Origin of the sequence: Asticcacaulis solisilvae, assembly GCF_017875235.1 — a bacterium.
Classification (GTDB): Bacteria; Pseudomonadota; Alphaproteobacteria; order Caulobacterales; family Caulobacteraceae; genus Asticcacaulis; species Asticcacaulis solisilvae_A.
The window spans coordinates 115,344-172,277 of record NZ_JAGGMI010000011.1 but is presented as its reverse complement, the minus strand read 5'-3'; the positions used below and the strand labels follow the sequence as shown (position 1 = coordinate 172,277).

The following is a 56,934-nucleotide window of genomic DNA, read 5'->3' as shown; positions in this document are numbered from 1 at the left end:
AACTATGCGATTCTGCTGTGGTTCGCCCGACTTTTTTGGCGAAATCTATTTCTTGCGAAACTGGTCCAGCGAAACGATCTTGGGGCCGTCGGCCTCGTCCTTGGCGCCGTCGGTTTCGCTGATCGCCGCCGCTGCCGTCTCGGCTTCGCCCATGGCCGGGTCGAGATCCTGGGTCAGGGCCGCCGGATCGTCGGCTTCGAATTCCAGCATGAACTGGGCGTGCGGATCGTGGAAGCGCGAAATCGCTGCGTATGGCACGGTCAGGATCTTGGGCACGCCGCCGAAGGTCAGGGTCACGCGCATGAAGTCCTCGGCGACGCGCAGGTCGCGGAACTGATGCTGGAGGACGATGGTGATTTCGTACGGATAGCGCGCCAGCAGGTCTTCAGGGATCGATACGCCCTGACCGCGCGTCAGGAAGGTGATGTAGAAGTGGTGCTCGCCGGGCAGGCCTTCCGGAGACGCCGCGCGCAGCAGGGCCTGGCGAATGACGCCGCGAAGCGCATTCTGGGTGATGGAAGCATAGTCCATCAAATCGACAGGGACCTGGTCTTCGGACATGGGCGGCAGCATAAACCTAAAGGGATTGGAGCAGAAGCAGGCTTATCACGCAGCCCGCAAAACGGAACTAAAAAAGTTCGCGGCGGGACAAAAATGCGTTATCTCGCGCGTTTATTTCGCTCGCGGCCATGCGCTTGCGCGCAGGCCTTAAGCGGACGCGGCGGATAGCCGCCGGCATCCGGTCGGATGCTGTTGGCTCTGAACGACACCAAAAGGCTGGCTTCGTGCTTTGCGTCTGAGTTGGCGAGGGAAAGGTGGCAGGCTTCTGTTGCAAGGCGCCTGCCGGGCCCCGCCTAGGGGGCTTAGTCCCTAGGAGTTTAGGTGGAACTGCCTAACCGCATTACGCGGCCAGGGCTTGCTCCGAAGCGAAGTTATCGTTCGCAGTTATAAAATGGGCCGATCGCGGGAGCCCATGCCGAGGGAAAGCTTCACCTTTACACGCCTGTCGATGCTGATCGGCCCCATAAACCCCTAAGCCGGGTGAAATGGTGGAGCCGCCGGGAATCGCACCCGGGTCCAGTTCGCTTATTACGTGGGCGTTTATCCCCATAGTCCGGTTGCCCGAACACAACCAATATAGTGCGTCCCTGCCACAGTTGAAAGCCCCCGGATTGGAATGATTTAGGGAAACATTGTCCTTTTTAGTCCAGCACCAGTTCGCGCAGCTTCAGTTCGGCCTGGCGCTCGGCTTCACGCTGCGCCCGGGCCAGGCGTTCGGCCTCGACGGCGCGTTCCTTGAGCACTGCCAGGGCCTTCCATACGCTGGCGACCTCGTCCTTCGCCTCGCCGGCTTCCTTCTGGGCTTCCAGCGGCAGTTCGTAGTCGCCCTTCGAAGTGCGGATGATGGCCGAAGCCAGGGCGCGCAAAGGCTTGGTGATGAACTGTGCGATGATCCAAAGCGACAGGATCGCCAGCAATATTATGCCGGTGAGGCAGGCAATCAGGAATTCGAGCGCGCGCTGGCGATTGAACTGGTCGGCGCGCTGTTTGGCGATGCTGAGATCGTTCAGGGTTTGCTGGACGATCCCTTCGACCTTGCCCTGGAAGGCGATGCGGTCGCTGCGCGAACCGGTGGACCTGGCATAGGCGGCTTCCATCTTGCCGGAGCCCGCCAGGTGCGCGACGTCCCGGCGCAGGGCGATGAAGGCCGCGACGTCGCCTTCCATGCCAGAGACGAGGGAGGCTTCCTCACCTTTCCACAGCTTCATCAGGACTTCGAGCTCATCGAGGTTGCGGTTCAGTCCGCCCACGAACCCCTGCAGTTCGGCATCGCTGCGGGCGATGTAAAGGCCGCGCGTTTCCATGACGACGTTGCTGACTAAATGGTTCAGGCGCTCACCGCGCCAGGCGTTTTCATAGGCGCGGTCGTAATCGCGCATCATGCGATTGTAATCGCCGATCGTCGTCAGGCCGAGAAATGTGACGATGAGCGACATGGCGGCGAAACAGCCGACAAGGGCGAGGATTCTGGCACGAATGGACACGGGTACGCTCCCTGCAGACGGGTCTGTCCTGTCAGCATAACGCGAAATGATAAGCAAAATGTTAGAGCGATATGCCAAAAAGTGTGCAGCGGCTTTTGGCCAAATATCGCAATAAAACAAAAACCTAGAGCATGATGCGGTGCGACTTAAACGCATCATGCTCCAGGCGCGTCCCGGCCAGCGAGATACAAAAAACCCGGATCGCGCGGGACGATCCGGGTCTTGGTACTCAGCGGGGGCGAAAGCCTTAGGAGGCGACGCCGTCCAGCTTGGTGGTGCGTTCCAGCTTCGGGCTGATCAGGTGAATGGCGATCACGGCGATCAGGTAGACCGAACCGGCGATCCAGAAGATCGTCTTGTAGGAGCCGGTCGTTTCCAGGATGAAGCCGACATTCTTCGACATCAGCATGCCGCCGATGGCGCCACACATGCCGCCGAAGCCGATGATCGAGCCGATGGCGGCGCGCGGCACGGTGTCCGTCGGCAGGGTGTAGAGATTGGCCGAGAAGGCCTGGTGGGCGGCGGTGGCGATGCCGATGATCAGGACGGCGGTCCACAGGTCCTTGACGCCGTCGAGCAGGAAGACCGGCATGACGAACAGGGCGAAGATGAACAGGGTCAGCTTGCGCGACAGGTTGACGCTGATACCGGCCTTGAGCAGAGTCGAGGACAGCCAGCCGCCGGCCACCGAGCCCACGTCGGACATCAGGTAGATGGCGATGATGGGCAGGCCGAAGCTGGACAGGTCGAGGCCGTAGTTCTTTTTCAGCAGGTCGGGCAGCCAGAACAGCCACACCCACCAGATCGGGTCGATCAGGAACTTGCCGATGGCGAACATCCAGGTTTCCTTGACCATGATGACCTTGCTCCACGGCACCTTGGCCGTCTTGTCGGCAGGATCGCTTTCGATCAGGGCCAGTTCGGCGGCGTTGACCTTGGGGTGCTCCTGGGGCTTGCGGTACATAAGCCACCACGCCAGAAGCCAGATCATGCTGCCGATGCCGGTGACGAAGAAGGTGGCGCGCCAGCCCCAGCCGAGGCCGTCCATCTGGACGTGGTAGCTGCCGAAGGTCATGTTGACGCTGGCCAAGGTAATCAGCGGGACGGCGAACGGCGCGACGATGGCGCCGAGGTTCGAGCCGGCATTGAAGATGCCGACGGCAAGCGCCCGTTCCTTTTGCGGGAACCATTCGGCGATTGCCTTGAGGCTGGCCGGGAAGGCGCCCGATTCACCTATGCCCAGCGCAAAGCGGGCGACCATGAACTGCATGGCGTTGCCCACGAAGCCCGTCAGGGTATGGGCGACCGTCCAGATGGCGAAGGCGATGCCATAGCCGGCGCGGGCGCCGATGCGGTCGATAACGCCGCCGAAGGTGACATAGCCGATGGCGTAGGCCGTCTGGAACCAGAAGACGATATCCGCGTAGGTCTGTTCGGTCCAGCCCTGTTCAGGGCCGACCGTGTCCTTCAGGAGCGCGAAGGTCTGACGGTGGGTGTAGTTGATGACCATCGCCACCAGCAGCAGGATACAGATAACCCATCTGTACTTGCCCGGTTTTAGCGATGACGCGGCGGCGGAGTCCTGCGGCATTCGTTTTCCCTATAATAGCAACTTCTGTTGGCCTTTAACCCAGGTGTAACCTGTTTTTTTATGGCTGCATACTAGCCAGGAAATGACACCGGTGGCAAGACAAATTAAAAACAAAAATAGTGTAATAAATCATACAGTTGTTTTACTGGTAAAACCACCTCACGCCCATGATCAGGCCAAAATACCGCATGGCGGGAATTGTGAGCGGATATTTCCCTGGGCATTTTTCCGGGTTAGGGCAGGCGCAGTCTCCCGGTACAATTTGACAGGCGATACTTGCGCGCTTGGTTAATCAGGCGCATAGTTAAACCTACGCGGGTAAAAAATCCGCACAGGGGGAGCATGGCGGCATATAGGCCGCGCTTTAATTGCGTGCCGCGTTAGCGCGATAAGGCCTGTATCTCCGAACGGTTTGCGGCCCACATATCCCGCTGAAGCAAAAGCCTGGTTCGGATCCCCGAAATTATTCCGATTCCGAATTCTCAAGTCCTCGTACCGCCCCGACCGGGGTTTTCTTTAACCGAGTGAACGGAGACGAGCATGCCCGATACCCTTGCGATCCCGACAACCGGGGCGACCTATATCAGCCAGGACAATCTGAAGATATTTTACCGGTCATGGTTGCCCACGGGCACGCCGCGCGGCGTTGTCCTCCTGTGCCACGGCTTCAATTCGCACAGCGGTCAATACGGCTGGCTGGCGCAACAGCTTATTCTGGCCGGATTTGCGGTCTATGCCGGCGACATGCGCGGACGCGGCCGATCCGACGGCGAGCGGTTCTGGGTCGACCGGTTCAGCGACTATGTCGCCGACGTCGCGGGCGTGGCCGATATCGCCATCGCGCGGCATCCGGGCCTGCCGCTCTTCGTCCTGGGCCACAGCGCCGGTGGCGTGGTCAGCGCCGCCTATGTCCTCGACAACCAGGACAAGGTGAAGGGCTTTATCTGCGAAAGCTTTGCCTATCGCGTGCCGGCGCCGCCGGGAGGCCTGGCTATTGTCAAGTTCCTCAGCGCCTTCCTGCCTAAGGCGCCGGCGTTGAAACTCAACAATGCCCACTTCTCGCGCGATCCCGAAATGGTTCGGCAGCTGAACAGCGATCCCTTGACCCTGAACGAAACGCAATGCCTCAAAACCGTGGCTGAGATGGTGCGGGGCGGGGATCGCCTGCGCGTCTCGTTTGGGCGGATTACCGTGCCGACCCTGATCATGCATGGTACGTCCGACAAGGCGACCCTGCCGGCCGGCAGTAAGGAATTCTATAAAAACTCCGGTGCGAAGGACAAGACGCTGAAGCTGTACGAAGACCACTACCACGACCTGTTCGCCGATACCGGCCGCGAAAAGGTGGCGGCCGAGACGATCAGCTGGATCGCCGGCCGCCTCCTTTAGCAAGACCTGGCCTGATAAGGCAAAACAGCAGATAGCCGGCAAGGCCCGAAGCAAGCGAACCGCACAGGACGCCGATCTTGACGGCGTCCTGTGCTTGCGGGGCTGTCGGGAAGGCGAGAAGCCCGATGAACAGGCTCATGGTGAAGCCGATGCCGGTCAGGACCGATACCGCATAAAGCTGCGGCCAGGTCGTGCCGTCGGGCAGGCGCGCCAGCCTGAGCCGGATTGCCAGCCATGACGCCGCGAACACGCCCACCTGCTTGCCGAAGAACAGGCCGGCCGCGATGCCAAGCGGTATGGGGGTCAGCAACATGTCCGGCGTAAATCCCGCCAGCGAAACGCCGGCATTGGCAAAACCGAATATGGGGACGATCAGAAAGGCCACCGGTTTGTGCAGGGCGTGCTCCAACCGGACCAGTGGCGAATGGTGGTCATCCTCCTGCCCCTTATGCGTGTGCAGCGGTATGAACAGAGCCGTCGCCACACCCGCGAGGGTTGCGTGGATGCCGGACTTGAGGACAAAGAACCAGACAAGGGCGCCGACAGCCAGATAAAGCCACAGCGCCTTGACCTTCAGGAGGTTGAAGAGCAGCAGGACCGCCAGGCCGGCGACGGCGCAGCCCAGCCACAACAGGGACAGGTCGGCCGTATAGAAGACGGCGATAACGACGACGGCGGCCAGGTCGTCGATGATGGCCAGGGCGGTCAGGAAAACCTTCAGCGCCACAGGCACGCGCGACCCCAGAAGCGCCAGGACACCCAGGGCGAAGGCGATATCGGTCGCGGTAGGTATCGCCCAGCCGCGTAACGACTCCGGTGAGGTGCGATTGAACAGCAGGTAGATCAGCGCCGGCACGATCACCCCGCCCGCCGCCGCGATGCCGGGAAGCGCCCGGCGTGGCCAGTCGGACAACTGCCCGGTCAGCATCTCGCGCTTGATCTCCAATCCGACCATCAGGAAGAAGACGGCCATCAGGGCGTCGTTGATCCAGTGCAGGAGGCTCAGGCCACCGACATAGATGTGAAGCGTGTGAAAATAGGTTTCGGCCCACGGCGAATTGGCGATCGCCATGGCTGCTGCTGCGGCGGCCATGAGAATGATCCCGCCCGCTGCTTCGCTGTTCAGGAAAGCGGCGGTCATGCTTACGGTCTTGCGGATCATGCTGGCGACTCCTCTCATGGCGTTACCATAGGGATTTTTGCCCGGCACACACGCAAAATCGACCTGTAATCCCCTCTCCCCGTTTACGGGGAGAGGGTTAGGGTGAGGGGCTAGCTGTAGTCGGAACAAGACCTTGAGTGGTCATCGGACAGCCATGAGTCAATTAATAGCTGAGGCTGCCCCTCATCCGGCCTATCGGCCACCTTCTCCCCGCGAGCGGGGAGGAGGAAAAGCAAAAGCCCCTCCCGCGAACGGAAAGGGCTTTTTTGTCGATTGGATATAACCGAAAACCTTAGTGGTTGTCGCGGGGCAGGCCCATGGTCTGGGCGATGCGCTGGAAGTCCACCGCGTCCTCCAGGCAGGCGCCCGAGCCCATCTGGCCGACATTGGCACGCTGCATGGCCTGCCACGGCGTCTGGCTCTTCGGATACTGGTAGCCGCCGGCGGCTTCGAGCGCATCGCGGCGCGCCTTCAGCTCTTCGTCGCTGATCTGGACATTGACCGTGCCCTTGTTCAGGTCGACGCGGACGCTGTCGCCGGTCTTGAGCAGAGCCAGGTTGCCGCCCGCCGCCGCTTCCGGCGATGCATTCAGGATCGACGGCGAACCCGAGGTGCCCGACTGGCGGCCATCGCCGATACAGGCCAGGCTGGTGACGCCGCGCTTGATGAGGTAGGTCGGGGCGCGCATGTTGACGACTTCGGCCGCGCCCGGATAGCCGACCGGACCGGCGCCGCGCATGAACAGGATGCAGTTCTCGTCGATGCCGAGGCTCTCGTCGTCGATGCGGTGGTGATAGTCTTCCGGACCGTCGAAGACGACGGCGCGGCCGACAAAGGCCTCCGGATCGTTCGGGTTCGACAGGTAGCGTTCTCGGAATTCCGGCGAAATGACGCTGACCTTCATCACGGCCGAATCGAACAGGTTGCCGGACAGGACGCGGAAGCCGGCGCGGGTCTTCAGCGGCTGGTCGAACGGCTTGATGACATTGACGTCTTCGGTGACCGCGTCCCTGCAGTTCTCGCCGATCGTCTTGCCATTGGCGGTCAGGGCGTCTTCCCTGATCAGGCCCTGGTTCATCAGCTGCTTGACGACGGCGGGCACGCCGCCGGCATGGTGATAGTCTTCGCCGAGATATTCACCGGCGGGCATCAGGTTGACCAGCAAGGGGATTTCCTCACCGTATTCCTGCCATTCCTCGACCTTCAGGTCGACGCCGATGTGGCGCGCCAAGGCGTTGAGGTGGATCGGGGCGTTGGTCGAGCCGCCGATGGCCGAGTTAACGCGGATGGCGTTGATAAAGGCGTCCTTGGTCAGGATGTCCGACGGCTTCAGGTCTTCATAGACCATGTCGACAATGCGCAGGCCGGTCTTGTAGGCGCATTCCTGGCGGTCGCGGTGCGGCGCCGGGATGGCAGCCGAATAGGGCAACTGCATGCCGAGCGCTTCGGCCAGGCTGTTCATCGTCGTCGCCGTGCCCATGGTGTTGCAGTAGCCGGTCGACGGCGCAGAAGACGCCACCAGCTTGATGAAGCCCTGATAGTCGATCTCGCCGGCGGCCAGCAGTTCGCGCGCCTTCCAGACGATGGTGCCGGAGCCGGTGCGCTGACCCTTGTACCAGCCGTTCAGCATCGGGCCGACGCTCAAGGCAATGGCCGGGATGTTAACGGTCGCCGCCGCCATCAGGCAGGCGGGCGTGGTCTTGTCGCAGCCAATGGTCAGGACAACGCCGTCCAGTGGATAGCCGTACAGGACTTCGACCAGGCCGATATAGGCCAGGTTGCGGTCGAGGCCCGCGGTCGGGCGCTTGCCGGTTTCCTGGATCGGGTGAACCGGGAATTCCAGCGGAATGCCGCCAGCCTCGCGGATGCCGTCGCGGATGCGGTCGGCAAGGGCGAGGTGGTGGCGGTTACAGGGGCTGAGGTCCGAGCCGGTCTGGGCGATGCCGATAATCGGCTTGCCTGACTGAAGCTCCTCCAGCGACAGGCCGAAGTTGAGATAACGCTCAAGATAGAGCGCGGTCATGTCGGCGTTCGACGGATTGTCGAACCACGCGCGCGAACGCAAAGGAACCTTGGGCGTGCGCGAGGGCTTGCTGGAGGAGGTCATCAGATGTCGGACTTACTTTACGGTGTAGAAGTGGTGGACGGTGGTTTGGGTATAGGTCTGGCCCGGATCGAGACGCGTGGTCGGGAACTTCGGCTGGTTCGGGCTATCCGGATAGCGCTGGGCTTCGAAGGCGACGGCCTGGTACTTGGTCAGCTTCTGGCCGCCCTTGCCGGCGATGGTGCCGTCCAGGAAGTTGCCGGTGTACATCTGGATGCCCGGTTCGGTCGTCGAGATGGTCATGCCGCGGCCCGAGGTCTTGTCCTCGATGGTGACGGCCAGCTTCGGCGTCGCCGTGACACCGCCACGGATGATGTAGTTATGGTCGATGCCCTGGTTACCGATGACGATCTGCGGGTGGTTCGACGTGATGCGCTCGGAGATAAGCGCCGGCGTATTGAAGTCGAACGGCGTGCCCTTGACCGGCAGTTCGGCGTTCGGGATCAGCACCTTGTCGACGGCCAGGATGGCGTCGGATTCGATCTTGAGCATCGCGTCGGTCGCCGGGCGCGTCGCCGGAATGCCACCGAGGTTGAACAAGGAGTGGTTGGTCATGTTGACCACGGTCGGCTTGTCGGTCGTGGCCTTGTAAGAGACGGTCAGGTCGTTGTTTTCATTGAGCGTATAGGTAACTTCGGCGGTCACCGTGCCGGGGTAGCCTTCTTCGCCGTCCGGCGAGACGTATTGCAGGGTGACCGAAGCGGCATCGCCGCCCGACTTCACGTCCTTGATCGTCCAGTTACGCTTGTCCCAGCCCTTGACGCCGCCATGCAGCGCCGTGGCGCCATTGTTGTTTTTGGCCAGCGTATAGGTCTTGCCGTCGAGGGTAAACTTGCCGCCGGCGATGCGGTTGGCGTAGCGGCCGACGGTGACGCCCGTGTAGTTCGGGGTCTTTTCATAGCCTTCGATATTGTCATAGCCGATGACAATGTCGGCGGCCTTGCCGTCCTTGTCCGGGACCATCAGGTCCTGCAGCGTGGCGCCGTAGGAGATGACGCGGGCGGTGACGCCCTTGGAATTCTTCAGTTCAACGGCCTGGACCTTGGTGCCGTCGGACAGCGCGCCCCATTCGGCCTGCGTGGCCGTGGCGCCCGCGGCGGCTTCGGTCTTTTCCGCCGGCTTCGAGCAGGCGCCGAGCGCGATCAGGGCGCTGAGCGTGCCGACAAGGGCAGCCTTCCTGAAGGCTGAGGTGGAGGTCATCATCATGGTGCGGTCACTCCTTGAGATTGCGCTCCGCTCTTCCGGCGGGCGAAGTCACGTCATAACCCCGGCTAATTGGTCAGACAATATAAAAATACTACATATCGCCGTTTGGCATCGCTTTTTGAGATTTTCGCGCAAATCTCAGTGTGCAGCGGCCTTTTGCGTGTCCTGCAGCGCCATGCGGATGAGTGATTCCATGCACCAGCGCGCCGCACTTCCGTCACCGGCCGCGATGGCGTCGAATACCCGCTCGTGGTCTGGGACGGGATCGCGCGTCAGGGCATTATGCCGCGCCTTATAGCGCGTCGTCCACGCGACCGCCGCCTCAATGGAGCTTGAGAGAGAGACCAGGGCCTCGTTCTGCGTCGCGCCGATCAGGGTGCGGTGGAACTCGCGGTCGGCCTTGCGCCCGGCTTCGGTCTGCAGCGTCTCGCGGGCCATGATGTCGAGCGAATTGCGCATGGAAGCGATATCGGCGTCGGTGCGGCGCTGCGCGGCCAGGTCGGCCGCGGCGGGTTCGGTGATCAGACGCAGTTCGAACAACGCCTTGATGAAGTCCTGGCTTGGCTCGGTGTCGAACATCCAGCCCAGCACTTCCGGATCGAGCAGGTTCCAGCGCGCCCGTTCAGTGACGCGCGTGCCGGTCTTGGGACGGCTCTCGACCATGCCCTTGGCGGCCAGGATGCGGATGGCCTCGCGATAGGCCGAACGCGAAATATCCAGCGACGACGACGAATCGATCTCGTTCGGCAGGGTCTCGCCCGACTGGTAGACGCCCTTGAGGATATCGACGCCCAGCCGGTAGGCCAGGGCGCCGTGCAACCGGCCCTGGTTCTGATAGGGCGGAGTCTGCGAAAGGGTCGGGTCGCTGCGCAGGGGATGCGCGGCGCTGCCCTTCAGACGGCCTTCGGTCGGCGGCAAGGTCGCGGACGGCTTTTTCATATGTTTGTCATGCCACCTAAGCGATGGTTTGACAAAGAAAATTTCGCGAGAATTTCCGCCAACCCCTTCTTTTGTCTGAGTAAACTTGTGTTTCGTCGCGACGCCTAGGCCGGATTGTGCTTTTGCAGGAAGCTCAAGGCCGCCTCCATCATCGCCACGCGCGCCGTGCCGCGCGTCTCCCAGTGGTCCTGCCCCTTGTAGGTGATGAACTCGACCGGCTTGCCGGCGGCCTTCAGGGCCTTGTCCATGCGCTTGCTCTGATCGATCGGCACGATCGTGTCGTCGCTGCCGTGCATGAGCAGGATGGGGCAGTAGGCCTTGGCGGCTTGTTTCACGGGCGATATCCCGTCGCTTTCGCGGCCCGTGCCCATAAGCTGCTTCCAGTAGAGGACGGAGGTCTGGCTGTCGCCGGTCTGCATGTCGACATATTCGATGAAGCTTCTGGGATCGGTCACGCCGGCCACCGAGACGGCGCAACGATAGACGCCTGGATCGAGCGTCGCGCCGGCCAGGGCGGCATAACCGCCGTAGGAGGCGCCCATGATGGCGACGCGCTTGGGATCGACAATGCCCTTGGCCGCCAGGTAGCGGACGCCATCGGAAATATCGGTCTGCATCTTTCGGCCGAATTCACCGTAACCCGCGATCGCGAAGTCGCTGCCATAGCCGCTGGAGCCGCGGAAGTTGGGCTGAAGCACGGCGTAGCCGTGGGCCGCCAGGACCTGGGACTGCCAGTCGAAGTTGATGCGGTCGCGCGCGTGCGGCCCGCCGTGCGGCAGGGCGACCAGCGGCAGGTTTTTGCCCTCCTTGAAGGGCGGCAGGGTGAGATAGCCATGGATTTCCAGGCCGTCGGCGGCCTTATAGACTATGGCCTGCTTTTCCGTGATCCATTCCTGCGGAAGATCGGGGTAGTTGACCGCTACCGAAATGACATCGCCGTTGGTGAAGTCGCAGAAGAAGTAGCTGCCGGCATCGCGGGCGTCTTCGGTGTAGACGATCATCTTGCGCGGATCTTCGGCGTAGCTCGCGATGCGGGTCCGCGCACCCTGGCCCAGGACCTGGGGGAGGGCGTCGTAGAGCTTCTTCATGAGAGGATCGGACCACTCTTCGGTGAACCAGTCGTCGTTCCGGCTGAAGCCGGCCAGCCGCCAGGTTGTCGGGTGGAACAGGGCCGAGCGCGGCTTTCCGGCGCCCTCAGGATCAAGTGGCTCGCTCAAGGTTCCGTCAGCCGAAATTTCCCGGAAGCCGATCTGGTCGTCGTCTCCGCCGGTATAGACGCGAATAACCACTGAATTGCCGTCGCGGCCCAGGCCCAGCAGATCGGGGTAGTTGAGCGCCTCGCCCTTCTGGATGTAGACGCGCTTGAAATCGACCTTGCCCTTTTGCAGCGCCGTGTTGAAGTAGAGGTCCCACTGCTTGCGGTCATCATCGAAATCGGCGTAGGCGACGGGCCGGCCGTCGGGGGCCACGACGAATTCCTTGGTCGCGTTATTGCCCAGGACCAGCCGTTTGCCGACTTCGCTGTCGAAGCCGAAACTGAACAGGTTGAATTCATAGCCGTCGGCCATGTGGCGGTTCGCGGCGGTCACACGATATTCGCCGTCGACCTTGATGCGTTGCATGTGGCCGAAGACGATGCCGTAATACTTGTCTTCGCGCGCGAAGAAGGTGCGGACCTTCATCGTGTTCAGGTCGATGCTGCGCCCAAGGTAGAATTCGTGGCGGCCGCCGGCGAACATCGGCAGGCTGATGGTCGCCGAAGTGGTCAGGACGACATGGGTATTGCTGCCCCACATCAGGTCGCGGACCTTGGCCTGGCCGAGGCCTATTGTCTTTACCTTCTGGTCGGCGACATCGAAAAAGAGGAGATAGTTGGTGTCGTCCTTCTGGGTCACCACGGCGACGCGCTTGCCGTCCGGTGACAGGGCGATCTGGTCGACCATGGGCGTCTGGGCGTAGGTGGCGACCGCGGGCCGGGGTTCTGTCGGTGCCGATGGCTTGGCGGCGGCATCGGTGCTTTGCGCCCACGCCAGTTCAGGGATGGTCGCGGCCGCCGTCAGGCCGGCGGATACACCGAGCACGCCACGGCGGCTCAAAAATTCTGACATGTGGAAATCTCCCCCCAATATCCGTTCAGGGTAGCGTGGAGCGCGCAAATCCGCAAGATTCGCTTAACCGAACTGATTGCGGAACCACGTCATCTGCCGCTTGGCGTAGTTGCGGGTCTTTTGCCGTGCCAGTTCGAGTGCGGCCTCGAGGCTTATCCGGCCTTCCAGGTGGGCGGCGAATTCGCTTAAGCCAAGCACGCGCATGATCGGCCAGTCGGGACGCAGGCCGCGTTCCATCAGATCGCGGACCTCATCGAGCGCGCCCTGGTCGAGCATCTCCTGGAGCCGTTTATCGCATCGCGCGTAGAGGGCCTCGCGATCGGGTCTCAGAATTTCCAGTTCGTAGGAAGTGTCCGGTAGGGCAGGCGTCGTCCGGTCCTGCCAGTCGCTCAAGGCGATGCCGGTTTGCAGCCACACCTCCCAGGCGCGCGTCAGGCGCTGGCGGTCATTGGCCAGGATTCGCGTTTCGGAACGCGGGTCTGCATGCTTCAACTTTTCGCGAAGTGTCGCTTCACCCAGGGTGTCGTAGTCGCCGCGCGCGCGTTCCCGGACAGGATCGTCGATTTCCGGGATTTCGGCCAGGCCGCGCACCAGGCTGTTGAAATAGAGACCGGTGCCGCCGGTGACGCAGACCGGCCGGCCGCCGTCACGCGCCGTGTCGAGGAAAGGCATGACAGCGCGCAGCCATTCGCCGGCCGACCACAGGGCGTCCGGCGGCAGGTGACCGTAAAGCACATGCTCGGCCTTCGCCATATCGGCGGCGTCCGGCCGCGCGGTCAGGACCGGCACGTCCGCATAGAGCTGCATGGAATCGGCGTTAAGGATGAGGCCGCCGGTACGCGCCGCCCAGTCGAGCGCCTTGGCGGACTTGCCCGATGCCGTCGGCCCGGCCAGCAGATAGATCGGTGCGGACACGGCGGATTAGCCCTTTCAAGCGCGTCTTAAAGCGCCTATGTGACGGGCGAATTTACCAGCGTCAAGAAAGTCCAGGATGCTCGACCGCGATACTGTGCTCAAAGAACTGAACCGCGTCACCGATCCGGCCACCGGCCTGGGGCTGAGCGATGCGGGCATGGTGCGTGGACTGGTGGTCAGCGAAGATCGTGCCGGTTTCATGCTGGAGGTACCGCGGGAACTGGTCGCGCGTTATCAGCCGGTCCAGCAGGCGGCGGAAAAGATTCTCTCGGGCCTGCCGGGCATTAGCAAGGCCCAGGTCGCCCTGACCGCCGAAGCGCCCGGCACGCCGCCGCGCGCCAGGCTGTCCGATCGCGCGGTCAATGACGGCAAGCCCAAGGCGCCGGTGGCGTCGGCGCGTCCCGACCATGTACGTCAGGTCATCGTTGTGGGATCCGGCAAGGGCGGGGTCGGCAAGTCAACTGTCTCCCTGAGCCTGGCGCTGGGTCTCGCCGCCAATGGTCTGAGCGTCGGTTTTCTCGATGCCGATATCTATGGTCCGTCGGCGCCGACGCTTCTGGGCTTACGCCGGCCGCCGGAATTCGGCGACGACAAGAAGATGGTGCCGTTCGAAGTCTTCGGTATCAAGGCCAATTCGGTCGGCTTCCTGGTCGATGCCGACCAGGCCATGATCTGGCGCGGTCCCATGGCGTCGCAGGCCCTGACCCAGCTCCTGACCCAGACGCGCTGGGGCACCGAAGACGCACCACTGGACGTGCTGATCGTCGACCTGCCGCCCGGTACCGGCGACGTCCAGCTTACCCTGACGCAGAAGACGGTGATCGATGGCGCGGTGGTGGTGTCGACGCCTCAGGAAATGGCCTTGTCGGACGCGCGCCGCGCCATCACGCTGTTCGAGAAGACCGGAATCAAAGTGCTCGGTGTCGTCGAGAACATGGCCTATCTGAAAGGCCCGGACGGCTCGGAAATGGAAATCTTCGGCCGTGGCGGCGCGAAAGCGATGGCGAAACAGGCAGGCGTGGCCTTCCTCGGCGAAGTGCCGCTCGATCCGGCCTTGCGCCGTGGCTGCGACGAAGGACAGCCACTTGTCGCGACCGACCCCGAAGGCGAACTGGCGGCCCGGTTCCGCGCCATGGCCAAGGCCATTCAGGGCATATTCGCGGCTTAAGCGAACTTCGTTATTTACGAATGCAATCGAATACGCGTAATATAGAGGTGTTTCAATACCGCTTATTTCCGCCATTTCAATAAAGCCTGGGGAGGCTATCACATGCGTTCGTCCTCGCGCGCCGCTGTCGGCCTGATCGTTTTATCGCTTTTCGCCGGTCATGCCGGCGCGGCATCTAAACCTACGGCCAAGCCGGCCACCAAACCCGCCGCCAAGCAGGTCGTGACCGGACCGGTTGCTACCTATTGGGTCGACACAAAGACCAATTCCGGCATGACGCTGGGAGGAGCCGGCGGCAAACCGTCCATGGGCTCAATCATGAACATGATGAAGGGCGGCGACAATGTTTCGCATTCCCTGAATCTGCGCCTGGGATCGACCAATGCCGCGCCGGCCGAAGCTGTCGGAACACACCTGCCGCCTGTCGGCCTGAACGGTGGCAAGCCCCTCCCGCTCTACTGGAAGGCGGCGAAAGCGGGGCCGGTCGAGACGCCGGAGCGCACGGCGCCCGACAGCTACGAGCCGCCCAAAGGCAAGATCCTGATCTTCTGGGGGTGCGGTGAACACGCGCCGAAAAACCAACCCGTCGTGCTCGATCTGTCGAAACTGGCCGATCCGGCGGCGCGCGTCGAAATGCTGAAGCAGATGGTGCCGGCCGGCAGCCTGACGCTCGACAATGTCGTAGGGCCGCTGCCGTCTACCGCCAAAGGCTATACCGAGTGGCCCAATGTCAAGAACACCAGGGTGTTTGAAGGCGACGATTCGCTGGCCGGCGCGCACACGATCAAGGCCGCCTTCAGCCCCGATATCAATTTCACTCTTGATCCGTCGCAGGACTTCCTGCCGGCGATCAATATCACCGGCAATGACAAGACCACGTCGGGCGCGGTGCCGCTGAGCTGGGCCGCCATGCCGCGTTCGAAGGGCTTTATTGTCACGGCCGTCGGCGGCGGCCAGGACAATACGGTGGTGATGTGGACCTCGGCCGAGATGCAGACGCCGTTCATGGGCCTGTCGCCGGAATATCTGACGGCCAACGATGTTGAGCGCCTGCAGGCCAAGAAGGCATTGCTGCCGGGAACGGCTACGGGCTGCACCGTGCCGGCCGAGGTCGGCAACGCTGCCCAGGCCCTGATGTACGGGGTAACCGCCTATGGCGGCGACACGGTTATGTCGTATCCGCCGCGGCCTGAGGATGTGAACACGCCCTGGAACATCCAGTGGCAGACCAAGGTACGCTATCGGTCGACGACGGGCGGACTGCTGGGGCAGGATCTCGGCATGGCGGCGGCGCAGGAAAACGGCAAGACCGGCGAAAAGTCGGATGGGAAGAAAAAGAAGAAGAGCGGGATGTTCGGCGAACTGGTCAAGCAGGGCCTGGGCGGCGGCTTGATTCCTTAACGTTTCTCCTCCCCATGGAAATGGGGAGGTGTCAGCGAGCGAAGCGAAGGTGACGGAGGGGGCGACTCTGACGGCAATACCCCTCCACCACTGCGCCTTCGCTTCGCTCAGTCTGGTGGTCCCCCTCCCCATCTTCGATGGGGCGGAGAAGCGGAGCGCTTATCCCTTCCTGTCGTACACCTTGAGCGTCCAGGCGTAATCGTCGCCTTCGGCTTTTTCAAACGCTTCCTCCGACGACAGCGTCCATTGGCTGTCGTCTATCGCCGGGAAGAAGGTGTCGCCGTCGACGGTCGCGTGGACCTGGGTCAGGTAGATGCGGCCGGCCTTGGGCAGCAGCTGTTCAAAAACATTGGCGCCGCCGATGATGCAGATCTCATCGGCGCCATCATCGACCGCGTGCTCGCGTGCGATATCAAGCGCTTCGAACAGGGTGTTGCAGACAATGCCGCCTTCGGCCTCAAACTTGAGGTCGCGGCTGAGCACCAGGTTCAGGCGACCGGGCAGGGGCTTGCGCGGCAGCGAGTCCCAAGTGTTCGAACCCATGATGATGGGCTTGAACTGGGTGATTTCCTTGAACTTCTTCAGGTCCGAGCGGATATGCCACGGCAGCCCGCCGTCTTTCCCGATGACCCGGTTTTCGCTCATGGCGACGACCAGCGCCAGCCTGATCCGTTGGCCGGCGAGGCTCATACGGCCACCGGCGCCTTGAGCGCGCCGTGCGATTGGTAATTCTCGATGGCGAGATCGGCATAGTCGAAGCCGAAAAGATCGGTTTTGGGCGCCAGCTTCAGCGCCGGAAACGCCATCGGCGTGCGCGTCAGCTGCGTCGTCGCCTGCTCGACATGGTTCAGATACAGGTGAACGTCACCGAAGCTGTGCACGAAGTCGCCGACCTCAAGACCGGCGGCCTGTGCGACCATGTGGGTCAGAAGCGCATAGGAGGCGATATTGAACGGCACGCCCAGGAAGATATCCGCCGAACGCTGATAGAGCTGGCACGACAGCTTGCCATCGGCGACAAAAAACTGGAACAGGCAGTGGCACGGCGGGAGGGCCATGTCGTCGACCTCGGCCGGGTTCCAGGCCGAAATGACGTGGCGGCGCGAATAGGGATTGGCCTTCAGGTTGCGCACCAGATTGGCCATCTGGTCGATGATCCGGCCATCGGGCGCGGCCCACGACCGCCATTGCTTGCCGTAGACGGGGCCCAGGTCGCCATTCTCATCGGCCCATTCGTCCCAGATGGTGACGCCGTGGTCATGCAGGTATTTGACATTGGTGTCGCCGCGCAGGAACCACAAAAGCTCGACCGCGATCGACTTGAAATGGACCTTCTTGGTCGTCAGCAGGGGAAAACCCTGGCTGAGATCGAAGCGGATCTGCCGCCCGAACAGCCCCATCGTCCCCGTGCCGGTGCGGTCTTCGCGCCGGACGCCGTTGTCCATGATGTCGCGCAACAGGTTGAGGTACTGATATTCGGGGTGATCAAACATGGTTCCGCCTCACAAAATACCCCTCCGTCATTCCGCTTTACGGAATGCCACCTCTCATCTCCGATAGGGAGGAGAGGAGGTTTACTCCTCCCCACATGGTGGGGAGGGGGACCGCGAAGCGGTGGAGGGGTATCCGTTTTTAGCCTAAAGAGGACCGGCTTTGTACGATTCTTTTCGGTGAATTCAACATGACCCTGCCCGTCTATCACGACCGCGACTGTGACCTGTCGATCATCCGTAACCGGAAGGTGCTGGTCATAGGTTACGGTTCTCAGGGCCGGACCCAGGCATTGAACGCCCGCGATTCCGGCGTGACGCAAATCAAGGTGGCGCTGAAACCCGCGTCAACCACACGCGCCAGGGCCGAAGCCGATGGTTTCGACGTTGTGACCGTAGCCGATGGCGTGACATGGGCCGATGTCCTGGTCGTCCTGACCTCTGACGAGGCGCATCAATCGCTGTTCCGCGACGAGATCGCACCAAACCTGCGCGCCGGTCAGGCGTTGATCTTCGCCCACGGCCTGTCGGTCAATTTCGGCCTGGTCACGCCGCCGGCCGATGTCGACGTGCTGCTGGTCTCGCCCAAGGGCATCGGCCCGCGCATCCGCGACATCTATGTGGCGGGCGAGGGGGTCTTCTGCCTGTTCGCCGTCCAGCAGGACGCGACCGGCCACGCCAAGACCTTGGGCCTGTCGTTCGCGGCGGCGTTGGGCTGCGGCCGCAAGTGCATACTGGAAACGACCATGAAGGCCGAATGCGAGAGCGATCTGTTCGGCGAACAGGTGGTGCTCTGCGGCGGTACGCGCGAACTGGTGACGAACGGCTTCCAGACCCTGGTCGATGCCGGCTATCCGCCCGAAGTGGCGTGGTTCGAGACCTGCTATGAGCTGAAGCTGGTCGTAGATCTGCTCTGGGAACTGGGCATGTCTGGCGGTTTCGCCAAGATTTCCAATACGGCGGAATACGGCGCCTACCTCACCGGCCCGAGGGTCATCAATGATGCGTCCAAAGCCGCCATGCAGGAGGTGTTGAAGGACGTGCAGTCCGGGGATTTCGTCCGCCGCCTGATGGCTGACTATGATGCCGGCAGCCCGGACCTTCTCGCGCGGCGGGAGGCCCTGAAGAACAATTTGCTCGATCGGACCAAGGACTATCTGGACGGCATTTCGGATGCCGGGGTCAAAAAGACCTAGGCCCTGTCCCTTGCTCAACGGAGCATAGGACAGAGCCTATTGCATAATTACTGATTATATTTCTCGTCGAACTTCTCTTCGCTCATGAAGGCATAGATAAGGAATTCGATGAAGGCGATAAAGGCGGGGACGAGGGTCCAGAAGAACAGCAGATAGACCACACCCCAGACGATCCGTCCCAGATAGAACTTGTGCACACCAAAGCCACCCAGGAAAAAGGCCAGCAGCATGGCCGTGACCTTGGACTTCTGGCTGCCGGACCCGGCCTTCTTCATGACGATGATGTGCCTTGCCGACTTTTCATCGATCTCGAAATCGACAAGCTGACCTTCGCGCGGCGGCTTGTTCTCGGACTTCCAGTCGAGCATCACGAAGTTGTAGCGATTGCCGTCATGACCGCTGATCAGGCCGGTATTTGTTTCAGGTTGAAAACTAAGGACAGTCCCCTGCATGTCGCTCCCCAATAAAGATATGCAACTAAGGCCTGTACACAAATGCGAACGCATTGGCAACAGTTGCGGCCTGCCTTTACCAGGACAGGTCGCCGGCGCCAGCCAGTATCGCTTCAACCTCATCGGTATGCTTGCGCACGCCGCCGTCGTGCAGAATCAGCGGAGGCAGGAGACGCAAGGGCGCCCGGCCCAGTCGTTTGGCGCGGACGATGACACGCTTGGCGTCCTTGCCGGCAAATGGCTGGATCGGACGGACCATGAAGGAGCCGGCCTTGTCCGATAGGCCGCTCAGAATGTCGCTCAGGCGATCGGCGCGATGGATAAAGACGATGTCGCCGCCGTCTTTCACAGCCGCCAGGGCGAAGTCGAGCCAGGCACCAAGCCCGTCATCGGCGATCCATGCCGGGCGCTTGGCTTCGTGCGGCGGGCGCAGTGTATCGGGATCATCGAAATAGGGCGGGTTGGAAAAGACGAGATCAAAACGGGGGTGCGAAGAGGCTTTGTCATCTACAGCTTGGCCCCGCCCGCTGCCTGACGGCGGTCCCCCCTCCCCGTGTTGCCTGCCGGCGAGGCCGGGGAGGGCGAAGGTGGCTTTATATCCCTTACCAATGTCGCTCTCGATGATCGCGATATTGTGCATCGCATTCAAAAGCACGTTACGGCGGGCAAGGTCGGCATAGACCGGCTCGCGCTCGATGCCGGTCAGGTCGAGGTCCGGACAGCGGGCTTTCAGCGACAATAGTGCCCCTCCTGCACCGCAGCCCAGTTCCAGTGCGGCCAAGGGTTTCCGCCGTCTACTGATCGCGCCCGCGCATGCTGCTGCCAGAAGCGCGCCGTCCATGCCGATACGATAGCCCCTGGCCGGCTGCATCACTTTGACGCGCTGCCCCAGCAGGTGCGTAAAAGCCTCAGATGTGTCAGACTGTAACGCGTCGTCGCGGCTTTCGGTTGTCATACGCTCATCGATGACTAAATGTTTGCCCTAAGGCTTAGGCGCGCACCTGTACCACGTCTGGTGACGAATAAAAGCCACGGGGCATGGACTATACCGCTAAGGCGGTTTATGGCCTTGCCATATGTCAGGAGTTAACGCTTTGGATTCGGCCAATATCGACGCGGTACGCAGCACGACGCGGGAGGTGTCCGCCCCGAAGGCCGATGTGCGCGCCCTTGTCAGCCTGACCGACCCGGACATGGCCGGCGTCAACGCGCTGATCACCGAGCGCATGCAGTCCGACGTGCCGACCATCCCGGCCCTGGCCGATCACCTGATCGCCGCCGGCGGCAAGCGCCTGCGCCCGCTCTTGTGCGTGGCCGCCGCGCGCCTGTGCGGCACCGATAATACCCATCACCACAAGCTGTCGGCGGCCGTCGAATTCATCCATACCGCCACCCTGCTGCACGACGATGTCGTCGACTCATCGTCCCTGCGCCGTGGCAAGGTCGCGGCCCACCTGATCTGGGGCGCGCCATCCTCCGTCCTGGTTGGTGACTTCCTGTTCGCCCGCGCCTTTGAGCTGATGGTCGAAACGGGTTCCCTGCGTGCTCTCGACATCCTGTCCAAGGCCTCGGCCGTCATCACCCAGGGCGAGGTGATGCAACTGATGAAGGCCTTCGATCTCAACCTGTCGCAGGACGACTATATCGAGATCATCTCGGCCAAGACCGCCGCCCTGTTTTCGGCCGCATCACAGGCTGGCGCGGTTGCCGCCAATGCGCCTGAGGCCAGGGTGCAGGCGCTTTACGATTACGGCCTCAATCTCGGCCTGGCCTTCCAGATCCAGGACGACGTTCTGGATTATCAGGGCGCGGCCGCGGATCTCGGCAAGAACGCCGGTGACGACTTTGCCGAAGGCAAGTCGACCTTGCCGCTATTGCTGGCCATGGAAGCCACCCGCGCCACCGAAGCGCCGTTCTGGGAGCGGACGATCGGCAAGCGCCAGCAGGCGGACGGCGACTTCCAGCACGCTCAGGCCCTGATGCGCACCTCGGGCGCGCTCGATGGCGCCCGCGCCGTCGCTGAAACCTATGCCGACAAGGCGCGCGCGGCATTGTCGGTCTTCGAGCCCGGCCCGTGGCGTGACGCCCTGGAAAGCCTGGCGCTCTACAGCGTCGAGCGCGAAAAGTAGGCGTGCGGGCCGAAGCTGCCGTCCTGCCCCCGCAGCCGCAACCTTCCGCGGGCCGCAGCGAGGAGGCCCGTTTCTTCGAGCTCGATATCCTGCGCGGCCTGGCGGCGATCCTGGTCGTCGTCTTTCATTACAAGCACTTCCTGCTCAGCGACACCGAGGTCTTCGACTACGCCCACCTGCCGTTCGGCGTGCTGCTGACGCCGGTCTATGTCTACGGCCAGTATTTCGTCGAACTGTTCTTCGCCATATCGGGCTATGTCTTCTTCTGGCTCTATGGCGATGCCGTCGCCGATCGCCGCCTAAGCGCACGCAGCTTCTTCACGGCGCGGTTCGCCAGACTCTATCCGCTATACTTGGCTATGCTGGTCGCGGCGGTTGTCCTTCAAACCCTGCATGCCCGGCTTTACGGCGCGCCTTTTATCTACAAGCATAATACGGCTGGGGACTTCGTCCTCAGCCTGTTCATGGTCCAGCAGTGGCTGCCGGGCGCCGAGCAGACCTGGAACGGGCCGTCCTGGTCGCTCTCGGTCGAGCTGTTTCTTTACCTTGCCTTCTTCGCGGTCGTTTTCTGGCGCGGCAACCGGCCGATAGTTCTGGCGGCTATCGTTGTCGTCGGGCTGATTTTCAAGCACATACAGGCCGAGCCGGTCAGCGACTTTTCACGCGGCGTGCCGAGCTTCTTCCTCGGCGGGCTGGTCTTCCACGCCGTGCGCTATCTCAATCACGAAGCGCAGGCTGTCTGGCGCCAACGGCTGGACACCACGCTGAAATGGCTGGTGCCTGTACTGTGGCTTCTGACCTATGTCCGCGCCCAGCCGCTGATCTGGAAGCCGCTAACAAAGACGCTTGGCCTTTATCCCATTCCGGCCTTCGACACCCTGACGATCGAAGGCTTCGTCTATGGCCTGATGCCGCTGACCCTGCTGGCGCTGGGCTTGCGGCGCGAGAACTGGCGTCATCCGCTACTCTCGCTGGAACGCCTGCGCAGCGTGGCCTGGATCGGCGACATCTCCTATTCGATCTACCTGATCCATTTTCCGCTGCAGGTCGCGGTCATGCTGGTCATGGGACAATTCGCCTGGGCCGACCGCGTGGCGATCTTTGCCTCGCCCCTGACCTTCATCGCATTTCTTGCCGCCGCCGTCGGGCTGGCCCGCCTGAGCTTCGTTTATTTCGAAATGCCGGCGCGCGAATGGCTGAGGCGCAAGCTGCGCCCGGCTCAGAAGGTGATGTAGCCGGAATAGCGCGCCATCAGCGCGGCGAAGATCGGGATCAGCACGAACAGATGCAACTGCGCGCGCAGCCAGCGGCGGACCTTGGCGATATCGCCGGACGATGGCAGATAGCCTTCATCACCGGCCAGGGCTTTGCGCCAGCGTTGAAAGGCCAGGGTCGGCGGAACGGTACACACGCCTACCAGGACAAATGTCGCCATCTTCAGCCAGAAGAACAGGTTGTGCAGGTAGTATTCGGCGCCCTTCAGGCCCCATATCACGCGGCAGATGCCGACGATTATGGTGAGCCCGGCCACGGCGCCATAGATGCCGTCAACGCGGATCAGGGTCTTCATTGTGGCGGCGGGGATACCGTCGCGCACCCAGATCATTTCGGCGACCAGCAGGCCGAGCAGGGCGAAGATCAGGATATGGTGGGCAATCGCAAGCAGGGTGTCGAGCATGGAAATATCCGTATCGCTTTGCGCGGCCGGACGCGCCGCGGGAACTCGCCTCACTGATGTAGCACAGCTTTCCTCGCTCGCAACCGGCTGGTAAAGCTGTGCGAAGAGTCGCGAACGGAGACAGTGCAATGGCGGATACGGGCGTTTTTGTTGGGCAAGCCGAAAGCGGCGACAAGCTGCCGCAGGTCCTTTTGTACAGCCGCGCCAACCGGCACGGCCTGGTGGCCGGCGCCACCGGCACCGGCAAGACGGTGACGCTCCAGGTCATCGCCCAGGAATTCTCCGACGCCGGCGTGCCGGTCTTTGCCGCCGACATCAAGGGCGATCTATCGGGTGTCGCGCTGCCCGGCGCGCCCAATGAAAAGCTTCTGGCGCGGGCAGAGGCCATGCAACTGGACCTGAAACCCGCCGCCGCGCCGGTCATCTTCTGGGACCTGTTCGGTAAGAAGGGTCACCCGATCCGCTCAACGATTTCCGAGATGGGGCCCTTGCTGCTGGCGCGGCTGCTGGAGCTGAACGACACCCAGGAAGGCGTTTTAAACATCGTCTTCCACGTCGCCGACAAGCAGGGCCTGATGCTGCTCGACATCGCCGACCTGCGCGCCATGCTCAATCACGTGTCGGAAAACGCCAAGGCGATCAGCGCCGAATACGGTCAGGTCGCGCCGGCCTCGATCGCCACCATCCAGCGCGCCCTGCTGCAACTGGAAACGCAAGGCGCCGACGGCTTCTTCGGCGAGCCGGCGCTGAAGCTGAGCGACCTGATGCGGACGACGCCTGACGGACGCGGTTACATCAATGTGCTGGCGGCCAATCAGCTGATCGAAAGCCCGCGCCTCTATTCGACCTTCCTGCTGTGGCTGATGTCGGAACTGTTCGAGGAACTGCCCGAGGTCGGCGATCCTGAAAAGCCCAGGCTGGTCTTCTTCTTCGACGAGGCGCACCTGCTGTTTCGCGAAGCGTCGCCGGCCCTGCTGCAGAAAATCGAGCAGGTCGTGCGCCTGATCCGCTCCAAGGGCGTCGGCATCTATTTCGTGACGCAAAACCCGGCCGATATCCCCGACAGTGTCCTGGCACAGCTCGGCAACCGCGTGCAGCACGCGCTTCGCGCCTATACGCCTGCAGAACAGAAAGGCCTGAAGGCGGCGGCGCAGTCCTTCCGTCCTAACCCGGCCTTTGACACACAGACCGCTATTCAGGACCTGGGCGTCGGTGAGGCGTTGGTGTCGCTGCTTGATGAGAAGGGCCGTCCGACGATCACCGAAAAGACGTTGATCCGCCCGCCGGCGTCGCGTCTCGGGCCGGCAAACGACGCCGAGCGCGCACAGGTCATGGCGTCGTCCCCTGTAGGGGCTCTGTATGACACGGCGGTCGATCGTCATTCGGCCTATGAGGTGCTGACGCAGCGCACAGTGGTGACGGCGGCGCCGGAACCTGAGCCGGAACCTGAGGTCGAAGAGGATCGCGAAACCAAGGCCGAGGAGCGCGCGCGCCTGGCTGAAGAAAAGCGCCGTCAGCGCGAGACGGAACGCACGACCAAGCAGGTGACGTCGGTAGCGGTATCGGTGATCCGCTCGGTCGGCGTTGCGCTAGGGCGCGAGTTGATCCGGGGTATGTTCGGAACGGTCAAGCGCAGGCGGTAATCCCTTCTCCCCGTTTACGGGGAGAAGGTGGTCCGAGGGACCGGATGAGGGGCCGCAATATTTGTCGCGCGTTTTGCCGCGTCCAATTGCCCCTCACCCTAACCCTCTCCCCGCGAGCGGGGAGAGGGGACTACGTCAAACGCGACATCCCTCGGGCGGCGAGTCAGGCTTTCGCCGCCATCGACCGTGACGATCTGTCCTGTAATGCTTGGCGTCTCGATCAGGAAAACCGCCGCGCGTCCCAAATCCTCGATCGTGCAGGTCAGTCCCAAAGGTGTGTCCTGCGCCGCTGCCTGGAAATCGGCCTCGGTCTGGTCGCCGCTCGGCAGCACCAGTCCCGGCGACAGTCCAGCTACGCGTACCTTCGGCGCCAAGGCCATGGCCAGCGGCTGGGTCAGGGCCGCCAGACCCATCTTGCCGGCCGTATAGGAAAAGAAGTCGGGATTGGGATTGCCGACCTTCTGGTCGAGGATGTTGACAACCACCTGGCCGCCGGCCTCGGCCAGAGCTTTCGCCAGAAACACCGGCGCGGTCAGGTTCGAAGCCAGATGCCGCTGCCACAGGTCATCGGTCAGAGTCGCCAGGCTGTCAAACTTGAACAGCGAGGCGCAGTTGATCAGCACGTCGATCCGGCCGAAATGCGCCACAACCGCCGGGATCAGCCCATCGCGCTCAGACGGCACATCCAGATCGGCGGCAAAGGTCTCGACCTCGAAGCCCTTGGCCAGCAATTCGGCCCTGACCTCGGCGGCCTCAACGACCGAGCGGTGGTAGTGCAGGGCGATCGTATAGCCTTGCGCGGCTAGAAACCGGCACAGACCGGCGCCGACGCGCCGTCCGCCGCCTGTCACCAGCACGACCGTCACGCAGCCGTGCCCGGACGATAGCGCGCCATCTCGACGCCGGCGCTCTGGGTATCGGGGAAGATGTCCGGCTTGATGATGCGCGCCTTGCACGCCAGCACCAGCGGATTGGAAAAGGCCGCGTTCATCAAATCATCGAGCAGGGTTTCCAGCAGCTCGACGTGCGGCCGGTCCTGCCAGGCCACGACGGCGTTGCGCACCAGGTCGTAATCGATAAATTCGCCGGGTTTCAGCCGGCCATACTGCCAGACGCTGACCCAGAGACGATTCGGCCGTTCATATTCGAAGGCGTGCAGCCCGCAGCGGACATGGACCTCGATGGTCTCAAGCACAGCCGCGGTATAGTCGCCTTCCAACATCGGCTGATTAGTCGATGCGGCCGAAATCGACCAGATTGAAGATCGCGACGACGATCAGGAAGACGGACATGATACCAATGGCGACCATGGGAAAAACTCCGGAAGCAATAATGTCTTCCTGTTAGCCGCCTTGCGCGGGAGACGCAAGGACCCGCTTATAATTCTGCATTGCCGGCTTGCCATTATTGCTGCACCGCGACATGGTGCGGCTATGGAATCTTGGGGCATGACCGACACGAAATGGCAGGACTGGAAGCGTTGGGTTGAGCCCTATACGCGGCCCTTGTTCTTTACGCATTCGCGCCTGACGCGCGGCAAGACGCTGGGTGTGCGCGGTCTGGTGCTGGATGAGCGCGGACGCGTCCTGCTGATCGAGCACACCTATATCGAAGGCTGGTGGCTGCCGGGCGGCGGCGTCGACCGCGGCGAAACCACTCAGGCCGCCGTGGCGCGGGAACTGCGCGAAGAGGCGGGCATCAATCCGCTCGAGACGCCGAAGCTGCTGTCGGTCCATTCCAACGAACGCTTCTTCCCGGGTGACCATGTCCTGCTGTTCCGCGTCGACAAGTGGGAAACGGTAGAACGTACCTCGCACGGCGAAATCCGTGATGCGGCTTTCTTTGATATCGACAAGCTGCCAGAGAATATGAATGGCGGCAGTCTGCGCCGGATCAACGAAGCCCTGCGCGGCGCAGCCGTAGACCCGACCTGGTAGTTATTCTGCCGGCGGCAGGGGCCGGGCGGCGACCGAACGCAGATAGCCGGTAACGCGTGTAAAAGCAGGACGGAAAACCGGCTTGCGGCTGTCGAACGCCTTGATCAGGTCGCGCGCCCAGACACGCGACGGCTTTTCGAAATAGTAGTGCGCCAGTGCCGCGATGCCGAGCGAAACCACGACAGAAATGGCCACCCATGCCATTTTCGGAATGCCCGCGCCCACGCCCCAGACCGGGAAGGACTTGAAGATCACCTTCTGGATCAGGTCATGGACCAGATAGAGCGCGAACGACACGACGCCCAGCCAGTGCAGGACGGGCGTTCCCAGCGCGCGGGCGACGCGGCCCTGGTCGTGGCTAAGCGCCATGATCAGGACGGTGAAGACGCCGATCAGCCACAGGTCGGTCTGCTTGAGGGCCAGCAGGAAGAGGGCCAGCACGACCATGATGCCGGCCGCGCGCGCCGGGATCAGGTGTTTGAAGCGGAAAGCGACGAGGCCGATATAGAAGGAGGCGAGGCAGCGCAGCGTCGTGCCCGGCGCGTAGGAGTGGACGACGTCCAGCTTGCCGATGGCGCGGTGCGAATGCGTCAGCCAGTAGGGGCCAAACGCGATCCATACCAGGACGGCAAAGGCAGCGGCGACGCCCAGGAAGGCATAGCGGCGCGGCGTGCTCAAGGCCAGCCAGACCCCGGCCGGGAACAGTAGATAGGCGGCCCATTCGGTGCTGATCGACCACGACGGCGGCACGATGGCATAGGCCAGGCCCCAGACGTGGGTCATGGTCAGGTTGAAGGGCAGGGCGCGCAGGACATTGTCGTCAAAGCGATAGGTGTGGCTGAGGACGGTGGTGATGGCGACGGCGGTGATGGCGGTCACCAGCAGGTAGAGCGGATAGATTCGCGCCAGACGCAGCAGCAGGAACTTCTGGAAGGTCTTGAGTTCGAAACCGTTGCGGAACATGTGGCCATAGATCATGGCCATGACGAACCCGCTGAGGATAAAGAACAGGTCCACCGCCATGTAGCCGTGGCTGAAGAAGGGACGCACGGCTTCCGGAAAGCGCGCCAGCCCATTGGCGTGGAACAGCACGACGTACAGCGCGGCGATCCCGCGCAGGCCGGTCAGCGACTTGATCTCGGATCGGAAGGCGGCAGGCGCGGATGCGTCGGCGGACATGGAGACTCTGGGCTACTGGGATGCAGCCGCACCATGTAAGGAAATGCACGCGTAACGCAAGTGCGAGATCACGCCGCCGTGAACAGAAATTGTTACAGGTTGCGTAAAGGACACGACGTCTTGCATTTCGGTTGGCGCAGGATCATGTGTCTAAGGAATCGCTGCTGACACGTTTGGCGGCGGAAACTTGTAGAAAAACAAGAGCCCCCACCACCAACGCGCTAAAGCGCGTCGGTCCGCCTCCCCAGCCTCGCCGGCAGGCAAGCTACGCGACGGGGAGGAGTGATCGCGCTCTGTCTCTCCTCCCTTTGCCAAAGGCATGGGGAGGGGGACCGCACGACGCGCGGCACGCGCTAGATGCGGTGGTGGGGCCTCTTAGAGTCAAAGATATTGAGCGAAGAAATTACCATAGACATCCCCGAGCAGGGACCTGACCGGGAGTCCGACGCCCCCCTGATCGGCGCGGCGCTGATCCGGCGCGAAGCCTCGTTGGCGCCCGATGCGCCCGGCGTATACCGCATGCTGGGCGTCGATGGCGAGGTGCTCTATGTCGGCAAGGCCAAGAGCCTGAAGCGCCGCGTCCTGCAATACGCGCAAGGGCGCGTTCACTCCCAGCGCATCGGCCGCATGGTCATGCTGACGCGCGAAATGGTCCTGCTGCGCACCCAGACCGAGGGCGAAGCCCTGCTGCTGGAAGCGCGCCTGATCAAGGCGCTGCGCCCGCGCTACAACGTCCTGCTGCGCGACGACAAGTCGTTCGCCGAAATCCTGGTGCGCAAGGACCACGAGGCGCCGCAGATTTCCAAGCACCGCGGCAGCCACTCCATTCCCGGCGACTATTTCGGCCCGTTTGCTTCGACCGGGGCCGTCAATCGCACGCTCGACACCCTGCAAAAGGCCTTCCTGCTCAGGACTTGTACCGACTCGGTCTATGCCTCGCGCACCCGGCCCTGCATGCTGCACCAGATCAAGCGCTGCTCGGCGCCGTGCACCGGCGTGGTCAGCCTTGAGGAGTACGGCGGCTTGGTCAATCAGGCAGCGGACTTCCTGCGCGGTAAGAGCCGGGTGGTGATTGAACGCCTGACGCAGGAGATGATGATCGCTTCGGACGATATGGAGTTCGAAAAGGCCGGCCATCTGCGCGATCGTATCCGCTCGCTCAACCACGTCGTCATGTCGTCCTCGGTCGACCTGCAAGGCGAGGAGGCGGATGTCTTTGCCGTCCATTCCGAAGGCGGCGCGGCCTGCGTCCAGGTCGTCTTCTTCCGCGCCGGCCAGAACTGGGGCGATCGCGCCTATTTTCCGCGTGTCGATTCCGAGGATACCGAAGGCGAGATTCTCGACGCCTTCCTGGGCCAGTTCTACCAGGACCGCCAGATCCCCAAGCTGGTCCTCGTATCGCATGCCCTGACCGAGCCCGACCTCATGATGGAGGCCCTGGGCCTGCGCGCCGGCCGCAAGGTCGTGGTCACAAAGCCCCAGCGCGGCGACAAGGCTGATGTCGTCAACAACGCGCTCAACAATGCCCGTGCGGCTTTGGGCCGGCGCATGGCCGAACAGTCGGCGCAATCGCGCCTGCTGCAAGGCGTGGCCGAAGCGTTCGGCCTGGAGCGGCCGCCGATCCGCATCGAGGTCTACGACAACTCGCACCTTGGCGGCACGCACGCCGTCGGCGGCATGGTCGTGGCGGGCCCCGAAGGTTTCATGAAGGGGCAGTACCGCAAGTTCACCATCCGAGATCTCAATACCAAGCCGGGCGATGACTACGCCATGATGGCCGAGGTCTTTCGTCGCCGTTTCATGCGGCTGATCAAGGAAAAGGACTTGCCGGAAGGCGAGAAGGGCTTTGGCCGGCCGGACCTGGTGCTGGTCGACGGCGGGCAGGGGCAACTCGACGCCGTGCTTGCCATCATGACCGAACTGGGCGTGGCGGATATCCCGGTGGTCGGCGTCGCCAAGGGGCCGGACCGCGATGCCGGGCTGGAGCGCTTCTTCATTCCGGGACGGCTGCCCTTCATGCTGGAGCCGAAATCGCCGGTCCTGTACTATCTGCAACGCCTGCGCGACGAAGCCCACCGTTACGCCATCGGCGCCAACCGCCAGAAGCGCGACGCGGCCATTACCAAGAATCCGCTGGACGAAATCGAGGGCATCGGCCCGCGCAAGAAGCGCGCTTTGCTGGCGGCTTTCGGCTCCGGCAAGGAGGTGTCCAAGGCGCGTATCGAAGACTTGCGTCAGGTTGCCGGTATCAACGAGGCGCTGGCGCAGAAGATTTACGGTTTTTTCCATGGCGAGACGTGATTTAACCACGGACAGGCACGGATAGGCGCCTTCGGCGCGACACGGAAAGAAGACGGAATTCGAGCGATAGCGGCTAAGGTTGACCGCGTGGCGGCGATCTTGAAAGGAATCCACAGATGCACACAGATCGCTGCTTCGCAGCGCACAGATGATCCCAGCGTGTGGAAACTAAAGCGCACAAGCGGCCCTGAGTAAATGACGGCGCTTTGCGCCGTCGGGAGCTTCAATAATTGGAACTCGGGCTTTCGATCTGCGCGGACCATCTGTGCCTGATGCGCGTTAGCGCATCCATCTGTGTGCATCTGTGGATTCCCTTAAGATAATTTCCGCCTGCACGACCGCAGCCGTTCAAGCTCGGATTCCGTGCCTTTTCCGTGTCGCCGAGCTCCGCGAGGCCTTCAGTGCCTGTCCGTGGTTCCAATACCTTTCTTACGCCATTGAATATAAAACGCTTCCGTTGACCGCACTCCCCCGGCTACAATGGCGCAAAGCCAATCCCGAAAGCGCTGCCCAATGACCGGTGAGAACGTCAACCCTATCCCCAACGCCCTGACCGTCATCCGTCTGATCGGCGGCGCCGTGATGTTCATCCTGCTGGCCGGCGCGGTCGGCGGCATTCCGTTCCTCAACGTCACGCCGGAAACCCTCTATGCCCTGCAACGCTGGGGCGTCTACACCTACATGCTTGCGGCCATCACCGATCTGCTCGACGGCTGGCTGGCGCGCAAGCTGCACGCCGAAAGCCGGTGGGGCGCGATTCTCGACCCGATCGCCGACAAGATCCTGGTCTGCGGCACCATCCTGGGCCTGTTCTGTATCAAGACCGGCGACCCGGTTTTCGCCCTTCCGGCCGCGCTGATCCTGTTCCGCGAATTCGCCGTCAGCGCCTTGCGCGAAACCGCCGCCGCCAAGGGCGTGCAGGTGCCGGTCAGCTTCATGGGCAAGATCAAGACAACGTTGCAATTGGTCGCATTAGGCGCGCTTCTGGTGACCGAAAGCTGGTCGGCCTTCGACCTGCCGCCCGACTTCTACGACGACGCCTTCGTCGTGTCGAACCTGGCCCTGCTGATCGCGGCCATCGTCTCGTTGTGGTCGGGCCTGGCCTACTTCTTCGCGGCGCGTAAATCGCTTTGACGCGTAACCCACTCTAATTGTTCGGTTTCGAACAGTTTGGCCATGGTTTTTTAGCACCACGTAAAAAGTCCATACTTGGTTACGCCGATTTAATTAGACCTTTGCGATAAAGTCGCAGATGTTACCGGCCATACCTTAAGCGCCTCTCTAAGTGGTATTATGTCCCTAGCCCTATCCACCCTGCTCTATGAATGGCGGCGGTATTTCGCTGCCGTTATCGCCCTCGCCGTGGCGGGACTTCTTGTCCTGGCCATGACCGGTATGTTCATGGGCATGGCGAAGTCCTTCACGGCCACGGTCGACAAGTCGCCGGCCCAGATCATCGTCCTGCCGCCGCAGGCCGACGGTATTTTCGGCGATAGCGGCCAGCCGCGCCGCATGATCCCGCTGGTGTACCAGCATCCCGAAGTCGCCGAAGTCCAGCCCATGATCATGAACTGGGCTTTCTGGTCGAACTTCCCCAAGGACGGTCAGCCGCCCAAGGGGGATGGCGTTCGCGTCGTTGTCGTTGATCCGGTCAAGGGAGCAACGACGCTCCCAAGCGATTTCTCGGATGAAATCATCCAGGCGCTTCAGGAGCCTTATGCGGTTGTCATCGACCGCTCGAGCCTGGGCAAGCTGGGCGTCCAGGTTGGCGACAAAGCCAAGATGAATGGCCGCACGGTGACCGTTGCCGGCGTCGTCGATGGCTATCCCAACATGTTCAACACGCAGGTCTTTACGTCCTTCCAAACCGCCAAGCTGATCTACGTCTATGACGACGGTCCGCGGATCGGGCCGCTTCTGGTCAAGCTGAAGGACCCGAGCCGCGTGAAAGAGGTCTCCGCGGAACTGACGGCCATCGGCGGCGGTCAGTTCAAGGCCTGGACCCGCGAGGAATTGTCAGCCAGCTCGCAGCGCGGCATCATGAAGGAGGGCGGTATCGCCATCATGATCGGCTTCATGGCCCTGGTCGGCGTGTTTATCGGCATCGTCATCACCTGGCAGACCCTGCAAGGCGCGATCATGGCCAATATCAAGGAGTTCGCCTCCCTGCGCGCACTCGGTGTTTCGATGGGCTCGCTGCGGCTGATTATCATGGAGCTCAGCTTCTGGGTTGGTATCGCCGGTCTCATCCTGACGGCCGTCCTGGTCGCGGGTGTTGGCGCCCTTGCCAAGATGGGCGGCGTGCCGATGGACTTCCCTCTGTTCATCGACATTCCTGTCGCCATCGGTCTCATGATCATCGCCATCCTGTCGGGCCTGTTCTCGCTCGGCGTCCTTAAGAAAAGCCAGCCCGCGGACCTCCTCAGATGACAGCCAAACTCGCACTGGATGCCAAGGGCCTGTCCAAGGGCTACAAGATCGGCAAGCTCAAGCAGCAGGTCCTCAAGGGCGTCGATTTCAACGCCTGGCACGGCCAGGTCACCATGGTCATGGGGCCGTCCGGCTCCGGCAAGTCGACCCTGATCGCCGCGCTGTCCGGCCTGATGAAGCCCGACGAGGGCGAGGTCATGGCGCTCGGGGAATCGCTGTGGAAGAAGAAGCGCGGCAAGATCGACAAGTTCCGCCTCGACCACTGCGGCTTCATCTTCCAGGGCTTCAACCTGTTCCCGGCGCTGAACGCCACCGAGCAGGTCGAGCAGGTCCTGAAATACTGCAAGGTCCCCAAGGCCGAGTCGCACAGGCGTGCCAAGGAAGTGCTTGAATCGGTCGGCCTCGGCCATCGCCTCAAGCAATATCCGGCCGAGCTGTCGGGCGGCGAGAAGCAGCGCGTCGCCATCGCGCGCGCGCTGGCAAAGGAACCGCAACTGCTGTTCGCCGATGAGCCGACCTCGGCGCTCGATTCGGTCAGCGGCCAGGTCTGTATCAAACTGCTGCACCAGGCGGCCAAGGAACGCGGCGCCGCCGTCGTCGTCGTGACCCACGATCCGCGCCTGGAAGCCTACGCCGATCGCGTCATTCACATGGAAGACGGCCACATACTGTCGGACACGATGGTCAACCCGCCGGCTGAATAAGAACATGCAAGAGAAAATCCCGATGTCCCGCAAAATCCTCTCCGCTACCGCCGCCAGCATCCTGGCCCTTGCCCTGGCCGGCGCTTCGCTCACCGCCTGCCAGAAACCGGGCGCGCCCGGCGGCAAGCCCGGCGACCCCAAGGCCGCCGTCAAGGCGCCGCCGTCGCCTTACGCCGCCATTGCCGCCGGCAAGATCGACGTCGAAGGCGGGGTGATCGAGGTCGCCGCCCGCCGTCCCGGTATCGTCGCCGAGGTCTACGTCCAGGAAGGCGACGTGGTCACCAAGGGCCAGATCCTGGCCAAGCAGGAAGACCGGGACACGCTTCTGGCGGTCAACAGCTCACGCGCCAGCGTCAGCCAGGCGCAGAGCCAGTTGGCCCTGACCCGCGTCACCATCAATTCGGCCCAGCGCGAATACGATCGCCTGGCCAAGCTGGCGCCGTCCAACTTTGTCGCCCAGCAGAAGCTGGACCAGGCGCGCGATACGATCGAAACCGCCCGCGCGACGCTCGGCACCCAGGAAGCGGCCGTCGCCACGGCGCGTGCGCAATTGGCCCAGGCCGAGTACAACCAGGAACTGACGACCATCCGCGCGCCGATGGATGGCAAGATCATCCGCCGCTACGCCCAGCCGGGCATGGGCGCTTCGACGCTGAACGTGTCGAACATGTTCGACCTGGAACCGGCCATCCCGCATATCGTCCGTTCGGAAATCGTCGAAAGCGCCATCCCGTCGGTCACGGTCGGCCAGGAGGTCGAGATCATCCCGGAAGCCGACCCGTCGAAGATGTATGTCGGCAAGGTCATCCGCATCGCCGCCACCTTCGGGGCGCGCAAGCTGAAGTCCGACGGCGGCAACGAGGCCAGCGACGAACGCGTCGTCGAAGTGGTGGTCTCGGCCGACAACACACCCTTCCTGATCGGCCAGCGCGTGCTGGTGAAGTTCATGAAGCCGGGCGAAAAGGCGGGCATCAAGCGCGAAGCGCCGAAGCCGCCCGAAAAGAAATAACTGTAAAAAATGTAGGATATGACAACCCTCGCAGCCCGGCTGCGAGGGTTTTTTTTAATTCGTCCGTGCTATGAGACGTGCGTGAAAGCCGTAAGCCTGTCGCAAATGTCTGCCGCCAGCCTGTCGTCTGCCCGCCTGGGCGTCGCCAGTCTCGACGTGTTGCGCTTCGCGGCGGCTGCCTTCATCCTCATCTATCACTATGGCATGAACGCGCCTGTCGAACTGGAGCGCATTCTTCCCGTGCTGGGACGGGGATGGCTGGCGACCGACTTCTTCCTCATGCTGTCGGGCTATGTCCTGTCGCGCGCCTATGGTGATCGCCTGGCCACCGGCGGCGTCCGCCCGGCCCAGTTTTTCGCGCGGCGTTTCTTCCGGTTATGGCCGTCGCACATGGTCGTGCTGCTGGGGTTCGGTGTCTTTGTCGTAGGCTGTTCCATGGCCGGCTTCCCAGCGGGCCATGCCGACCACTACAGCCTGACTGCCTTCGTGGCCCAGGCGTTCCTGGTGCACGGCTGGGGGATGTTTGACGGTCCGGTGTGGAATGTGCCGACCTGGACTCTGTCGGCCCTGCTGGTCTGTTACGCCCTCTACAGCCTGTATGCGCCGGTCCTTCACAAACTCGGCCGCCCCGTCCTGATCGCCGTCGCCGTCGGCGTCGTGATCGGCGCGCATCTGGCCGCCGCGGTCCTGGCGCACCGGGCGCTGGCGGACCTGCCCTATGCCTGGGGGCTGTTGCGCGCCATCCCGCTGTTCCTGGCCGGCAACCTGATCGAGCGCGCGACACGCGGCTGGCGGATCGCGCCGCCGGCCTTCTGGACCGGCCTGACACTCTGCATCCTTTCGGTCGTGCTGATCCAGCAAGTGCCGCGCAGTTTCGTGACCGATGCGGTAGGGCTGGCGGCGCTGGCGACCCTGATCGCCCTGTCCGGTTCCGTCGCCTTTGCGGAAACCTCGGTGTCGCACCAACTGGGGCGCGTGTCCTTTTCGCTGTTCCTGACCCATTCGCTGGTCGGCGCGTTGTGGTTCGGCCTGAGCCCCCGGCTGATAGGCCTGCTGCACATGCCGGTCATCGCGCAGTGGCTTCTGTGGATGGCAGGTATCGCCACCGCCCTGACGGTCGCCTTCCTGTTCGAAAGTCTGGTTGACCGGCCGCTCAGCCGGCACATGTCCAGGCTGAACTTTATCCGGGGCTCAGGAACGGGTTCCTGATTTCCAGCGAACCCACTCTGAAGCGGTGCTGCATATTCTCCGACCACAGGATCGTACAGTCGGCGTCCAGTGCGGCGGCAACGATCATGGCGTCATAAACCGACAGGCTGTGCACGCGGGCCAACTCCAGTCCCTTGTCATGGATGGCGAGCGTGTTCGGAATCGTGTTGAACAAATTACGGATTGTGACCAGGACATCCAGCACTTCTTCCCATCTCATGGCGAGCTTGCGGCGCATGACATTGGCCATTTCATTCAGCACCTGGACGCTGATTGTGCCGCCAGTGGCGAACAGGCTTTCAACGCGTTCGGCCTTCGCGGCGTCGCCAGACAAGGCATAGATCAGAATATTGGTGTCAACGAAGGCGCGCTCACCGGTCATTGGCGTCCTCGCGGTCAAACTTGAAATCGGCTGGGAGGCGGCCACGGTATTGCCGCAGGCGTGCGATCAGGGCATCGCGCGATGGCTTGCGGGAAAGCGCAAATTCACGGGCATCGTAGACATGGATATCGACGTCGTCGCCGGCCTTTAGGTCCAGCGCTTCAACAACGCTGGAAGGAAGGCGGACGGCGAGTGAATTGCCCCATTTTGCGACCTGCATAACAACACTCCAGCATGATATACATTTTGATATGTATATCATGCGGGGTTGGATAGACAATGACCGACGGCTAGACCGCGTCCAGACCTATATCGAAGTTCGGTGCCGAGTGGGTCAGGGCGCCGACCGAGATGACGTCCACGCCGGTCTCGGCGATGGCGCGCACAGTCTCGAGATTGACGCCACCCGAAGCTTCCAGGATCGTCTTGCCGGCCGCCAGCTTCACGGCCTCGGCGAACATGTCGAGGCTGAAATTGTCGAGCAGCAGGACGTCCGGCTTGTAAGGCAGGGCCTCTTTCAACTGCGCGATCGAATCGACCTCGATCTCGATCTTCATGGTGTGGCCGACGCCGGCCTTGGCGCGTTCCATCGCCGTGCCGACGCCGCCGCAGATGGCGATGTGGTTGTCCTTGATCAGGATGGCGTCGTCCAGGCCATAGCGGTGGTTGTTGCCGCCGCCGCACTTGACGGCGTGCTTTTGAAGGGCGCGTAAGTTCGGCAAGGTCTTGCGCGTACAGGCGATCTTGGTGTTGAGCCCGTCGACTGTGGCGACGTATTTCGAGGTCAGGGTGGCGATGCCCGACAGATGGCAGAGCAGATTCAGCGCGACACGTTCGGCCGCCAGAATGGCGCGGGCATTGCCTTCGACCTTGGCGAGGACATCCCCCGGCTTGACCGCGCTGCCGTCAGGCAAAAGCGTCTCGAAGCGGACCTGATGGTCCATAATGGCGAGCGCCAGGCGGGCGCAGTCGATCCCGGCGCTGATGCCGGCTTCGCGTGCGCGGAACTCGGCTTTGAAGCGCGCCTTGGGCTGGATGACCGCCGAAGCCGTCACGTCGCCGGCTAAGCCAAGGTCTTCACGCAGAGCGTCGCGGATGATGGGTTCGATCAGTAGGTCAGGCAGGCCGGTGATATACATGCTGTCGCATCCCCTCTCGTCGTCTTGTCGAGGTCGGCCCAGCGCACGAATGTCCGTTCGCCTTCGGCCGCCGTTTGCGGATAATCGCTACGGTAATGAGAACCTCGACTCTCGTGACGATGCAAGGCGCAATCGGCGATCAGGCGTGCATTTACCAGCGCGAGCGCGCCCTGGTAGCGGGCTTCGAGCTCACCGATAAGCCTTTGCAGGGTTTTCAGGCCGGTTTCGTTCCGCACGACGCCGGCATGCAGGCTCATGGCCTCGCGCAGGCGCTTGAGGTCGACGGCATCGAGCTGCGGCGGTGTTTCGGGGCGCAGGGCGGCGGTGACGTCCGGTACGAACATCTCGATGTCGATGCCACGCACCGCCTGGCCGACGCGCTCACCGAAGGCAGCAGCTTCCAGCAGGCTGTTCGACGCCAGCCGGTTGGCGCCGTGCACGCCTGTCGAGGCGCATTCGCCGGCGGCATAGAGATGCCTGAGCGAGGTGCGGCCGTAAATATCGGTCTTCACCCCGCCCATATGGTAGTGGGCGGCGGGCGCCACCGGCATGGGCTCCGTACGCGGATCGACGCCTGAGTCCATGCACGAGGCAAAGACGGTTGGGAACTCTTCCGGGAAGTGCGCGCCGATAGCCTTTGTGGCGTCGAGGAAGGCGCCACGACCGGAAGAGCGCGCCTTGTGTACTGCCCGGGCGACGACGTCGCGCGGCGCCAGTTCGCCGTCTTCGTGGTCTTCGAGCGCGAAGCGGATGCCCTTGGCGTCGACCAGGATGGCGCCTTCGCCGCGCAGGGCTTCGGTCGCCAGAGGCGCGGGGTCCTTGCCGAAATCGAGGCCGGTCGGGTGGAACTGAACGAATTCCGGATCGGCGATGATGGCGCCGGCAAGCGCGGCCATGGCCATGCCATCGCCGCGTAAGGCTGCGGGATTGGTAGTGACGGCGAACAGACCGCCCAGACCGCCGCTGGCTAGCACCACGGCCGGGGCATAGACCTCGATGCGGCGGCCCTGGTGTTCGACCAGGGCGCCGATGACCGTGTCGGCGTCCGACTTGATCAGTCCCAGCGCGAAGGCATTTTCCCAGATGTCGATGTGCGGAGAGGTGAGGGCGGCATTGACGACGGTTTCCAGGATCGCCTTGCCGGCGAGGTCGCCGCCGACGCGGGCGACGCGCGCCAGGCCGTGGGCGGCTTCGCGGTTGAGGACGAAGCTGCCGTCGGGCTTGTGGTCGAAGGGCGCGCCCATGTCGTTGAGCCTGTGGACGACGGCGGGCCCCATCTCGGTCAGTGTTTTAGCCGCCAAGGGGTCGACGATACCGGCGCCGGCCGCGACCGTGTCGGCTTCGTGCGCTTCGGGGGAGTCTTCGGGGGAGAGGGCCGCGGCGATCCCGCCCTGGGCCCAGGCCGACGAGCACGCCTTACCGAGCGCGACGGGCGCCAGGACCAGCACGTGCTGGGGCGCGGCATTCAGCGCGACCGACAGGCCGGCCAGTCCCGCACCGATTACCAGCGGGCCTTTGTGAATGTGGATGTCGTTGGCCATGATGGCCTCCTTCAGAGCTCCCTCTCTCCGCATGCGGGGAGAGGGTTGGGGTGAGGGGCATCCGAAGTAGATACACGCTCCGGCCCTCGGTAAGCCCCTCATCCGGCCTGCGGCCACCTTCTCCCCGCAAGCAGGGAGAAGGGAAGGGCGTCGCGTTTTTGGACCTAACTGATCATCTCTACATCGACATGATGCCTTGCCTTGACCATGTCGTAGCGGGCGGGCTTTTCGAGCGGCGGCATATCGATCATGCGCTGCACGGCCAAGGCGGCGCGCGGAATGATGGCCGGATCGACCGTCACCTCGTACTGATGCAGGCGCAAGCTGTCATAGATGCCCTGCAGCGTAATGCGCTTCATGTGCGGACACAGGTTGCACGGCCTAAGGAACTCGACGCCCGGCGCGTCGGCGGTGACGTTGTCGGCCATCGAACACTCGGTGATCAGCACGACCTGCTTCGCCTTGGAAGAGGTGACGTAGTCGGCCATGGCGGTCGTTGAGCCGGTAAAATCCGATGCCGCGATGACGTCGGGCGGGCATTCCGGGTGCGCCAGGACGATGGCGCCGGGGTGGGCGGCGCGGACATCGGCGATGTCTTCGGCATTGAAGCGCTCGTGCACTTCGCAGGCTCCGGCCCAGGCGATGATCTTGATATCGGTCTGGCGCGCGACATTCTTGGCCAGGAACTGGTCGGGAATCAGGATGACGCGGTCGGTGTCCCATGCCTTCGCGGCCCATTCGACGACCTGGACGGCATTGGCCGAGGTGCAACAGATGTCGGTTTCGGCCTTCACGTCGGCCGTGGTGTTGACATAGGTGACGACCGGCACGCCCGGATAGCGCTGTTTGATCAGGCGGACCTGCTCGCCCGTCAGGCTGGTCGCCAGCGAACAGCCGGCGCGCAGGTCGGGGATCAGCACGGTCTTTTCCGGCGCCAGGATCTTGGAGGTCTCGGCCATGAAATGCACGCCGCCCTGGACGATGATCTGCGCGTCCGACTTGGCGGCTTCGCGTGCCAGGCCCAGGCTGTCGCCAACATAGTCGCCGACGCCGTGGAAGATTTCCGGCGTCATGTAGTTGTGCGCCAGGATGACCGCGTTCATTTCTTTCTTCAGGCGATTAATCTCGGCGATCAGGGGCGCCTGAAGCTGCCATTCCAGCGGCGACACCTTTGATTTCAGCTTTTCCCAGATGGGCGCTGTCTCAAGCTCGACCTGAGGTGTGAATTCAAAGGGGCGGGCGGTATCGGCCATGCCAGTCTCCTGTAAACACTTATGCTCAATTTCAGCATAAGGTGGCCATAAGATAGTCCCGGTGCGGCAGGATGCAATAGGGAATATGTACCGAAGCTTCACGAATTATGACAGTTTGATCCACGAAATTTCCTTGCGCTGTCTATTGAATCCTTACGCAGGTGCGGCATATCAGATGTGTTCAAGCCAGAGTTTGCCGCGATACTTTGCCAAAAACCGCCGCACACTTTTGGCGTATCGCTCGTGAGAGGAGCCCTGAATTATGCCTGACTCAGCCAAAAAGGCCGTCGATACCGACAAGACCGTCGCCCACGAACTGTCCAAGGTCCTGGCCGACAGCTTCACCATCTATCAGAAGACGCATGGCTATCACTGGAACGTGCGCGGTCCGAATTTCCGCGGCCTGCACCTGCTGCTGGAAGAGCAGTACACCGAAATCTGGACGGCCATCGACGAGATCGCCGAGCGCATCCGCGCGCTCGACCAGTTCGCCCCCATGGGCCACAACTCACTTGGGAATCTGACCTCGATCAAGGATGGCGACCCAACGCAGAGCTCCGAAGGCATGCTGAAGGACCTGATCGCCGGCCATGAAACGACGATCGCCACGCTGAAGGCGACCGCCGACGCCGCCGAAGAAGCCGGCGACCTGTCGACCGCCGACCTCGTGACCCAGCGGATCACGGCGCATGAAAAGCATCGCTGGATGCTGAAGGCGACCCTGAACGCCTGATTTCAGCTAGAGCGATATGCCGAAAGTGCGCAGCGGCTTTTGGCTAAATATCGCGGTAAAACAAAAACCTAGAGCATGATGATGGTTCGACCTAAACGCATTATGCTATAGCCTTGAAGCAGGCGTCCGCATCCGTGCGGGCGCCTTTTTCATGCTCGCCCGCGCACCGCAAGCCTTGATCCAGGCGCGCTTTTCCGGGAAAAGGCCGGATGGTTTTCATTACGCCCAAGATTTCCGTTCCCGACGAAGAGCTGCACGAGAGCTTCGTGCGGTCGTCGGGAGCGGGCGGTCAGAACGTCAACAAGGTGGCGACCGCCGTCGAGCTGCGCTTTTCGATCGCCAACAACTGGACCATTCCCTATGACGTCAAGCAGCGGCTGACCAAACTCGGCGGCCGGCGCGTGACGCAGGAGGGCGAACTGGTGCTGTTCGTCCAGACCCACCGCACCCAGGACATGAACCGTAAGGCGGCGTTGGAACGCTTTGTCGAACTGGTGCGCAAGGCCGCCGAACCGCCACCTCCGCCACGCGTCAAGACGAAGCCCACCCAAGGCTCGGTCCGCCGGCGTTTACTGGGCAAGGCCATACGGTCGACCGTCAAGGCCAATCGGGGCAAGGTCGCGGAGGACGACGAAGGCTAAGCGCGCTCCGGAATCTTAGAGCGATATGGCGAAAAGTGTAAGCGGTTTTCGCCTTAAATATCGCGACAAAACAAAAACTTAGAGCGATATGGCGAAAAGTGCCAAGAAGCGTCTTTGGGGTTTTCGCCTTAAATATCGCGACAAAACAAAAACTTAGGTCGGTATGACGTTTCCACTTAAAATCATACCGATCTAGCCAAAGACGGGGCGGTCGAAGAGCCTGCGGCGAATGGCGAACCAGCCGAACCCATAGACGGCAATGACAAGCAGGAGGGCGGGGAAGCGGACGTCAACGCCCGTCTGAACCCCGAAGAAGCGCGCGATCAGGCCGGCCAGCGATGACGCCAGGCACAGGCCCCAGACGCGCAGCGCCAGGTTGAGGTGGCTGGGGTCGCGCCGTTGCAGCCACAGCTGATAGAGATGTTCCTTGTGCGCCTGCAGAAGGTTCCTGCGCATCCGGGCGCGTAGGGCGAGGGTGAGGACGACATCGACCAGAAGCGGCGCCAGCAGGAAGCCGCCGAACCAGACCGATCCGACGTTATAGGCCCTGAGTTGCAGGCAGGCGCCGCCAATCAGCGCGCCGGCGAAAAAGGCGCCGGCATCGCCCTGGAACGCCCTGGCCTTGCCGGGATTGCCGGGCGGCAGGTTAAAGGGCAGGAAGCCCAGATGCGCGCCGGCGGCGCAGATGCATATCAGGGCAGGTATACCCACAAAGGCGCCGGTGGCGCTCGATGGCGCCATGAGAACCGCCAGCAGGGTGATGACCAGGAGCGCGATGGTTTGCGACCCCAGCGCCAGGCCGTTCGAACCGTCCATGAAGTTGATGGCGTTGATGCACAACACCAGCCAGGCGGCGCTGCCCAGGACGCCGATCGGCCACCAGAGATCGACGATGCTGCTGAAGCCGAAGGTCAGGGTATCGACGCGGTACATGTAACCAAAGGCGCCGCACAGGGCAATCTGGACCCCCAGGCGCAGCTTGGCCGGCAATCCCAGCAGGTCATCCGCCGCGCCCGTCAGGCCCATGAGAATCGCGAAGCCGAACAAGGCCAGCCCGTCCTTGCCGCTGCCGGGAATTTGACCGCGACACACCCACAGGATGAGCCCAGCCACAAGCGCTGTCGCGGCCATGACCGCCAGTCCGCCGCTGGTCGGCGTTGGGTTGTCGTGCATGCCGCGCTGGCGCGGCCGGTCGACCGGGCCTCCGCCGGTGACGAGGATGCCGAGCAGAATGGCGGCGGCAATGGCGCCGCCGAGGCCTGCCAGGAGCAGGCCCGGAGCGATCAGCCAGATTTGAGGGATAAGGTTGGTCACGGGACGCGCGCAAACGTTCTGGTCGACTTTCGCCCTCCCCACCTGTGGGGTAAGCGCAGCGAAAGTATAGCGTTCGCAAGCGCAGGGACCATTGGCGGAGCCAATGGTGGGCGGGGCCTCTTACTAAATGCGAGATCAGGCGCGAAAGATATTAGAGCCTCACCGTCGCAAAAAGCATCTGTCGCGCCGCCGATAGCCCCGCCCACCATCTGCTCCGCAGATGGTCCCCCCTCCCCATGAATGGGGAGGGCGAAGAGCATCGCCGTCTTTGGAGTGGAGAGCCGTAGCACGTAGGAACGCTTGAACTCGAGCGCCTGTGCTTACTTCAACGCCGCGCAGAAGCGCTGGATACGCGAACAGGCCTCGGTCAGGACCGATTCCGACGTCGCGTACGAGATGCGGAAGAAGGGCGACAGGCCGAACGCCGCGCCGTGCACGACGGCGACTTCCTCGGTCTGCAGCAACTCCGCGGCGAAGTCCTCGTCCGAATTGATGATCTTGCCCGACGGCGCCTGCTTGCCGATGCAGCCGGCGATCGACGGATAGACATAGAAGGCGCCTTCCGGGGTCGGGCAGTGGATGCCCTTCGCATTGTTCAGCATGGCGACGACCAGGTCGCGGCGCTTCTGGAAGACCGAGGCGCGCTGCGGGATGAAGTCCTGCGGCCCGTTGAGCGCTTCGACGGCGGCCCACTGGGCGATCGAGCACGGGTTCGAGGTCGACTGCGAGATGATCTTGGCCATGGCCTTGATCAGCGGCTCGGGGCCCGCGGCGTAGCCGATGCGCCAGCCAGTCATCGAATAGGCCTTCGACACGCCGTTCATGGTCAGGGTGCGGTCGTACAGTTCCGGCGTCACCTGGGCGATCGTCGTGTACTTGAAGCCGTCGAAGGTCAGGTGCTCGTACATGTCGTCGGTCAGGATCCACACCTGCGGATGCTTCTTCAGCACCTCGCCAAGCGCCTTGAGCTCGGCTTCGGTATAGGCGGCGCCCGACGGGTTGGACGGCGAGTTGAGGATCAGCCACTTGGTCTTGGGCGTGATGGCGGCTTCCAGCGTTTCCGGCTTCAGCTTGAAGCCGGTCGACATTTCGCCGACCGCGAAAACGGGCGTGCCGCCGGCCAGCAGGACCATGTCAGGATAGGATACCCAGTACGGCGCCGGGATGATGACTTCGTCGCCGGGGTTCAGCGATGCCATCATGGCGTTATAGATGACGGGCTTGCCGCCGGGCGAGACGCTGACCTGGGTCGTCTTGTACTCCAGGCCGTTCTCGCGCTTGAACTTCTCGACGATGGCCGCCTTCAGCTCGGGGATGCCATCGACGTCGGTGTAGCGCGTCTCGCCGCGCTTGATCGCCTTGATGGCTGCGTCGCAGATGTTTTCGGGCGTGTCGAAGTCCGGTTCGCCGGCGCCCAGGCTGATGACCTTCTTGCCTTGACGGGCCAGTTCTCTGGCCTTGGCCGTCACGGCCAGGGTCGGGGAGGGTTTCACGCGCTTCAGCGTGTCGGATTCGGAAAAGGGTGCCATCGGGTTGACCTTAGCCTGGGGATTGGAGGTGCCAAAATGCAGGACCCTCTTTACTCGCCCAATTTCGTTTGTCCAACCGTCATCGCTCATCTTTGCCAAAATCTCTTGCTAAGGGCCGGGAGTTATCCCAAGTGTAGCGTCCCTGCCATAGAGTGTGTGCGATGCACAATGATATACAAGAGATGTGGCGCAAGCTTACGGGCTTTTTCGTCCATCTCGATGCAAAAATGTATCGCGCCATCGGGGCTTCGGTTGTCGTCCTGGCGCTGGTGGTCCTGACCCTTTTGGTCAGCCGGTCGGAATGGGGGCAGACCACGCTGCTGGCGCTGGAACACTGGATGGCCGGCTACCGCAACTCGCCCATGGCCGTCCTGGTGGTCACGCTCGTCTTCTGCGTTTCGGCCCTGTTCGGTGCGCCGCAGTTCATCCTGGTGGCGGCGTCGGTCCTCGTCTTCGGCCCGGTGTGGGGCGGGCTCTACAGCTGGATCGCCACCGTCGTCTCCGCCGCCATGACCTTCTACATGGGACGGTTCATGGGCCAGGGCCTGTTGCAGAAGTTCGGCGGCAACCACGTCGACAAGCTGGCGGGTTATATTGGCCGCAATGCCTTTTCGGCCTCCTTCATCATCCGCAACCTGCCGACCGCGCCGCCTATCGTCGTCAACATGGCGTTCGGCGCGACGAAAGCGTCCTTCCTGGCGTTTCTCGCCGGTTGCGCACTGGGCTCGATCCCCAAGATCCTGCTGGTGGCCATCCTGGGCGGCTCCCTGACGGCGTTCCGCGGGCCCGACGGCTGGAAGACGGGCGTGCTCCTGGCGCTCCTGGCGCTCGTCTGGCTGGGCGTCATGATCGGGGCGCGACGGCTCTATCTGGCAGGCAAGGACCGGGGCTGAGCGGGCCAAAATTCGGGCAAATTTTCCGGCCCGGAACACGGTTACGATTTGTCGCGATCAAGCCCCGCTGCCGCATCTAAAATAAACGTGATTTCAGCGTGCGCGACCCGTTGTTTTATAAGGGAAAACGTTAAATTAACCAATTGGCTTGTAAGTTGAAACCAACTTTTTCACCAACCCCCTTGAAATTCACCTGAGTTACGGGCAAGTGATGGCTTTCTACAAGATCACGCCTGCGATTCAAGCCCCTGAATAAGGCTTGCCAGCGCGCAATCTTACCCTTCGCCTCTCCCGCATCCCGGCCTCCCACAATTTATCGGAACCCAAGGCAGTCTAGTCCATGTTAAAGTCCTTCTTCGGCGGTTTTTCCAACGATATCGCTATCGACCTGGGTACGGCCAATACGCTTATCTATATGAAGGGCCGAGGCATCGTGCTGAACGAGCCGTCCGTCGTGGCGCTGCGCAATGTCGGCGGCCGCAAGACGGTGCACGCCGTGGGCATCGAAGCCAAGCAGATGCTGGGCCGTACGCCCGGCCATATGGAAGCCATCCGCCCAATGCGCGACGGCGTCATCGCCGACTTCGAAGTCGCCGAGGAAATGATCAAGTACTTCATCCGCAAGGTCCACAACCGCAAGGGCTTCGTGAACCCCAAGGTGATCGTGTGCGTGCCTTCGGGCGCCACCGCCGTGGAACGCCGCGCCATCAACGACTCGTGCCTCAACGCCTCGGCGCGCCGCGTCGGCCTGCTCGATGAGCCGATGGCGGCGGCCATCGGCGCCGGCCTGCCGATCCATGAGCCGACCGGTTCGATGGTCGTCGACATCGGCGGCGGCACGACCGAAGTCGCTGTCCTGTCGCTGTCGGGTATTGTGTACTCCAAATCGGTCCGCGTCGGCGGCGACAAGATGGATGAGGCCATCACCAACTTCATGCGCCGCAACCACAACCTGCTGATCGGTGAAACGACCGCTGAACGCATCAAGAAGGACATCGGCACCGCCCGCGTCCCGCACGACGGCGAAGGCATGGCGATCGAGGTCAAGGGCCGCGACCTGATGCAGGGCGTGCCGCGCGAAGTCCGCATGTCGGAGCGCCAGGCCGCCGAAGCCCTGGCCGAGCCGGTCGCGCAGATCATCGACGCGGTCAAGGTCGCGCTGGAAGCCACGCCGCCGGAACTGGCGGCGGATATCGCCGACAAGGGCATCATGCTGACTGGCGGTGGCGCGCTGCTGCGCGGCCTCGACGTCGAAATCCGTGACCAGACCGGCCTGCCGGTATCGGTCGCCGAAGATCCGCTGTCGTGCGTGGCCATCGGCTGCGGCCGGGTGCTGGAGCATCCGCGCTGGATGAAGGGCATTCTCGACGCCACCTTGTCATAATTGGTCATAATGGCGTCGCGGTGCGGTCGCACTTGACCGCTAGAGCACGAGCTATCTGACAAAAACGTTCGATTGCGGGGGGATAGCCGCAGGTTTGCTATCCGGACAGTTCCGGTTCCTGACGGGAACCAAGGAAGTACTTAAGTGGCTTACGGGGACAACAAGCACTTCGAGCATCTCAAACTGCCCGTGACCTGGGCGGTCATGGCCATCGTCGTCGGCGTCTGCATCTTCGCGGCGCTGATGCTGCTGGGTGACCGGCGTGAGGAGGTCGAACCCAACACCTATGGCGACCGTTCGGCCTTCGACAGCGCGGCCAAGCCGGTCAATGGCGCCCTGGCCGCGCCGGTCCACGTCGTCGGCGCCGGCACCAGCTGGCTCGACGACTATCTCTTTGCCGCCAGCGAAAACCGCACCCTGAAAAAGCAGGTCGCGGAGCTGCGTCAGTACCGCGACGCCTATTTTGTGCTCAAGGATGTCAACGAGCGCTATGAGAAGCTGCTAAACCTGCGCACCGAGCCGGCGGTCGAAGCCGTCACGGCGCGCTCGGTGTCCGTCACGCGCGGGCCGTTCAACAACAATCGCCTGATCGACGCCGGCGCCAGCCGCAAGATCACTTTTGGCAATCCTGTCATCACCGACCAAGGCCTGGTCGGCCGCATCGTCGGCGTCAGCCCGAACGTGTCGCGCGTGCTGATGGTCACCGACGTTACCAGCCACGTGCCGATCATGGTCATGCGCACCGACGCCCGCGCCATGATGAAGGGAGACGGCGGCTGCTGCCCCAAGCTGGAATTTATCCGCGGCAAGAACGTCATCAAGAAGGGCGACCAGATACTGACTTCGGGCGACGGCGGCATCTTCCCGCGCGGCCTACCCGTCGGCGAGGCCGACCAGGGCGTCGACGGCGTCTGGCGCGTCCGCCTCTACGCCGACCGCGCGCCGATTGACTTCGTCAAGGTGCTGCTGTTCAAGGACTTCTCGCGTCTCCCGGACGCCGATCAGCTGCTGAAGACACCGCCGGTCAGCGACCTGCTGCCACCGCCGGTCCTGCCAACGGTCAACCCGGCTGCCGCCGCTTCGGCATCGGCCAGCGCAAGCGCGGTTGTCAGTTCGGCCGCACCTGCGCCGGCCGCCGCCGCATCCTCCTCATCGGCCGCCGCGCGTCCTGCGCCGCCCAGGCCCAAACCCCAGCCGCGTCCCGCCACATCCGCGTCCGCCTCATCGTCGTCGTCGCCAGAACTGCGCCCGTTCACGCCTGCGCCTGCGCCTGCGTCGCCGCAGCCCTCAACACCGACCGGGGGCGCCAACTGATGAAAGCGCCGCTTGACCGGGGTTTGTTCAGGCAGCGTCCCAAGAAGACGATCACCCGCAATCTGCGCGGCGCCATAGCATCGCGCGTTATCGGGCCGTGGGAATGGCTGTTCATGCCCGCCCTCGTGGCCATTGCCGTGACGGTGGTCCTGGCGACGCCGATCCGCATCTTCGGCCTGCACCTGCCCGAACCCGTCATGCCGCTGGTCCTCGCTTTCGTCTGGCCGCTGGTCCGCCCGTCCTATCTGGCGCCGCTGGTGCTGGCGGCGCTGGGCCTGTTTCTCGACGTCTACTGGTCGGCACCGTTTGGCTTCTACACCCTGACCCTGATGATCGTGTACGGCGTGCTGGTCACAGTGCGCAGTTACGTCGCCGGCCAGGACTGGCGTGTCGTGTTCGGCATCTATGTCGCGACGGAAATCGTCTTTTTCGGCATGGGGGTTACCCTGATCGCGCTGGACACTGGCTCGATCGTTCGCCTGATCGGCGTCTTCGAGCAACTGATTGCCACGACCCTGCTGTTCCCGGTCGTGCCTTATATGCTGGACAAGTACGTCCATGCGGATGTGCGGTTTGGATAATGGCTGAACCCTCGATCGTCTTCACCGATGTCAATGAACGCCAGGGGGCGTTTCACCGCCGCATCTTCATCCTGGGCGGCGTGGTCGCCTTTGGCTTGTTCGCCCTGACGGGACGCCTTGCGCACCTCCAGGTCCTGCAAGGCGGCAAGTACCAGAAGCTGTCCGCCGCCAATCAGTATAATTTCCGCCTCATTCCGCCGCCGCGCGGCGACATTCTCGACCGCAACGGCAAGGTCATCGCCGGCAATCGTCCGTCCTTCCGCGTGATGATCGAAAGCAACGAAGTCAAGAATATCGACGACACGCTTAACGAGGTCTCCTACATCCTTCCCCAGGCGGTGACGAACCGCAGGCGTATCCTGCGCGATCTCAACCAGAACCAGCGCTTCGTGCCGACCATCATTGCGTCTGACCTGAACTGGGAGGACTTTTCACGCGTCAGCCTGTATGCCAACGACATCCCAGGCGTTGTCGCCGATATGGACCAGCTTCGCGTCTACCACTACGGCGGCGCCTTCAGCCACGTCGTGGGCTACGTCTCCAAGATCAACGCCCGCGACCTTGAACGCGAAAAGGCCCGGCCCGACTATACCGAGGAAGAGGACAAGCTGCTGCGTCACCCTTCCTTCCGGATCGGCAAGACGGGCATCGAACGCGCCTATGACGCCCAGCTGCGCGGCACCGCAGGTGGCCGCAAGGTCGAGGTCGACGCCGAAGGCCAGGTCGTGGCCGAAGATCCGCAAGGCATGATCCCGCCCAAGCCGGGCGCCGATATCACCCTGACTCTCGATGCCGACATCCAGATGCGCGCCCTCGAGGTTTTCGGAGAGGATTCGGGTTCGGCGGTCATGATGAACGTCAATACCGGCGAAGTTCTGTGCATGACCTCGACGCCGGCCTTCGACCCGAACCTTTTTGTCTCGGGCATCCCGACCGACGCCTACCGCCTGCTGGCCGACTACGAGCGGTTGCCCCTGCTGGACAAGGCCGTCGGATCGACCTATGCGCCGGGCTCGACCTTCAAGATGACGACTGCGCTTGCTCTGCTCGACGCCGGCATTAATCCGGCCGAGCGCGTCCATTGCAGCGGCGCCTTCTATTTCGGGCGACGGTTCGGATGCTGGAAGCCGGGCGGACATGGCTCGGTCGACATGGTCGGGGCCATCAAGCATTCGTGCGACGTCTATTTCTACGCCATGTGTAACCGCGCCGGCATCGACCGCATCGCCCGCGCCGGCCGGAAGCTCGGCCTGGAACACATCTATCCGGATCTCGGCATCGACGGCCAGAAGAAGGGCCTGCTGCCGGATCAGGAGTACGTCCGCAAGTACCGTAAGAAGGATCCGGTCTGGCATCCCGGCGAAACCCTGTCGGCCGCCATCGGCCAGGGCATGACCTTGGTGTCGCCCATCCAGCTGGCGACCTATACCGCGCGCATCGCCAACGGCAAGAAAGCGGTCGAGCCCTATCTGGTCAACAAGATCGGCGGCGATCTCGAAGACCACATGTCGAAGTTCAAGACGATCGAAATCCCCGAAGCGCATTTGGCGATCATTCGCGACGGCATGAATCGCGTGTCGAACGATGCCGACGGTACGGCTTACCGCCAGTCGCAGCTCGATCTGGGGCCGAACATCCATATGGCCGGCAAGACCGGCACGGCCCAAGTGCGCGGCTACGACAAGACCGGCATCCGCAAGGCCAACGAATGGAAGTATAAGGACCACGGCCTGTTCGTCTGCTACGCGCCTGTTGACCAGCCGAAATACGCCCTGGCTGTTGTCGTTCAGCACGGCGTCGCCGGTGGCCGGTTCGCGGCGCCCAAGGCGCGCGAAATCATGCGCCTGGCCCTGATCAAGGACCCGGAGATCCGCAAACGCATCACCGGGCCGGTCAATGCCGCCATCGATACCGGCAAGCTGAACGCTGATGCCTCCGCTTCAGCCAGCGCCGAAGTTGACGTGCCGGTCGATCCCAATGCGCGGTCGGATTAGGAGAGACACATGGTCGATTCAGCCCTTTCCCGTCCTGGTCAGCGCGAGCGTTACGACTCCAAGATCACACAGATCAACTGGGTCTTCGTCATCTGCCTGATCGCGCTCGCCAGCATCGGCATGTTGTTGCAGTACAGCGCCGGCGGCATGAGCTGGCAACCCTGGGCTTATAAGCAACTGATCGTCTTCTGTACCTGCCTGGTGCTGACGCTTTGCCTCGCGCTGGTCGACCTGCGCGTCTGGCTGTGGATATGCTACCCATTCTACACCATATCCCTGCTGCTGCTGGTTGCCGTCGAAGTGATCGGCGACGTCCGTATGGGCGCTCAGCGCTGGCTGGAAATCGGCAGCTTTAGCTTTCAGCCATCGGAGTTCATGAAGCTGGCCATTGTGCTGGGACTGGCGCGCTTCTATCACGAAGCCTCCGCCAAGGACGCCAATCTGTCCTGGAAGCTGATTATCCCGGCGCTGATGATCGCAGTCCCGACGGGGCTGGTCATGCACCAGCCGGACCTCGGCACCGCGCTCCTGATCGCGTTTACCGGCGGGGCCGTCATGATACTGGCGGGGCTTAACTGGAAGATCATCGCGGCGGCCGCGGCGGGGGCCGTGGTGATGGTGCCGATCGCCTTCCAATATATCCTGCACGACTATCAGCGAAACCGCATCCTGACCTTTCTCAATCCCGAAGCCGACCCTTCCGGCACCGGGTATCACATCCTCCAGTCCAAGATCGCCATGGGTTCCGGCGGCCTGCTCGGCAAGGGGCTTGGGCTGGGGTCGCAGTCACAGCTGAACTTCCTGCCGGAAAAGCACACCGACTTCATCATGGCCGGGGTGTGTGAGGAGCTGGGATTTGCCGGCGGCTTCGCGGTCTTTGCCCTGGCGGGCGCACTGATCTTCATGGCGCTGCGCATGGCGTCGGTATCGCATTCGCACTTCGGCCGCCTGGCGGCTGCCGGCACGACGGCAACCTTCGCGCTGTATGTGCTGATCAATGGCGCCATGGTCATGGGCCTGGCGCCGGTCGTGGGTATCCCGATGGCGCTCGTGTCCTATGGTGGTTCCGTCATGCTGACCGTCATGGCCGGGTTCGGGCTAATCCTCGGCGTTCGCGTGCACCGATATCAGGAACTACCCAGACAACAATCCATCTTCGCCCGCTTCGAATAGGGAAATCCGCATCCTTGGGCGATTGCGTCGCAGTCGTCGCTTGCAGGTACTAATGTACCTGCGGCGCTAGCCGGCGAGCACTCGCCTCAAGGCTCCGAATTTCCGGCCGGTTACGAGGCGGCGCTCAGCTCCTGCCATCTCATCCAATTTGAAAGGTTTATGGCCCGGAGCGCGCTGTAATTCATGTGGGGCGCGAGCGGATCGAGTGGTGCTGGGGCCTTTGGTTCGGCTACAATCCCGGCGTATAGCTTGGAGCGCCACCTGAGAAGTTGGCGGTCTTGATCTCGCGGCGCATGCGCGGATCGAACGAGATGTGCACCCAGGTTCCTTCCTGGATCAACTGGTCGAAGCGGATATTGCTGGCCGCGATCTTATGGCAGATCTGCAGCGGCGTGCCGAACTGGCGGCAGACGAAGTCGACGGCGTGGCCGCTCATGTGCGCGCTGGTCGGCGAACCGTTGACCAGCGCGTTCAGGGCCGGGCTCCGGTATCCGCTGGTCACGGTTATGGGATAGCCGAGAAGCTCGCGCACCGCGTCCATCTGCGTGGCCGTTTCCCTCAGCTTTTCGAGAACGGCCGCTGAAGGCGTGTTGTCGATCTGCTGACGGACCGCCGTTGAGGAAAAGGTCATTTCGTCGAGCGTGAAATAGCGGCTCAAGGCACCGGCGGGCAGGGCCGTCGGTGTCGGGGGTGCGGCCGGCGGCAGGGCCACGGGCGGCGTGACCTGCCAGAGGCGTCGCGCCTTGTCGGTCAACACCTTGCGATCCGCCAAGCCGTTGTCGCCGCCATTGATCAGGCGCGTGACGAGGTTGACGTCGTCCCGGTCGGCGGCGGCATTCAGATTGTTCATCTGCCAGAAGGCGGCCGACGCCAGGGCGGCGATCGCAGGCTGCTCCAGCAATTCCGGGCGCTCGGTCAGGGGCTGGCCAATGCGATTGCCGCACAGCTCATAATTCGTCCGGCCCGTGACCATGATGAAACCACGGCCGATAAAGCGCGCGCCGTCACCGGGGTTCACATTGCCGAGCCGTCCGCCGTAAATGTGTTCGGCGATGGCGTCCTTGCCGGCATTGACCAGGGCCTGTGCCTGCTCGAGGGTCGGCACGCGCTTCTTGAACACGGCCATCAGGGTTTCCGGACGGTAGTTCAGGTTTTCGACCAGGGCGCGGAAACCGCCGGATTCGTGACAGAGCTGCGCCATGAAATGCGCCACGCGCAGGGGCGTCGTTATGCCGGCGCGTTCCAGTACGGCGTCCAGCGCGGGGGCATACTCCGCCGCCCGCTTGGTCGTCGGCGCCAGGGCCAGGAGATGTTCAGGCGTGATGATGGCCATGGCTAACGGCGATCAGGCGTCGCGCGGGCGCTGATTGGGATCGACCGGCAGGTCGTCCTGCAGCACCACGGCCGCCTGCGCATTGCCAAAGCTCAGGAAGGGCTTGGTTTCCTGAACCGCAGGCTGCGGCGGAGCCAGCGTTGCCGCAATGGCCGCCAGCCCGGATACGGTGTCCTTTTGACCGTCGCCGCGCTGCCCGCCGCCATTCGGTTTGAAGGTCGACCGCACGACCATCAGCTTGCTCAGCACGTCGAACCAGAAGGGCGCGCCCAGCGTCACGGCAAAGGCCGTCATGACCCAGCCCATGATCAGCGACACGAAGGGCAGGAAGTTGAACAGCGTGTTGTCGCCGAGGCCAGGCGTGCCGTAGTAGAAATTGACGACCTCCTGCCAGGCGCCGTTAATCGACGATGCCACCTGACCGGTCCAGCCCTGGCTGTCCTTGGCCGTCACAGTCAGAAGGGCGACGGCCTCCGGATCGACGGCGCGGGCCTCTTCGCGGGCAAACAAGCGCGCCATGGCGTCGCGCGTCTGCTGTGTCCAGCCCAGCGGCAGGCCCAGTTCGTTCAGCGGGTTGTTGCCGAGCGTCTGGAGCTCACCGGTCTGCAACTGGCCGGTGGCGTGCTTCTGGTAATAGGTCTCTGCCGCGACCTCGACGCCTTTGCGTAAGGTCGGGCTGCGATAAAGCGCGTCGGCAATGACGACCGTATTGACGTTCAGTATGACGCAGGCCGCCAGGCTGACCCAGAACAGGAAGGTCTGTGTTTCCAGGCGGTACCAGCCCGAGACGCGGTCCATGGTGGCGTTGAACCAGTTTTCCAGGAACTGCCGCGCCTTGTCGACGTCGCCGCCGGCATTTGAGACGGCGAATTGGACCATGCGGGCCAGCCGCGCATTACCCAGCTGACGCGATCCATCCATGACGGCATTGAGGTTGACGCCCTGGTCCGTCCCCAGTCCGCCGCGTTCGGACAGCATGTCCAACAGGACATAGGCGAAATGCGAGCTGGGGACATAGGACGGCATCGACCGCCCCTGCAGGAAATGGCGCTTGGGCGGAATGGTGTAGCGGCCGCGGTAAAGCGACATGATCAGGGGATGATCATAGAAGGCCTGAAGGACTTCATAGCCCTCGATCGTCTTGGTCTTGGCTTTCGTCCTGCCCTTGGGCTTCTCCGCCGGCTGGTCGCACAGGAGTTCGATCAGGCCCTTTTCCAGGTTGCGGGAACGGCGCTTCATGAAGCCTTCGAAGGCTTCGCGCGCCACGGTCGCGAGCACGCTCATGAGCAGGTAGACGAAGACAAGCCCCGCCGCCACATCTAGCGATTCTGGCAACAAACTTCCCACGCAACCCCCGGAGAGCGCGTCCGTCCTTGCCCCAAAATGCCGGCCATACCTGCGCTCGGATATACCTTAACAACAATTAACCATACGGCAAGGGCGGCGTAATGTTGTTTTTTGATCAGGTCGGCGGTGTGGCTTTTTACCCTCAGCGCTAAAGTTATTTCGCCAGCAATGCCAAGGCTTCGTCGGCGGCGGCGACCAGGCCGTGCAGGATGCCGTCGTCGCTGGACGAATGGCCGGCCTTCTTGACCAGGTTGAAGCGGGCTTCCGGCCAGGCCTTGTGCAGTTCCCAGGCCGTCTTCATCGGCGTGACCACGTCATAACGGCCCTGGACGATCCACGCCGGCACGTCTTTCAAACGGCGGATATTTTCGAGGATCCAGTTGTCGGTCTCGAAGAAACCGCCGTTCTTGAAGTACCACGACTCGATGCGCGCAAAAGCGATGGCGAAGTCGGGATCGGAGAACTTCGACCCGGCCTCCGACGGCCCTTCGATCGACAGGGTGTCGCCTTCCCAGCCGCTCCACGCCAGGGCGCAGGCGCGCTGCACCGCCTTGTCCGAACCGTTCAGCCGCGCGATATAGGCGTTGAGAAGGTCGCCGCGCTCGGCTTCGGGGATAGGGGCGATGAAGCGTTCCCAGATGTCCGGATAGATATGGCTGGCGCCTTCCTGGTAGAACCAGTCGAGCTCGGATTTGCGCACCAGGAAGATGCCGCGCAGGATCAGGCCCAGCACCTTGTCGGTGTGTTTGAGTGCGTAGGCCAGCGACAGGGTCGAACCCCACGACCCGCCGAACACCGCCCACCGGCTGACGCCCAGCTTTTCGCGTAAGGCTTCGATGTCCGAGACCAGGTGCCAGGTCGTGTTGTCGTCCAGCGAAACGTCTTCGGACGCGTGCGGCGTCGATTTTCCGCAGCCGCGCTGGTCGAACAGGATGATGCGATAGCCGTCCGGATTGAAGTAGGAGCGCAGGTTGGCGGAGATGCCGCCGCCGGGGCCGCCATGCAGCACCACGACCGGAACACCGGCTGGATTGCCGCATTGTTCGTAATAGATCCTGTGCTTGCCGCCGACCGCCAGATGGCCGGTATCATAGGGTTCGATGTCGGGATAAAGACCCCGCGGAGCAGCGCCGGATCGGGATTTCGAAGTAATGGAAGAATTTACAGAATCGATCATGATCTTTAGAAAATAAACGGCGCACCCAGAGTGTTTCAAAGTTTACGCCGCAAATGGCCGCCGCCACAACCCCCAATCCGCCAAACCCGTTACTGACGACACCTGTTCGCCAGGCCGGCTTCTATGTGCTGCTGTTTTCGATGACCGGCGCCAACCTGCCGTACATGCCGGTGTGGTTGCGCGACCAGGGCATTACGGCCCAGCAGATCGGCGTTATCCTGGCCGTGCCCCTGTTGCTTCGGTCCTTGAGCGGTCCCTTGAGTGGCCTGTGGGCCGACCGCTTTACGCTCTACCGTACACCGATGGTCTGGCTGGCGGCGGCGGCCTGCCTGTTCTACGGTCTGATGGGCTTAAGCGACGTTTATGGGCCGTGGCGCTTCGCGGCGTTCCTGATCCTCTATGCCTGCGCCTATACCTGTTCGACCAGTATCAGCCCGATGCTTGATTCGATGACCCTGCAACTGTCGCGCAGCCACGGTTTCACCTATGCCATACCGCGTTCGGTCGGATCATTCGCCTTTATCGTCGCCGACGTCATCATGGGTTGGCTTCTGCTGGTCCTGCCGCCCGACGTCATCCTGTTCTGGGTCGTTTGCGCTGTCGGCCTGATGGCAATGCTCGGCCGGGTCGTCCTGCCGCCGGAACCGCGCCAGGACCGCGGCCACATGACGCCGGAAACGCAGGGTTCAGGCTTCGAGCGCCTTAAGGTTCTGCTGGCGACGCCGGGCCTGGCGTGGCTGTTCATGGCCATTGCCTGTCTTCAGGCCTCGCACAGCTTCTACTACGCCTTCTCGACGCTGATCTGGAAGGAGGCCGGCCTGTCGCCGGTCTGGTGCGGCTATCTCTGGGCCATCGGTGTGATCGGCGAAATCGCCTACATGATGCTGGGGGAACGCTTCCGCCGCTTCATGGGACCATGGCGGATGATCCTGCTGGCGGCGGCCGTAACGGTCTTCCGCTGGTGCCTCATGATGTGGGACGCGCCGCTGTGGCTGCTGGCGGCGTCGCAATTGCTGCATGTCTTCAGCTTCGCCGCCACCTACATGGCGGGGCTGGAACTGGTCTACCGCCTGACGCCCAAGGGCTATGAAGGGCTGGCCCAGACGATCAACGCCGCCTATTCCAACGGGGTGATGATGGGGCTGGGAACGCTGGCCTCGGGCGTTGCCTTTGCCCACTTCGGCCTGCGTGGCTATGGGCTGATGGCCGGGTTGGCAACGATCGGCCTCCTATGCGCGGTCAGGCTCTATCGGCTGCGTCTGCGCCTAACCCCATAGTGCCGGCGCCGGCGGATGCAGGATCGAGCCGGTCACCTCCAGTCCATGGTCGCGGTCGCGCGCCAAGAGCAGCGGCCCGTCGAGGTCGACGAAGTCCGCGCCCTGCGCCACCAGCATGGCAGGCGCCATGCTGAGCGAGGTTGCGACCATGCAGCCGACCATGATCTCTAATCCTGCCGCCTTCGCTTCGGCCTTCAGCGCCAGGGCTTCGGTCAGCCCGCCGGTCTTGTCGAGCTTGATATTGACGCAGGCATAGAGCCGCGCGCACCGCTCAAGCTCGGACCGATCGTGCAGGCTTTCGTCGGCGCACAGCGGCACCGGGCTGTCGAAGCCCAGCAACTGTTCGTCTTCGCTGACCTTCAGCGGCTGCTCGATCAGCTTGACGCCGAGCCTGGCCAGGTCGGGCGCAATGCGGACAAGGTCGTCGAAGCTCAGGCCTTCATTGCCATCAACGATCAGCCGGGCATTGGGCGCGTGGGCGCGCACGGCCTCGACGCGGTCGAGGTCGTTGGCGCCACCGATCTTGAGCTTGAGAAGGGGCCGG

At 62.7% G+C, this 56,934-nt stretch carries 51 protein-coding genes and 1 other RNA gene (1 of these 52 cut by a window edge); 23 read left to right on the top strand and 29 right to left on the bottom strand.

The genetic code is table 11. The features are described 5' to 3' along the window. Window positions 1-45: 45 nt before the first annotated feature. The 4 genes from J2X24_RS17515 to J2X24_RS17500 form a co-directional block, all read right to left on the bottom strand. A complete protein-coding gene (locus tag J2X24_RS17515) occupies window positions 46-561 on the bottom strand; it encodes an SspB family protein (protein WP_209724472.1) in 516 nt (171 codons plus the stop codon). 253 nt (window positions 562-814) lie between these two features. Further along, window positions 815-1,167: a transfer-messenger RNA gene (gene ssrA, locus J2X24_RS17510) on the bottom strand. Between the two features lie 35 nt (window positions 1,168-1,202). Further along, entirely contained in the window at window positions 1,203-2,045 is an 843-nt protein-coding gene (locus tag J2X24_RS17505; protein ID WP_209724470.1) for a methyl-accepting chemotaxis protein, read from the bottom strand. A gap of 247 nt (window positions 2,046-2,292) precedes the next feature. After that, a complete protein-coding gene (locus J2X24_RS17500; protein WP_209724468.1) occupies window positions 2,293-3,636 on the bottom strand; it encodes an MFS transporter in 1,344 nt (447 codons plus the stop codon). 540 nt (window positions 3,637-4,176) lie between these two features. Here J2X24_RS17500 and J2X24_RS17495 point away from each other — a divergent pair. Then, on the top strand, window positions 4,177-5,025 hold the full coding sequence (locus tag J2X24_RS17495) for an alpha/beta hydrolase (RefSeq protein ID WP_209724466.1): 849 nt from the start codon (window positions 4,177-4,179) through the stop codon (window positions 5,023-5,025). Here J2X24_RS17495 and nhaA read toward each other — a convergent pair. From nhaA to miaA, 6 genes are all read right to left on the bottom strand, one after another. Beyond that, a complete protein-coding gene (gene nhaA / locus J2X24_RS17490; protein WP_209724464.1) occupies window positions 4,997-6,187 on the bottom strand; it encodes a Na+/H+ antiporter NhaA in 1,191 nt (396 codons plus the stop codon). The two genes, J2X24_RS17495 and nhaA, sit on opposite strands and share 29 nt — an antisense overlap. 292 nt (window positions 6,188-6,479) lie before the next feature. Beyond that, window positions 6,480-8,294 (bottom strand): IlvD/Edd family dehydratase, encoded by a 1,815-nt coding sequence (locus J2X24_RS17485; RefSeq protein ID WP_209724462.1) that lies wholly within the window; start codon window positions 8,292-8,294, stop codon window positions 6,480-6,482. A gap of 12 nt (window positions 8,295-8,306) precedes the next feature. Then, on the bottom strand, window positions 8,307-9,497 hold the full coding sequence (locus tag J2X24_RS17480) for an aldose epimerase family protein (RefSeq protein WP_245344837.1): 1,191 nt from the start codon (window positions 9,495-9,497) through the stop codon (window positions 8,307-8,309). 138 nt (window positions 9,498-9,635) lie between these two features. Next, window positions 9,636-10,436, bottom strand: coding sequence for a FadR/GntR family transcriptional regulator (locus tag J2X24_RS17475; RefSeq protein ID WP_209724460.1), 801 nt, complete (start codon window positions 10,434-10,436; stop codon window positions 9,636-9,638). Window positions 10,437-10,540: 104 nt separating this feature from the next. Continuing rightward, a complete protein-coding gene (locus tag J2X24_RS17470; RefSeq protein ID WP_209724458.1) occupies window positions 10,541-12,544 on the bottom strand; it encodes an alpha/beta hydrolase family protein in 2,004 nt (667 codons plus the stop codon). Window positions 12,545-12,607: 63 nt separating this feature from the next. Beyond that, complete coding sequence (miaA, locus tag J2X24_RS17465; RefSeq protein ID WP_209724456.1) at window positions 12,608-13,459, bottom strand: tRNA (adenosine(37)-N6)-dimethylallyltransferase MiaA; 852 nt, start codon at window positions 13,457-13,459, stop codon at window positions 12,608-12,610. Between the two features lie 76 nt (window positions 13,460-13,535). Between miaA and J2X24_RS17460 the strand changes: the two genes are divergently transcribed. Beyond that, window positions 13,536-14,627, top strand: coding sequence for an Mrp/NBP35 family ATP-binding protein (locus tag J2X24_RS17460; protein ID WP_209724454.1), 1,092 nt, complete (start codon window positions 13,536-13,538; stop codon window positions 14,625-14,627). Window positions 14,628-14,729: 102 nt separating this feature from the next. Beyond that, entirely contained in the window at window positions 14,730-16,028 is a 1,299-nt protein-coding gene (locus tag J2X24_RS17455; RefSeq protein ID WP_209724452.1) for a hypothetical protein, read from the top strand. A gap of 159 nt (window positions 16,029-16,187) precedes the next feature. Here J2X24_RS17455 and J2X24_RS17450 read toward each other — a convergent pair whose 3' ends face one another. Next, the gene (locus J2X24_RS17450) at window positions 16,188-16,718 is read right to left on the bottom strand and encodes a dihydrofolate reductase (RefSeq protein ID WP_209724450.1); all 531 of its coding nucleotides are present in this window, start codon (window positions 16,716-16,718) and stop codon (window positions 16,188-16,190) included. Continuing rightward, the gene (locus J2X24_RS17445) at window positions 16,715-17,521 is read right to left on the bottom strand and encodes a thymidylate synthase (protein ID WP_209724448.1); all 807 of its coding nucleotides are present in this window, start codon (window positions 17,519-17,521) and stop codon (window positions 16,715-16,717) included. Before J2X24_RS17445 ends, J2X24_RS17450 begins: the two co-directional genes overlap by 4 nt. A gap of 188 nt (window positions 17,522-17,709) precedes the next feature. Here J2X24_RS17445 and ilvC point away from each other — a divergent pair, with 188 nt between their 5' ends. Continuing rightward, on the top strand, window positions 17,710-18,714 hold the full coding sequence (gene ilvC / locus J2X24_RS17440; protein ID WP_209724446.1) for a ketol-acid reductoisomerase: 1,005 nt from the start codon (window positions 17,710-17,712) through the stop codon (window positions 18,712-18,714). Between the two features lie 47 nt (window positions 18,715-18,761). On the opposite strand, the gene J2X24_RS17435 is transcribed toward ilvC, so the two are convergent. Further along, window positions 18,762-19,166 carry a TM2 domain-containing protein gene (locus J2X24_RS17435; protein WP_209724444.1) on the bottom strand — a complete coding sequence of 135 codons (405 nt, stop codon included), beginning with the start codon at window positions 19,164-19,166 and terminating at the stop codon, window positions 18,762-18,764. Between the two features lie 76 nt (window positions 19,167-19,242). Continuing rightward, window positions 19,243-20,121 carry a tRNA1(Val) (adenine(37)-N6)-methyltransferase gene (locus J2X24_RS17430; RefSeq protein WP_245344835.1) on the bottom strand — a complete coding sequence of 293 codons (879 nt, stop codon included), beginning with the start codon at window positions 20,119-20,121 and terminating at the stop codon, window positions 19,243-19,245. 139 nt (window positions 20,122-20,260) lie between these two features. Here J2X24_RS17430 and J2X24_RS17425 point away from each other — a divergent pair, with 139 nt between their 5' ends. Continuing rightward, on the top strand, window positions 20,261-21,295 hold the full coding sequence (locus tag J2X24_RS17425; protein ID WP_245344829.1) for a polyprenyl synthetase family protein: 1,035 nt from the start codon (window positions 20,261-20,263) through the stop codon (window positions 21,293-21,295). Window positions 21,296-21,297: 2 nt separating this feature from the next. After that, window positions 21,298-22,530 (top strand): acyltransferase family protein, encoded by a 1,233-nt coding sequence (locus tag J2X24_RS17420; RefSeq protein WP_310004354.1) that lies wholly within the window; start codon window positions 21,298-21,300, stop codon window positions 22,528-22,530. On the opposite strand, the gene J2X24_RS17415 is transcribed toward J2X24_RS17420, so the two are convergent. After that, window positions 22,515-22,973, bottom strand: a complete 459-nt coding sequence (locus J2X24_RS17415) for a DUF2214 family protein (protein WP_209724440.1) — start codon at window positions 22,971-22,973, stop codon at window positions 22,515-22,517. The two genes, J2X24_RS17420 and J2X24_RS17415, sit on opposite strands and share 16 nt — an antisense overlap. Before the next feature lie 128 nt (window positions 22,974-23,101). On the opposite strand from J2X24_RS17415, the gene J2X24_RS17410 reads away from it, so the two are divergent. Further along, entirely contained in the window at window positions 23,102-24,616 is a 1,515-nt protein-coding gene (locus J2X24_RS17410; protein ID WP_209724438.1) for a helicase HerA-like domain-containing protein, read from the top strand. 98 nt (window positions 24,617-24,714) lie between these two features. Here the strand turns inward: J2X24_RS17410 and J2X24_RS17405 are convergent, their stop codons facing one another. Both J2X24_RS17405 and J2X24_RS17400 read right to left on the bottom strand, forming a co-directional pair. Next, window positions 24,715-25,482 carry an SDR family NAD(P)-dependent oxidoreductase gene (locus J2X24_RS17405; protein ID WP_209724436.1) on the bottom strand — a complete coding sequence of 256 codons (768 nt, stop codon included), beginning with the start codon at window positions 25,480-25,482 and terminating at the stop codon, window positions 24,715-24,717. After that, window positions 25,479-25,838 carry a dihydroneopterin aldolase gene (locus J2X24_RS17400; RefSeq protein WP_209724434.1) on the bottom strand — a complete coding sequence of 120 codons (360 nt, stop codon included), beginning with the start codon at window positions 25,836-25,838 and terminating at the stop codon, window positions 25,479-25,481. Before J2X24_RS17400 ends, J2X24_RS17405 begins: the two co-directional genes overlap by 4 nt. A 226-nt stretch (window positions 25,839-26,064) precedes the next feature. Here J2X24_RS17400 and J2X24_RS17395 point away from each other — a divergent pair, with 226 nt between their 5' ends. Continuing rightward, window positions 26,065-26,553, top strand: coding sequence for an NUDIX domain-containing protein (locus J2X24_RS17395; protein ID WP_209724432.1), 489 nt, complete (start codon window positions 26,065-26,067; stop codon window positions 26,551-26,553). Here J2X24_RS17395 and J2X24_RS17390 read toward each other — a convergent pair whose 3' ends face one another. Then, window positions 26,554-27,732, bottom strand: a complete 1,179-nt coding sequence (locus tag J2X24_RS17390; RefSeq protein WP_209724430.1) for an acyltransferase family protein — start codon at window positions 27,730-27,732, stop codon at window positions 26,554-26,556. A 390-nt stretch (window positions 27,733-28,122) separates the two neighbouring features. Between J2X24_RS17390 and uvrC the strand changes: the two genes are divergently transcribed. From uvrC to J2X24_RS17360, 6 genes are all read left to right on the top strand, one after another. Continuing rightward, window positions 28,123-30,033, top strand: coding sequence for an excinuclease ABC subunit UvrC (uvrC, locus tag J2X24_RS17385; RefSeq protein WP_245344826.1), 1,911 nt, complete (start codon window positions 28,123-28,125; stop codon window positions 30,031-30,033). Between the two features lie 513 nt (window positions 30,034-30,546). Continuing rightward, window positions 30,547-31,167 carry a CDP-diacylglycerol--glycerol-3-phosphate 3-phosphatidyltransferase gene (pgsA, locus tag J2X24_RS17380; RefSeq protein ID WP_209724426.1) on the top strand — a complete coding sequence of 207 codons (621 nt, stop codon included), beginning with the start codon at window positions 30,547-30,549 and terminating at the stop codon, window positions 31,165-31,167. Window positions 31,168-31,326: 159 nt separating this feature from the next. Further along, a complete protein-coding gene (locus J2X24_RS17375) occupies window positions 31,327-32,463 on the top strand; it encodes an ABC transporter permease (protein WP_209724424.1) in 1,137 nt (378 codons plus the stop codon). Then, entirely contained in the window at window positions 32,460-33,167 is a 708-nt protein-coding gene (locus tag J2X24_RS17370; protein ID WP_209724422.1) for an ABC transporter ATP-binding protein, read from the top strand. The genes J2X24_RS17375 and J2X24_RS17370 overlap by 4 nt, the downstream gene beginning before the upstream one ends. A gap of 22 nt (window positions 33,168-33,189) precedes the next feature. Then, window positions 33,190-34,176, top strand: a complete 987-nt coding sequence (locus J2X24_RS17365; protein ID WP_209724420.1) for an HlyD family secretion protein — start codon at window positions 33,190-33,192, stop codon at window positions 34,174-34,176. Between the two features lie 81 nt (window positions 34,177-34,257). Beyond that, complete coding sequence (locus J2X24_RS17360; protein WP_310004363.1) at window positions 34,258-35,385, top strand: acyltransferase family protein; 1,128 nt, start codon at window positions 34,258-34,260, stop codon at window positions 35,383-35,385. Here J2X24_RS17360 and J2X24_RS17355 read toward each other — a convergent pair. The 5 genes from J2X24_RS17355 to nadA form a co-directional block, all read right to left on the bottom strand. Further along, window positions 35,357-35,767 carry a PIN domain-containing protein gene (locus J2X24_RS17355; RefSeq protein ID WP_209724418.1) on the bottom strand — a complete coding sequence of 137 codons (411 nt, stop codon included), beginning with the start codon at window positions 35,765-35,767 and terminating at the stop codon, window positions 35,357-35,359. The two genes, J2X24_RS17360 and J2X24_RS17355, sit on opposite strands and share 29 nt — an antisense overlap. Continuing rightward, window positions 35,757-35,987 carry an AbrB/MazE/SpoVT family DNA-binding domain-containing protein gene (locus tag J2X24_RS17350; RefSeq protein WP_209724416.1) on the bottom strand — a complete coding sequence of 77 codons (231 nt, stop codon included), beginning with the start codon at window positions 35,985-35,987 and terminating at the stop codon, window positions 35,757-35,759. Before J2X24_RS17350 ends, J2X24_RS17355 begins: the two co-directional genes overlap by 11 nt. 70 nt (window positions 35,988-36,057) lie before the next feature. Further along, window positions 36,058-36,906, bottom strand: a complete 849-nt coding sequence (nadC, locus tag J2X24_RS17345; RefSeq protein ID WP_209724415.1) for a carboxylating nicotinate-nucleotide diphosphorylase — start codon at window positions 36,904-36,906, stop codon at window positions 36,058-36,060. After that, a complete protein-coding gene (locus J2X24_RS17340; protein WP_209724413.1) occupies window positions 36,876-38,447 on the bottom strand; it encodes an L-aspartate oxidase in 1,572 nt (523 codons plus the stop codon). The genes nadC and J2X24_RS17340 overlap by 31 nt, the downstream gene beginning before the upstream one ends. Window positions 38,448-38,611: 164 nt before the next feature. Further along, on the bottom strand, window positions 38,612-39,700 hold the full coding sequence (gene nadA, locus J2X24_RS17335; RefSeq protein WP_209724411.1) for a quinolinate synthase NadA: 1,089 nt from the start codon (window positions 39,698-39,700) through the stop codon (window positions 38,612-38,614). A gap of 262 nt (window positions 39,701-39,962) precedes the next feature. On the opposite strand from nadA, the gene J2X24_RS17330 reads away from it, so the two are divergent. Both J2X24_RS17330 and arfB read left to right on the top strand, forming a co-directional pair. Further along, complete coding sequence (locus tag J2X24_RS17330; RefSeq protein WP_209724409.1) at window positions 39,963-40,433, top strand: Dps family protein; 471 nt, start codon at window positions 39,963-39,965, stop codon at window positions 40,431-40,433. Window positions 40,434-40,642: 209 nt separating this feature from the next. Beyond that, window positions 40,643-41,074 carry an alternative ribosome rescue aminoacyl-tRNA hydrolase ArfB gene (arfB, locus tag J2X24_RS17325; RefSeq protein WP_209724407.1) on the top strand — a complete coding sequence of 144 codons (432 nt, stop codon included), beginning with the start codon at window positions 40,643-40,645 and terminating at the stop codon, window positions 41,072-41,074. 192 nt (window positions 41,075-41,266) lie between these two features. On the opposite strand, the gene J2X24_RS17320 is transcribed toward arfB, so the two are convergent. Beyond that, complete coding sequence (locus tag J2X24_RS17320) at window positions 41,267-42,388, bottom strand: glycosyltransferase family 4 protein (RefSeq protein ID WP_310004369.1); 1,122 nt, start codon at window positions 42,386-42,388, stop codon at window positions 41,267-41,269. Between the two features lie 320 nt (window positions 42,389-42,708). After that, window positions 42,709-43,917: a pyridoxal phosphate-dependent aminotransferase gene (locus J2X24_RS17315; RefSeq protein ID WP_209724405.1), complete on the bottom strand. Its 1,209-nt coding sequence runs from the start codon at window positions 43,915-43,917 to the stop codon at window positions 42,709-42,711. Window positions 43,918-44,099: 182 nt separating this feature from the next. Here J2X24_RS17315 and J2X24_RS17310 point away from each other — a divergent pair, with 182 nt between their 5' ends. From J2X24_RS17310 to rodA, 6 genes are all read left to right on the top strand, one after another. Beyond that, window positions 44,100-44,810 (top strand): TVP38/TMEM64 family protein, encoded by a 711-nt coding sequence (locus J2X24_RS17310; protein ID WP_245344825.1) that lies wholly within the window; start codon window positions 44,100-44,102, stop codon window positions 44,808-44,810. 340 nt (window positions 44,811-45,150) lie between these two features. Further along, on the top strand, window positions 45,151-46,194 hold the full coding sequence (locus J2X24_RS17305; RefSeq protein WP_209724403.1) for a rod shape-determining protein: 1,044 nt from the start codon (window positions 45,151-45,153) through the stop codon (window positions 46,192-46,194). Between the two features lie 144 nt (window positions 46,195-46,338). Next, the gene (mreC, locus tag J2X24_RS17300; protein ID WP_209724401.1) at window positions 46,339-47,508 is read left to right on the top strand and encodes a rod shape-determining protein MreC; all 1,170 of its coding nucleotides are present in this window, start codon (window positions 46,339-46,341) and stop codon (window positions 47,506-47,508) included. Next, window positions 47,508-48,089, top strand: coding sequence for a hypothetical protein (locus tag J2X24_RS17295; protein WP_209724399.1), 582 nt, complete (start codon window positions 47,508-47,510; stop codon window positions 48,087-48,089). The genes mreC and J2X24_RS17295 overlap by 1 nt, the downstream gene beginning before the upstream one ends. Beyond that, window positions 48,089-50,083 (top strand): penicillin-binding protein 2, encoded by a 1,995-nt coding sequence (gene mrdA / locus J2X24_RS17290; RefSeq protein WP_209724396.1) that lies wholly within the window; start codon window positions 48,089-48,091, stop codon window positions 50,081-50,083. The genes J2X24_RS17295 and mrdA overlap by 1 nt, the downstream gene beginning before the upstream one ends. A 9-nt stretch (window positions 50,084-50,092) precedes the next feature. Beyond that, the gene (rodA, locus tag J2X24_RS17285) at window positions 50,093-51,256 is read left to right on the top strand and encodes a rod shape-determining protein RodA (RefSeq protein WP_209724394.1); all 1,164 of its coding nucleotides are present in this window, start codon (window positions 50,093-50,095) and stop codon (window positions 51,254-51,256) included. A gap of 229 nt (window positions 51,257-51,485) precedes the next feature. On the opposite strand, the gene J2X24_RS17280 is transcribed toward rodA, so the two are convergent. From J2X24_RS17280 to pip, 3 genes are all read right to left on the bottom strand, one after another. Continuing rightward, entirely contained in the window at window positions 51,486-52,589 is a 1,104-nt protein-coding gene (locus tag J2X24_RS17280; protein ID WP_209724392.1) for a D-Ala-D-Ala carboxypeptidase family metallohydrolase, read from the bottom strand. Between the two features lie 12 nt (window positions 52,590-52,601). Further along, the gene (locus J2X24_RS17275) at window positions 52,602-53,924 is read right to left on the bottom strand and encodes a hypothetical protein (protein WP_209724391.1); all 1,323 of its coding nucleotides are present in this window, start codon (window positions 53,922-53,924) and stop codon (window positions 52,602-52,604) included. A 166-nt stretch (window positions 53,925-54,090) separates the two neighbouring features. Continuing rightward, on the bottom strand, window positions 54,091-55,113 hold the full coding sequence (gene pip, locus J2X24_RS17270) for a prolyl aminopeptidase (protein WP_209724389.1): 1,023 nt from the start codon (window positions 55,111-55,113) through the stop codon (window positions 54,091-54,093). Window positions 55,114-55,166: 53 nt separating this feature from the next. Between pip and J2X24_RS17265 the strand changes: the two genes are divergently transcribed. After that, window positions 55,167-56,390, top strand: a complete 1,224-nt coding sequence (locus J2X24_RS17265) for an MFS transporter (protein ID WP_209724387.1) — start codon at window positions 55,167-55,169, stop codon at window positions 56,388-56,390. Here J2X24_RS17265 and dgcA read toward each other — a convergent pair. Further along, window positions 56,379-56,934, bottom strand: the 3' portion of a protein-coding gene (dgcA, locus tag J2X24_RS17260) for an N-acetyl-D-Glu racemase DgcA (RefSeq protein WP_209724385.1). 422 nt of this gene lie beyond the right edge of the window; only the last 556 of its 978 coding nucleotides appear in the window; its start codon lies beyond the right edge, outside the window; it ends in the stop codon at window positions 56,379-56,381. The genes J2X24_RS17265 and dgcA overlap by 12 nt on opposite strands.

Coding starts and splice junctions, on each gene's coding strand:
- J2X24_RS17460 (WP_209724454.1), top strand. CDS start 13,536: ATGCTCGACCGCGATACTGTGCTCAAAGAACTGAACCGCGTCACCGAT.
- pgsA (WP_209724426.1), top strand. CDS start 30,547: ATGACCGGTGAGAACGTCAACCCTATCCCCAACGCCCTGACCGTCATC.
- J2X24_RS17280 (WP_209724392.1), bottom strand. CDS start 52,589: ATGGCCATCATCACGCCTGAACATCTCCTGGCCCTGGCGCCGACGACC.
- nadA (WP_209724411.1), bottom strand. CDS start 39,700: ATGGCCGATACCGCCCGCCCCTTTGAATTCACACCTCAGGTCGAGCTT.
- J2X24_RS17355 (WP_209724418.1), bottom strand. CDS start 35,767: ATGACCGGTGAGCGCGCCTTCGTTGACACCAATATTCTGATCTATGCC.
- rodA (WP_209724394.1), top strand. CDS start 50,093: ATGGTCGATTCAGCCCTTTCCCGTCCTGGTCAGCGCGAGCGTTACGAC.
- J2X24_RS17365 (WP_209724420.1), top strand. CDS start 33,190: ATGTCCCGCAAAATCCTCTCCGCTACCGCCGCCAGCATCCTGGCCCTT.
- J2X24_RS17400 (WP_209724434.1), bottom strand. CDS start 25,838: ATGTTGGAAGGCGACTATACCGCGGCTGTGCTTGAGACCATCGAGGTC.
- J2X24_RS17445 (WP_209724448.1), bottom strand. CDS start 17,521: ATGTTTGATCACCCCGAATATCAGTACCTCAACCTGTTGCGCGACATC.
- ilvC (WP_209724446.1), top strand. CDS start 17,710: ATGACCCTGCCCGTCTATCACGACCGCGACTGTGACCTGTCGATCATC.
- J2X24_RS17475 (WP_209724460.1), bottom strand. CDS start 10,436: ATGAAAAAGCCGTCCGCGACCTTGCCGCCGACCGAAGGCCGTCTGAAG.
- J2X24_RS17375 (WP_209724424.1), top strand. CDS start 31,327: ATGTCCCTAGCCCTATCCACCCTGCTCTATGAATGGCGGCGGTATTTC.
- J2X24_RS17390 (WP_209724430.1), bottom strand. CDS start 27,732: ATGTCCGCCGACGCATCCGCGCCTGCCGCCTTCCGATCCGAGATCAAG.
- arfB (WP_209724407.1), top strand. CDS start 40,643: ATGGTTTTCATTACGCCCAAGATTTCCGTTCCCGACGAAGAGCTGCAC.
- J2X24_RS17310 (WP_245344825.1), top strand. CDS start 44,100: ATGTGGCGCAAGCTTACGGGCTTTTTCGTCCATCTCGATGCAAAAATG.
- J2X24_RS17495 (WP_209724466.1), top strand. CDS start 4,177: ATGCCCGATACCCTTGCGATCCCGACAACCGGGGCGACCTATATCAGC.
- J2X24_RS17430 (WP_245344835.1), bottom strand. CDS start 20,121: ATGACAACCGAAAGCCGCGACGACGCGTTACAGTCTGACACATCTGAG.
- nhaA (WP_209724464.1), bottom strand. CDS start 6,187: ATGATCCGCAAGACCGTAAGCATGACCGCCGCTTTCCTGAACAGCGAA.
- J2X24_RS17305 (WP_209724403.1), top strand. CDS start 45,151: ATGTTAAAGTCCTTCTTCGGCGGTTTTTCCAACGATATCGCTATCGAC.
- J2X24_RS17370 (WP_209724422.1), top strand. CDS start 32,460: ATGACAGCCAAACTCGCACTGGATGCCAAGGGCCTGTCCAAGGGCTAC.
- J2X24_RS17295 (WP_209724399.1), top strand. CDS start 47,508: ATGAAAGCGCCGCTTGACCGGGGTTTGTTCAGGCAGCGTCCCAAGAAG.
- J2X24_RS17470 (WP_209724458.1), bottom strand. CDS start 12,544: ATGTCAGAATTTTTGAGCCGCCGTGGCGTGCTCGGTGTATCCGCCGGC.
- mrdA (WP_209724396.1), top strand. CDS start 48,089: ATGGCTGAACCCTCGATCGTCTTCACCGATGTCAATGAACGCCAGGGG.
- J2X24_RS17315 (WP_209724405.1), bottom strand. CDS start 43,917: ATGGCACCCTTTTCCGAATCCGACACGCTGAAGCGCGTGAAACCCTCC.
- J2X24_RS17415 (WP_209724440.1), bottom strand. CDS start 22,973: ATGCTCGACACCCTGCTTGCGATTGCCCACCATATCCTGATCTTCGCC.
- J2X24_RS17515 (WP_209724472.1), bottom strand. CDS start 561: ATGTCCGAAGACCAGGTCCCTGTCGATTTGATGGACTATGCTTCCATC.
- J2X24_RS17450 (WP_209724450.1), bottom strand. CDS start 16,718: ATGAGCCTCGCCGGCCAACGGATCAGGCTGGCGCTGGTCGTCGCCATG.
- nadC (WP_209724415.1), bottom strand. CDS start 36,906: ATGTATATCACCGGCCTGCCTGACCTACTGATCGAACCCATCATCCGC.
- J2X24_RS17340 (WP_209724413.1), bottom strand. CDS start 38,447: ATGGCCAACGACATCCACATTCACAAAGGCCCGCTGGTAATCGGTGCG.
- J2X24_RS17330 (WP_209724409.1), top strand. CDS start 39,963: ATGCCTGACTCAGCCAAAAAGGCCGTCGATACCGACAAGACCGTCGCC.
- J2X24_RS17455 (WP_209724452.1), top strand. CDS start 14,730: ATGCGTTCGTCCTCGCGCGCCGCTGTCGGCCTGATCGTTTTATCGCTT.
- J2X24_RS17480 (WP_245344837.1), bottom strand. CDS start 9,497: ATGATGATGACCTCCACCTCAGCCTTCAGGAAGGCTGCCCTTGTCGGC.
- pip (WP_209724389.1), bottom strand. CDS start 55,113: ATGATCGATTCTGTAAATTCTTCCATTACTTCGAAATCCCGATCCGGC.
- J2X24_RS17485 (WP_209724462.1), bottom strand. CDS start 8,294: ATGACCTCCTCCAGCAAGCCCTCGCGCACGCCCAAGGTTCCTTTGCGT.
- J2X24_RS17500 (WP_209724468.1), bottom strand. CDS start 3,636: ATGCCGCAGGACTCCGCCGCCGCGTCATCGCTAAAACCGGGCAAGTAC.
- J2X24_RS17265 (WP_209724387.1), top strand. CDS start 55,167: ATGGCCGCCGCCACAACCCCCAATCCGCCAAACCCGTTACTGACGACA.
- J2X24_RS17395 (WP_209724432.1), top strand. CDS start 26,065: ATGACCGACACGAAATGGCAGGACTGGAAGCGTTGGGTTGAGCCCTAT.
- J2X24_RS17410 (WP_209724438.1), top strand. CDS start 23,102: ATGGCGGATACGGGCGTTTTTGTTGGGCAAGCCGAAAGCGGCGACAAG.
- J2X24_RS17435 (WP_209724444.1), bottom strand. CDS start 19,166: ATGCAGGGGACTGTCCTTAGTTTTCAACCTGAAACAAATACCGGCCTG.
- J2X24_RS17350 (WP_209724416.1), bottom strand. CDS start 35,987: ATGCAGGTCGCAAAATGGGGCAATTCACTCGCCGTCCGCCTTCCTTCC.